The 55,253-nt window shown below is 63.5% G+C and carries 54 protein-coding genes; 19 read left to right on the top strand and 35 right to left on the bottom strand.

The features are described 5' to 3' along the window. Positions 1 to 23: 23 nt before the first annotated feature. The 4 genes from CHB86_RS13750 to CHB86_RS13735 all read right to left on the bottom strand — a co-directional run bounded on the left by CHB86_RS13750 (position 24) and on the right by CHB86_RS13735 (position 2,943). Positions 24 to 296, bottom strand: a complete 273-nt coding sequence (locus CHB86_RS13750) for a hypothetical protein (RefSeq protein WP_141134898.1) — start codon at positions 294 to 296, stop codon at positions 24 to 26. 234 nt (positions 297 to 530) lie between these two features. Next, positions 531 to 1,574, bottom strand: coding sequence for a succinylglutamate desuccinylase/aspartoacylase family protein (locus CHB86_RS13745; RefSeq protein ID WP_089233645.1), 1,044 nt, complete (start codon positions 1,572 to 1,574; stop codon positions 531 to 533). Next, on the bottom strand, positions 1,574 to 2,479 hold the full coding sequence (gene rimK / locus CHB86_RS13740) for a 30S ribosomal protein S6--L-glutamate ligase (protein WP_089233644.1): 906 nt from the start codon (positions 2,477 to 2,479) through the stop codon (positions 1,574 to 1,576). Before rimK ends, CHB86_RS13745 begins: the two co-directional genes overlap by 1 nt. Continuing rightward, positions 2,476 to 2,943 (bottom strand): ATP-dependent zinc protease family protein, encoded by a 468-nt coding sequence (locus tag CHB86_RS13735; protein WP_089233643.1) that lies wholly within the window; start codon positions 2,941 to 2,943, stop codon positions 2,476 to 2,478. Before CHB86_RS13735 ends, rimK begins: the two co-directional genes overlap by 4 nt. Positions 2,944 to 3,173: 230 nt before the next feature. Between CHB86_RS13735 and CHB86_RS13730 the strand changes: the two genes are divergently transcribed. Then, positions 3,174 to 3,812 (top strand): SGNH/GDSL hydrolase family protein, encoded by a 639-nt coding sequence (locus CHB86_RS13730; RefSeq protein WP_089233920.1) that lies wholly within the window; start codon positions 3,174 to 3,176, stop codon positions 3,810 to 3,812. 34 nt (positions 3,813 to 3,846) lie between these two features. Here CHB86_RS13730 and CHB86_RS13725 read toward each other — a convergent pair whose 3' ends face one another. The 4 genes from CHB86_RS13725 to CHB86_RS13710 all read right to left on the bottom strand — a co-directional run bounded on the left by CHB86_RS13725 (position 3,847) and on the right by CHB86_RS13710 (position 6,978). After that, entirely contained in the window at positions 3,847 to 4,860 is a 1,014-nt protein-coding gene (locus tag CHB86_RS13725; RefSeq protein ID WP_089233642.1) for a LacI family DNA-binding transcriptional regulator, read from the bottom strand. A 90-nt stretch (positions 4,861 to 4,950) separates the two neighbouring features. Further along, on the bottom strand, positions 4,951 to 5,283 hold the full coding sequence (locus tag CHB86_RS13720; RefSeq protein ID WP_089233641.1) for a putative quinol monooxygenase: 333 nt from the start codon (positions 5,281 to 5,283) through the stop codon (positions 4,951 to 4,953). After that, a complete protein-coding gene (locus CHB86_RS13715; protein WP_089233640.1) occupies positions 5,280 to 6,167 on the bottom strand; it encodes an NAD(P)-dependent oxidoreductase in 888 nt (295 codons plus the stop codon). The genes CHB86_RS13720 and CHB86_RS13715 overlap by 4 nt, the downstream gene beginning before the upstream one ends. 37 nt (positions 6,168 to 6,204) lie before the next feature. Then, positions 6,205 to 6,978, bottom strand: a complete 774-nt coding sequence (locus CHB86_RS13710) for an SDR family oxidoreductase (protein WP_089233639.1) — start codon at positions 6,976 to 6,978, stop codon at positions 6,205 to 6,207. A 90-nt stretch (positions 6,979 to 7,068) separates the two neighbouring features. Between CHB86_RS13710 and CHB86_RS13705 the strand changes: the two genes are divergently transcribed. From CHB86_RS13705 to CHB86_RS13685, 5 genes are all read left to right on the top strand, one after another. After that, complete coding sequence (locus CHB86_RS13705; RefSeq protein ID WP_089233638.1) at positions 7,069 to 8,016, top strand: 2-hydroxyacid dehydrogenase; 948 nt, start codon at positions 7,069 to 7,071, stop codon at positions 8,014 to 8,016. An 8-nt stretch (positions 8,017 to 8,024) separates the two neighbouring features. Continuing rightward, the gene (locus tag CHB86_RS13700; RefSeq protein ID WP_089233637.1) at positions 8,025 to 9,056 is read left to right on the top strand and encodes an L-idonate 5-dehydrogenase; all 1,032 of its coding nucleotides are present in this window, start codon (positions 8,025 to 8,027) and stop codon (positions 9,054 to 9,056) included. A gap of 329 nt (positions 9,057 to 9,385) precedes the next feature. Beyond that, the gene (locus tag CHB86_RS13695) at positions 9,386 to 9,889 is read left to right on the top strand and encodes a TRAP transporter small permease (RefSeq protein WP_089233636.1); all 504 of its coding nucleotides are present in this window, start codon (positions 9,386 to 9,388) and stop codon (positions 9,887 to 9,889) included. Beyond that, positions 9,886 to 11,166, top strand: a complete 1,281-nt coding sequence (locus CHB86_RS13690; protein ID WP_089233635.1) for a TRAP transporter large permease subunit — start codon at positions 9,886 to 9,888, stop codon at positions 11,164 to 11,166. Before CHB86_RS13695 ends, CHB86_RS13690 begins: the two co-directional genes overlap by 4 nt. Before the next feature lie 18 nt (positions 11,167 to 11,184). Next, complete coding sequence (locus CHB86_RS13685) at positions 11,185 to 12,162, top strand: TRAP transporter substrate-binding protein (RefSeq protein WP_089233634.1); 978 nt, start codon at positions 11,185 to 11,187, stop codon at positions 12,160 to 12,162. An 81-nt stretch (positions 12,163 to 12,243) separates the two neighbouring features. Here CHB86_RS13685 and iolB read toward each other — a convergent pair whose 3' ends face one another. The 12 genes from iolB to CHB86_RS13625 form a co-directional block, all read right to left on the bottom strand. After that, positions 12,244 to 13,050, bottom strand: coding sequence for a 5-deoxy-glucuronate isomerase (gene iolB, locus CHB86_RS13680; protein WP_089233633.1), 807 nt, complete (start codon positions 13,048 to 13,050; stop codon positions 12,244 to 12,246). Positions 13,051 to 13,114: 64 nt separating this feature from the next. After that, positions 13,115 to 14,296, bottom strand: a complete 1,182-nt coding sequence (locus tag CHB86_RS13675) for a phytanoyl-CoA dioxygenase family protein (protein WP_089233919.1) — start codon at positions 14,294 to 14,296, stop codon at positions 13,115 to 13,117. A 53-nt stretch (positions 14,297 to 14,349) separates the two neighbouring features. Beyond that, positions 14,350 to 15,255, bottom strand: a complete 906-nt coding sequence (gene iolE / locus CHB86_RS13670; RefSeq protein WP_089233632.1) for a myo-inosose-2 dehydratase — start codon at positions 15,253 to 15,255, stop codon at positions 14,350 to 14,352. Then, positions 15,255 to 17,084 (bottom strand): 3D-(3,5/4)-trihydroxycyclohexane-1,2-dione acylhydrolase (decyclizing), encoded by a 1,830-nt coding sequence (gene iolD, locus CHB86_RS13665; protein WP_089233631.1) that lies wholly within the window; start codon positions 17,082 to 17,084, stop codon positions 15,255 to 15,257. Before iolD ends, iolE begins: the two co-directional genes overlap by 1 nt. Further along, positions 17,081 to 18,988: a bifunctional 5-dehydro-2-deoxygluconokinase/5-dehydro-2-deoxyphosphogluconate aldolase gene (locus CHB86_RS13660; protein ID WP_089233630.1), complete on the bottom strand. Its 1,908-nt coding sequence runs from the start codon at positions 18,986 to 18,988 to the stop codon at positions 17,081 to 17,083. The genes iolD and CHB86_RS13660 overlap by 4 nt, the downstream gene beginning before the upstream one ends. An 84-nt stretch (positions 18,989 to 19,072) precedes the next feature. Next, on the bottom strand, positions 19,073 to 20,068 hold the full coding sequence (gene iolG / locus CHB86_RS13655) for an inositol 2-dehydrogenase (protein WP_089233629.1): 996 nt from the start codon (positions 20,066 to 20,068) through the stop codon (positions 19,073 to 19,075). Positions 20,069 to 20,090: 22 nt separating this feature from the next. After that, a complete protein-coding gene (locus tag CHB86_RS13650; RefSeq protein WP_089233628.1) occupies positions 20,091 to 20,864 on the bottom strand; it encodes a TIM barrel protein in 774 nt (257 codons plus the stop codon). Position 20,865: 1 nt separating this feature from the next. Next, entirely contained in the window at positions 20,866 to 21,825 is a 960-nt protein-coding gene (locus CHB86_RS13645) for a sugar phosphate isomerase/epimerase family protein (protein WP_089233627.1), read from the bottom strand. Then, positions 21,822 to 22,844 carry a Gfo/Idh/MocA family oxidoreductase gene (locus CHB86_RS13640; protein WP_089233626.1) on the bottom strand — a complete coding sequence of 341 codons (1,023 nt, stop codon included), beginning with the start codon at positions 22,842 to 22,844 and terminating at the stop codon, positions 21,822 to 21,824. The genes CHB86_RS13645 and CHB86_RS13640 overlap by 4 nt, the downstream gene beginning before the upstream one ends. Before the next feature lie 93 nt (positions 22,845 to 22,937). Continuing rightward, on the bottom strand, positions 22,938 to 23,762 hold the full coding sequence (locus tag CHB86_RS13635; protein WP_089233625.1) for an ATP-binding cassette domain-containing protein: 825 nt from the start codon (positions 23,760 to 23,762) through the stop codon (positions 22,938 to 22,940). Between the two features lie 10 nt (positions 23,763 to 23,772). Beyond that, positions 23,773 to 24,828 (bottom strand): ABC transporter permease, encoded by a 1,056-nt coding sequence (locus tag CHB86_RS13630; protein ID WP_245837961.1) that lies wholly within the window; start codon positions 24,826 to 24,828, stop codon positions 23,773 to 23,775. Positions 24,829 to 24,925: 97 nt separating this feature from the next. Then, on the bottom strand, positions 24,926 to 25,885 hold the full coding sequence (locus CHB86_RS13625) for a substrate-binding domain-containing protein (protein WP_089233623.1): 960 nt from the start codon (positions 25,883 to 25,885) through the stop codon (positions 24,926 to 24,928). A 396-nt stretch (positions 25,886 to 26,281) separates the two neighbouring features. On the opposite strand from CHB86_RS13625, the gene CHB86_RS13620 reads away from it, so the two are divergent. Further along, entirely contained in the window at positions 26,282 to 27,310 is a 1,029-nt protein-coding gene (locus CHB86_RS13620) for a substrate-binding domain-containing protein (RefSeq protein ID WP_089233622.1), read from the top strand. Between the two features lie 24 nt (positions 27,311 to 27,334). Here CHB86_RS13620 and CHB86_RS13615 read toward each other — a convergent pair whose 3' ends face one another. The 5 genes from CHB86_RS13615 to CHB86_RS13595 form a co-directional block, all read right to left on the bottom strand. Beyond that, positions 27,335 to 28,363, bottom strand: coding sequence for a Gfo/Idh/MocA family protein (locus CHB86_RS13615; RefSeq protein WP_217898312.1), 1,029 nt, complete (start codon positions 28,361 to 28,363; stop codon positions 27,335 to 27,337). Between the two features lie 3 nt (positions 28,364 to 28,366). Next, positions 28,367 to 29,185: a 3-methyl-2-oxobutanoate hydroxymethyltransferase gene (locus tag CHB86_RS13610; protein ID WP_089233621.1), complete on the bottom strand. Its 819-nt coding sequence runs from the start codon at positions 29,183 to 29,185 to the stop codon at positions 28,367 to 28,369. A gap of 17 nt (positions 29,186 to 29,202) precedes the next feature. Continuing rightward, the gene (locus CHB86_RS13605; RefSeq protein WP_089233620.1) at positions 29,203 to 30,393 is read right to left on the bottom strand and encodes an NAD(P)/FAD-dependent oxidoreductase; all 1,191 of its coding nucleotides are present in this window, start codon (positions 30,391 to 30,393) and stop codon (positions 29,203 to 29,205) included. An 82-nt stretch (positions 30,394 to 30,475) separates the two neighbouring features. After that, positions 30,476 to 30,787 carry a MocE family 2Fe-2S type ferredoxin gene (locus tag CHB86_RS13600; RefSeq protein ID WP_089233619.1) on the bottom strand — a complete coding sequence of 104 codons (312 nt, stop codon included), beginning with the start codon at positions 30,785 to 30,787 and terminating at the stop codon, positions 30,476 to 30,478. Between the two features lie 173 nt (positions 30,788 to 30,960). Beyond that, complete coding sequence (locus CHB86_RS13595; RefSeq protein WP_089233618.1) at positions 30,961 to 31,986, bottom strand: sterol desaturase family protein; 1,026 nt, start codon at positions 31,984 to 31,986, stop codon at positions 30,961 to 30,963. A gap of 158 nt (positions 31,987 to 32,144) precedes the next feature. On the opposite strand from CHB86_RS13595, the gene CHB86_RS13590 reads away from it, so the two are divergent. Further along, the gene (locus CHB86_RS13590) at positions 32,145 to 33,173 is read left to right on the top strand and encodes a LacI family DNA-binding transcriptional regulator (protein ID WP_089233617.1); all 1,029 of its coding nucleotides are present in this window, start codon (positions 32,145 to 32,147) and stop codon (positions 33,171 to 33,173) included. Positions 33,174 to 33,202: 29 nt separating this feature from the next. Here the strand turns inward: CHB86_RS13590 and CHB86_RS13585 are convergent, their stop codons facing one another. Together CHB86_RS13585 and CHB86_RS13580 are read right to left on the bottom strand one after the other, a co-directional pair. Next, the gene (locus CHB86_RS13585; RefSeq protein ID WP_089233917.1) at positions 33,203 to 33,997 is read right to left on the bottom strand and encodes a DUF1194 domain-containing protein; all 795 of its coding nucleotides are present in this window, start codon (positions 33,995 to 33,997) and stop codon (positions 33,203 to 33,205) included. 165 nt (positions 33,998 to 34,162) lie between these two features. Continuing rightward, complete coding sequence (locus CHB86_RS13580; RefSeq protein ID WP_245837959.1) at positions 34,163 to 34,411, bottom strand: hypothetical protein; 249 nt, start codon at positions 34,409 to 34,411, stop codon at positions 34,163 to 34,165. A gap of 182 nt (positions 34,412 to 34,593) precedes the next feature. Here CHB86_RS13580 and CHB86_RS13575 point away from each other — a divergent pair, with 182 nt between their 5' ends. After that, complete coding sequence (locus tag CHB86_RS13575; RefSeq protein ID WP_089233616.1) at positions 34,594 to 35,226, top strand: hypothetical protein; 633 nt, start codon at positions 34,594 to 34,596, stop codon at positions 35,224 to 35,226. A 38-nt stretch (positions 35,227 to 35,264) separates the two neighbouring features. On the opposite strand, the gene CHB86_RS13570 is transcribed toward CHB86_RS13575, so the two are convergent. From CHB86_RS13570 to dctP, 3 genes are read right to left on the bottom strand one after another with little or no spacing between them, the layout of a single operon-like run. Further along, on the bottom strand, positions 35,265 to 36,554 hold the full coding sequence (locus CHB86_RS13570; RefSeq protein WP_089233615.1) for a TRAP transporter large permease: 1,290 nt from the start codon (positions 36,552 to 36,554) through the stop codon (positions 35,265 to 35,267). Next, positions 36,554 to 37,093 (bottom strand): TRAP transporter small permease, encoded by a 540-nt coding sequence (locus CHB86_RS13565; protein ID WP_089233614.1) that lies wholly within the window; start codon positions 37,091 to 37,093, stop codon positions 36,554 to 36,556. The genes CHB86_RS13570 and CHB86_RS13565 overlap by 1 nt, the downstream gene beginning before the upstream one ends. Before the next feature lie 14 nt (positions 37,094 to 37,107). Further along, positions 37,108 to 38,109, bottom strand: a complete 1,002-nt coding sequence (gene dctP / locus CHB86_RS13560) for a TRAP transporter substrate-binding protein DctP (RefSeq protein ID WP_089233613.1) — start codon at positions 38,107 to 38,109, stop codon at positions 37,108 to 37,110. A gap of 264 nt (positions 38,110 to 38,373) precedes the next feature. Between dctP and CHB86_RS13555 the strand changes: the two genes are divergently transcribed. Both CHB86_RS13555 and CHB86_RS13550 read left to right on the top strand, forming a co-directional pair. After that, positions 38,374 to 38,772 (top strand): OsmC family protein, encoded by a 399-nt coding sequence (locus CHB86_RS13555; RefSeq protein ID WP_089233612.1) that lies wholly within the window; start codon positions 38,374 to 38,376, stop codon positions 38,770 to 38,772. Positions 38,773 to 38,885: 113 nt separating this feature from the next. Then, positions 38,886 to 39,602, top strand: a complete 717-nt coding sequence (locus CHB86_RS13550; protein ID WP_217898310.1) for a phytochelatin synthase family protein — start codon at positions 38,886 to 38,888, stop codon at positions 39,600 to 39,602. Positions 39,603 to 39,813: 211 nt separating this feature from the next. Here CHB86_RS13550 and CHB86_RS13545 read toward each other — a convergent pair whose 3' ends face one another. Further along, complete coding sequence (locus CHB86_RS13545) at positions 39,814 to 41,010, bottom strand: winged helix-turn-helix domain-containing protein (RefSeq protein ID WP_089233610.1); 1,197 nt, start codon at positions 41,008 to 41,010, stop codon at positions 39,814 to 39,816. Positions 41,011 to 41,242: 232 nt separating this feature from the next. Here CHB86_RS13545 and CHB86_RS13540 point away from each other — a divergent pair, with 232 nt between their 5' ends. Then, positions 41,243 to 42,316 (top strand): integrase family protein, encoded by a 1,074-nt coding sequence (locus CHB86_RS13540; RefSeq protein ID WP_089233609.1) that lies wholly within the window; start codon positions 41,243 to 41,245, stop codon positions 42,314 to 42,316. A gap of 524 nt (positions 42,317 to 42,840) precedes the next feature. Here the strand turns inward: CHB86_RS13540 and CHB86_RS13535 are convergent. After that, positions 42,841 to 43,473 carry a hypothetical protein gene (locus CHB86_RS13535; protein WP_089233608.1) on the bottom strand — a complete coding sequence of 211 codons (633 nt, stop codon included), beginning with the start codon at positions 43,471 to 43,473 and terminating at the stop codon, positions 42,841 to 42,843. 236 nt (positions 43,474 to 43,709) lie between these two features. Between CHB86_RS13535 and CHB86_RS24645 the strand changes: the two genes are divergently transcribed. The 3 genes from CHB86_RS24645 (at position 43,710) to CHB86_RS13525 (ending at position 48,211) form a co-directional block, all read left to right on the top strand. Continuing rightward, positions 43,710 to 43,856 (top strand): hypothetical protein, encoded by a 147-nt coding sequence (locus CHB86_RS24645; RefSeq protein WP_176442875.1) that lies wholly within the window; start codon positions 43,710 to 43,712, stop codon positions 43,854 to 43,856. Positions 43,857 to 43,861: 5 nt separating this feature from the next. Continuing rightward, positions 43,862 to 44,542 (top strand): IclR family transcriptional regulator, encoded by a 681-nt coding sequence (locus CHB86_RS13530; RefSeq protein WP_089233607.1) that lies wholly within the window; start codon positions 43,862 to 43,864, stop codon positions 44,540 to 44,542. A 366-nt stretch (positions 44,543 to 44,908) separates the two neighbouring features. After that, on the top strand, positions 44,909 to 48,211 hold the full coding sequence (locus CHB86_RS13525) for a DEAD/DEAH box helicase family protein (protein WP_245837958.1): 3,303 nt from the start codon (positions 44,909 to 44,911) through the stop codon (positions 48,209 to 48,211). Between the two features lie 59 nt (positions 48,212 to 48,270). On the opposite strand, the gene CHB86_RS24215 is transcribed toward CHB86_RS13525, so the two are convergent. After that, entirely contained in the window at positions 48,271 to 49,047 is a 777-nt protein-coding gene (locus tag CHB86_RS24215; RefSeq protein ID WP_141134897.1) for a S1 family serine peptidase, read from the bottom strand. 61 nt (positions 49,048 to 49,108) lie between these two features. Beyond that, on the bottom strand, positions 49,109 to 49,771 hold the full coding sequence (locus tag CHB86_RS24210; protein WP_141134896.1) for a DUF2971 domain-containing protein: 663 nt from the start codon (positions 49,769 to 49,771) through the stop codon (positions 49,109 to 49,111). 1,101 nt (positions 49,772 to 50,872) lie between these two features. Here CHB86_RS24210 and CHB86_RS13515 point away from each other — a divergent pair. From CHB86_RS13515 to CHB86_RS13495, 4 genes are all read left to right on the top strand, one after another. Continuing rightward, on the top strand, positions 50,873 to 51,622 hold the full coding sequence (locus tag CHB86_RS13515) for a hypothetical protein (protein ID WP_089233604.1): 750 nt from the start codon (positions 50,873 to 50,875) through the stop codon (positions 51,620 to 51,622). Between the two features lie 98 nt (positions 51,623 to 51,720). Then, the gene (locus CHB86_RS25345; protein WP_141134906.1) at positions 51,721 to 51,906 is read left to right on the top strand and encodes a helix-turn-helix transcriptional regulator; all 186 of its coding nucleotides are present in this window, start codon (positions 51,721 to 51,723) and stop codon (positions 51,904 to 51,906) included. 137 nt (positions 51,907 to 52,043) lie between these two features. Next, positions 52,044 to 53,489 carry a YfjI family protein gene (locus CHB86_RS13505; RefSeq protein WP_089233602.1) on the top strand — a complete coding sequence of 482 codons (1,446 nt, stop codon included), beginning with the start codon at positions 52,044 to 52,046 and terminating at the stop codon, positions 53,487 to 53,489. A gap of 698 nt (positions 53,490 to 54,187) precedes the next feature. Next, positions 54,188 to 54,667, top strand: a complete 480-nt coding sequence (locus CHB86_RS13495; RefSeq protein WP_089233600.1) for a thermonuclease family protein — start codon at positions 54,188 to 54,190, stop codon at positions 54,665 to 54,667. A gap of 396 nt (positions 54,668 to 55,063) precedes the next feature. On the opposite strand, the gene CHB86_RS24910 is transcribed toward CHB86_RS13495, so the two are convergent. Beyond that, positions 55,064 to 55,253 (bottom strand): hypothetical protein (locus CHB86_RS24910; protein WP_217898308.1); only part of this gene is annotated, 190 nt, incomplete at its 5' end.

Genomic DNA, 55,253 nt, shown 5'->3' with positions numbered 1-55,253 from the left:
GAGAGTAGAAAAGCGCGTTCGGATCAGTTTCCGGGTGCGGGGGCCCCTGCGGGGAGGCAGGCGAGCTGCTTCTCCGGTGTCGAAATGCAGCTGCCCTTGGCCGAGCGGTTGTCGCGCGGGTTGGTCATGGAGCAGGCATCGCCCACGGCCTTGCCGGCGCAGGCCTCGATGGCTTCGGGCGGCGCGCCGTTGCCGCCTCCGGGAGGCTGCCCCTGCGCCGAGGCCATCCAGGCCGTCGTCGCCAGCATCACCCCGCCAAGGGCGAGCATGCCAAGAAGTTGGGTAAGGGTCTTCACGAGCCTTCCTCCGTATTCGTTGTTCGCGTGCCGGCGGCGCGAATCCAGAGATCGCCGCTGCCGGTGATGCTGAAACTAGGCGGCGAGTGTGGAGGGAGGATGGGGAGACGGAAAAAAAACGCGAAAAGGTAAGATGTTGATTTCAGGACACGATCGGGAGTCGAGACCGCGGCGCCACGGCGATCTTCATCGTGGCTGCACAAAGCGCCCGCCCAAGGCAGGGGCCTCGCGCGATCAGATGATTTCGTCCTCGTCGAAGAGCGGGTCTTCCTCGAGCTGGGCGGCCAGCTCGTCCACCGCCGTCTCCGCGGCGTCGTTCGAGCGCACCGAGGCGATGTGGAACAACGCGTCGCCCTCGTTGACGATGGGCATGATGGCGCGGCCGATGATGATGCCGTCCATCAGCGCGAAGATCTCCTCCTCGCTCTCGCCGAACGGGTCGGAGACCGCGCCGAGGCGCTCGTCCTTCGTCACCACGTCGCCCTCGCTCCGGAAGGTCCGCAGAAGCCCGCCGGCCGGCGAGCGCACCCATTTGCTCCGCGCGCAATAGAGCGGCGTCGCGCGCGGACGGGGCACCCGGCCCGCGGGCAGCATCCCCATCTCGCGCAGCACCCGCAGGATCCCGGAGACGCCGGCGCGCACGCCCATCTCGTCGAACCGCAGCCCCTCGCCCGCCTCGTAGAGCAGCACGTTGACGCCGAGTTCGGCCGCGACACCGCGCAGCGAGCCCTCGCGGATCGGCGAGGTCAGGATCACCGGCGCACCGAATTCCCGCGCCAGTTCGCGCGCGCGGGTGTCGTCGGGCGAAACGCGGATCTGCGGCAGGTTGGTGCGGTGGATCGCGGCGGAGTGCAGGTCGATCCCGAGATCGCTGCGGCTCAGGATCTCGTCCACGAAGAGCCGCGCCAGCCGGGCGGCCAGCGATCCGGTGGTGCTGCCCGGAAAGCAGCGGTTCAGGTCGCGCCGGTCCGGCAGGTAGCGCGAATGGCTGAGAAAGCCGAAGGTGTTGACGATCGGCACCGCCAGCAGCGTACCACGCAGCGAGGACAACACCGGCGCGCGCAGCAGCCGGCGCACGATCTCGACACCGATCACCTCGTCGCCGTGCACGCCCGCGCTGACGAAGACGGTCGGACCCTCGCGCTTGCCGTGGATCGCGTGGACCGACATCGTCACCGGCGTGTGGTCCGACAGCACGCTGACCGGCAGGTCGACGGTGCGCCTCTCGCCCGGCGCGATCCGCTCGCCGCCGATCTCCAGATCGGCGCGCCTCGGCATCAGCCCTTGCCCCGGGTCTTGGTGTCACCGACCTTGGCGTTCTTTTCCAGGAACTCGATCATCATGCCGGCGATGTCCTTGCCGGTCGCTTCCTCGATGCCCTCGAGACCGGGCGAGGAGTTGACCTCCATCACCACCGGCCCGTGGTTGGAGCGCAGCATGTCGACGCCGCAGACCTGCAGGCCCATGGTCTTGGCCGCGCGCACGGCGGTGGCGCGTTCCTCGGGCGAGAGCTTCACCACCTTGGCGGTGCCGCCGCGGTGCAGGTTCGAGCGGAACTCGCCCTCGGCACCGGAGCGCATCATCGCCGCGATCACCTTGCCGCCGAGCACGAAGGCGCGGATGTCGGTGCTGCCGGCTTCCTTGATGAACTCCTGCACGAGGATGTTGATGTTGGCGCCGCGGAACGCCTCGATCACCGACTTGGCGGAGCGGTCGGTGTCGGCCAGAACCACGCCGATGCCCTGCGTGCCCTCCAGCAGCTTGATCACCGCCGGCGCGCCGCCGGCCAAAGCCAGCACCTCGTCGGTCTGCTTGGGATCGTGGGCGAAGGTGGTGACCGGCAGGCCGATGCCGTCGCGCGCGAGGAGCTGCATCGAGCGCAGCTTGTCGCGCGACCGGCCGATGGCGACGCTCTCGTTCAGCGGGTAGACGCCCTGCATCTCGAACTGCCGCAGAACGGCCGTCCCGTAAAAGGTGACCGAAGCGCCGATCCGCGGGATCACCGCGTCGTAGAGCGGAAGCTTCTCGCCGTTGTAGTAGATCTCCGGCCGCCGCGACGCGATGTTCATGTAGCAGCGCAGCGTCTTGATCATGTGCATCTCGTGCCCGCGGGCCTCGGCGGCCTCCTTCAGGCGCTGGTGCGAATAGAGCGTGTGGTTCTGGGCCAGAAGGGCGAATTTCATTGGTCCTGTCTTTCCTTTGGATCCGCGATGCGCGGCGACTGGAGCCACGACCGCGCCGGATCCACCGTCAGGCGCATCAGCCGCATGGCGCTGCGCCCGATGATGATCGGGAATGTCATGTCGGTCCGGTCAGCAAGAGACACCTCGATTCGCGCCCTATGCTCGCCGATCTGGAGCGTTGTGGCCACGATATAGCGCTCGTCCGGAATGCCGCTGGTGTTGGTGATCTTGCGGCTGTGCAGGATCGGCAGGCGGCAGAGGGAGGTGTCGACCAGGCTGCCGTGGTCGGGCAGGAACTCCACCCAGGGCTTGCCGCCGACCTCGATGCGCGAGATCCCGGAGGCGTGCAGCGCCGTGGTCAGCGCGCCGGTGTCGATCTTGGCGCGAAAGGTCATCAGCCCGAGATCCGGCAGCGAGACCGTCTCCCGCCAACCGATCATCGACTTTGGTTTCCTGGTCGTCATGGGTCTTTCCGCTCGTCAGGTCAGCAAGGGCCAGCCCGGCCTGACGGTGCCGCCCGTTGGCGGGACCGCTAGCAACCTGCAGCGGATGAGTAAACTGATTTGTCGCCGTTCCGAAGGTCACCGGCGATGGCGCATGACGGATGCCCACGCGCTGCGCGGATATCATGCCCGCTTGCTTTCCCCCGCGCCCGGCAGCACCTTGCGCCCGAAACCTCACGGGCATGACCGACATGACACGCACTCTCCTCTGCTTCGGCGACAGCAACACCCACGGCACCCCGCCGATCACCCTGCCCCGCGTCCAGGCCCGGCACGACGCGGCGACCCGCTGGCCGGGAGTGGCTCTGGCGGCGCTCGGCGACGACTGGACGCTGGTGGAAGAGGGGCTCCCGGGACGGACGGCGCAGTTCGAGGACCCGGTGATGGGCGCTTTCATGGACGGCCGCACCGGGCTCAGGATCGCGCTGCAGAGCCATGGGCCGATCGACGTGATGACCCTGATGCTCGGCACCAACGACGTGAAGACCCGCTTCGGCGCGACGCCCGCGAAGGTCACCGCCGGCGTGGCCGGTCTGCTGGACATCGCCCTCGGCGAGGAGATGCAGACCCGCCACGACGGGTTCCGCATCCTGCTGATCTGTCCGCCGCCAGTGCGCGAGGTCGGCCCGATCGCGGCCGAGTTCTTTGGCGCGACGGAGGTTTCGAAGGCGCTGCCGCCGCTCTACGAGGCCCTTGCGAGGGCCAGGGGCATCGGTTTCCTCGACGCCGGAACGGTCATCGAGTCGAGCGAGGTGGACGGAATCCATTTCGACGCCACGGCGCACAGGAAGCTGGGCCGCGCCATCGCCGAGGCTGTCGCCGCTCTGTGACCGGCGGTTCGCGGCCTGACGGGCACGGCCACAGCTAGGGGGTGGACTGGCGCACCACGAGCTGCGGGCTGATCTCTTCGCATTGCGGCCCCTCGGGCGGGTCGTCCCCCCGCAGCAGACGAGCGATCAACTGGCCGGTCTTGCGCCCGATCTCGGCGGAGAAGGCCTCGATGGTGGTGATCGTGGGATGCGCGAAGGCCGAGATGTCATAGGCGCCGAAACCGGCGATGGAGATGTCTTCCGGCACCCGGATTCCGCGGCGCTGGCATTCCGTCAGCGCACCGAAGGCGGTCAGGTCGGACACGCAGACGACCGCCTCGGTGTCGGGATAGGCCTTCAGAAGGTGCTCCATCGCGAGGGCGCCTTCGCGCATGGCGACCGGGGCCGGGCCGGCCGCGATCAGGCGCGAGGTGTCGAGGCCGTGCTGCTCGAGCGCCTCGATGAAGCCGATCAGGCGGGCCTGGCCGCGAAGGTCGGCGGAAGCGTCGCCGCCGAGAAACGCGATCTTCGTGAAGCCCTTGTCGACGAGGTGATCCACCAGCCCCTTCATGGCCTTGCTGTTCGAGAAGCCGACGACATGTTCGATCGGGTGTTCGGGCAGGTCCCAGGTTTCGACGATCGGAACGGTGGCCTTGTCGAGCAGTTTGCGTGCGCGCTCCGTGTGGTGCCCGCCGGTCAGGACGATCGCCTCCGGGCTCCGGCGCAGCAGCTTCTCGATAAGCCGCTCCTCTTCCTCGATGCTGTAGCTGGTGTAGCCCAGCAGGATCTGCAGCCCCTCGCGTTCCAGGACCTTGGACATCGCACCGATGGTGTCGGCGAAGTTTGCGTTGTTCAGCGAGGGGATGATCGCGGCGACGAACCCGGACTTGCGGGAACGCAGGTTCGAGGCCGCGCTGTCGAAGACATAGCCGAGCGCCTCCGCCGCCTCCATCACCTTGGCGCGGGTCTCGGCGTTCACGGAGGCGTTGGACTTGAAGGCGCGCGAAACCGTCATGGGCGCGACGCCCGCGGCCCTGGCTACGTCCTTCATTGTCGCTTTGCGGGTCATGACTTCCTTGTGGATGTCAAAACGGCCATCTGCAAGAGAGCGAACGACTTTTGGGCAGCTTCGCGCCCGGCCACCCGCTCTCCCGAGCGATCAGATCGGAAAGGCCGTGCGCTGCGTGACGTGGTGGTGGATATGGCCGTCGAAACATTCGGCAAAGATCTCGCCGGTGACTGCGATGGCGGCCTGGCGTTTGGGACTTGAGAGCGCGGCTTGCATCGTTTCGACATCGGGATAGCTGACCGCCATGATCAGCGGCAGGTCCGGGGCGCCGTCGTCGCGCTCGTCGGTGAACGCGATGGAGACTTCCAGCACCCCGTCGAAGGTGCGCAGGACCGGCACCAGCCGGTCGCGGATGGCGGCGCGGAAGGCGTCCGTCTTGCCGTCCTTGATGGTGCCATCGAACAATGCGTAGCGGGTGATCACGAGAGTTTCCCCCTGTCCGGGCCCTTGAAATACTCCATAAGCGCGGCCTGATCCTCGCCGCCCAGCCCGGCGGCGGTGAGCATCCGGTGCACCTCGGCGCAGACGGCGGTGAGCGGCATCGAGGTGTTGGTCAGGCGGGCGAGATCCTGCGCGCCGTTGAGATCCTTGACCATGTTGTCGATGCGCCCGGTGCGCCGGTAGTCGCGGGTGGCGAACCGCGGCATGTATTCCTGCAGCAGCGCGCTGTCGGCACGGCCGCCCTTGAGCGCCTGCGGGATCTTTTCGGCATCGACGCCGGCGTCCTGGGCGAGCTGGGTCGCCTCGGCGATGGCGAGGAAGCCGAGCCCGCAGAGCACCTGATTGATCAGCTTGGTGGTCTGGCCGGCGCCGGAGGGACCCATGTGGGTGTAGTTGCTGGAGACGTGCTTCAGCACCGCGTGGGCGTCGGCGACGTCCTCCGCCTCGCCGCCGGCCATCAGGGTCAGCTCGCCGATCAGCGCCTTGGGAGCGCCGCCGGAGAGCGGGCTGTCGACCCACCGCAGGCCGGCCTCGGCGGCGCGGGCGGCCAGCGCCTTGGTCGACTCGGGGTCGATCGACGACATGTCGATGATCAGCGCGCCGGGCTTCGCGCCCTCGGCCGCACCGCCTGCGCCGAAGACGGCAAGCTCCACGATCCGGGCCGAGTTCAGGCTGGTGATGACATAGTCGCTCGCCGCCGCGGCCTCGGCCGCCGATCCGGCGGCGCGGGCGCCCTTGTCGGTCAGCGCGGCGACCTTCTCGGGGTCGAGATCGAAAACGGTCAGGGTGCAGCCGGTTTCCACCAGCCGCGTGCCGATGGCGCCTCCCATGGCGCCGGCGCCGATCAGGGCAACGTTCAGGGTCATCGCTGTCTCCTCCTTGTTCTGTTCCGGAACCGCGCGGTCACAGCGACGCGGTGATGCCGCCGTCGACAAACAGCGTGTGTCCGTTGACGAAACTCGACGCGGGGCTGGAAAGGAAGATGCAGGCGCCCACCAACTCCTCGACCTCGCCCCAACGGCCTGCCGGGGTGCGCTTGGCCAGCCAGGCGCTGAAATCGGCATCGGCCACCAGCGCGGCGTTCAGCGGCGTGTCGAAATAGCCCGGCGCGATGGCGTTGCACTGGAGCCCGTGCCTCGCCCAATCGGTCGCCATCCCCTTGGTCAGGTTGCCCACCGCGCCCTTGGTGGCGGTGTAGGGGGCGATGCCGGGCCGCGCGAGCGCGGTCTGCACCGAGGCGATGTTGATGATCTTGCCGTGGCCGCGCGCGATCATGTGGCGGGCGACGGCCTGACCGACGTTGAAGACGCTGGCGATGTTGGTCTGCAGCAGCCGCTGGAAAGCGTCCTCGGGGAAGTTCTCGAGCTCGGTGCGGTGTTGCATCCCGGCGTTGTTCACGAGGATGTCGATCGGGCCGGTCTCGGCCTCGAACTTGTCGACGGCGGCGCGCACCGCGGCATGGTCGGTGGCGTCGAAGGGCAGCTCGTAGACCTTGGCGCCGACGGCGCGCAGGTCCTGGGCGGCGCGGGCGAGCTTGGCCACGTCGCGACCGTTCAGCACCACGGCGGCTCCGGCCTCCGCCAGCCCCCTGGCGAGCGCGAGTCCGATGCCCTGCGACGAACCGGTCACCATCGCCGTCTTTCCGCTGAGATCAAAGAGTTCGGTTCCAGTCGCCATGACGCTCGCTCCCGTTTGTGGCTCGACAAATCCGTCGCGGTCTGTTTATGGTATCGATACCATTCAATGTCAAGGCTTGGAGATCTGATCATGGGAAGCCCGGCAATCCTGCAAGTTGGCCCCTATCCGGAATGGGACGAAATCCCGTTGAACGAGGCCTTTACCGTGCATCGGTACTTCGATGCGCCGGACAAGGCGGCGCTGCTCGAGGAGGTCGGGCCGGCGATTCGCGGCATCGCGACCCGCGGCGAGCTGGGCGCGGACCGCGCCATGATCGCGGCCTGCCCGAACCTCGAGGTGATCTCGGTCTACGGCGTGGGGTACGACGCGGTCGACCTGGCCGCCTGCCGGGAGCGCGGAATCCGCGTGACCAATACCCCCGACGTCCTGACCCGCGACGTCGCCGACCTCGGCGTTGCGATGATGCTGTGCCAGGCGCGCGGCATGGTCGGGGCCGAGGCCTGGGTGCGCGACGGAAGCTGGGCCTCCAAGGGGCTCTACCCGCTGCGCCGCCGCGTCCACGGGATGCGGGCGGGCGTGCTGGGCCTTGGCCGGATCGGCTTCGAGGTCGCCCGGCGGCTTGCGGGCTTCGACATGCAGATCGCCTACAGCGACGTGGCGGCCAAGGACTATGCGCCGGACTGGGAGTTCATCGCCGATCCGGTGGCGCTGGCCGCGCGCTCCGACTACCTGTTCGTGACGCTGGCGGCCTCGGCCGAGACGCGGCACATCGTCTCGCGCGAGGTGATCGAGGCGCTCGGGCCGGAGGGGATGGTCATCAACATCTCCCGCGCCTCCAACATCGACGAGGAGGCCCTGCTGGACGCGCTGGAAAGCGGCAAGCTCGGCTCGGCCGCGCTCGATGTTTTCGAGGGCGAGCCGGCGCTGAACCCGCGGTTCCTGGCGCTCGACAACGTCCTGCTGCAGCCGCACCACGCCTCGGGCACGGTCGAGACCCGCAAGGCGATGGGCCAGCTCGTGCGCGACAACCTGTCGGCCCATTTCGCAGGTCGCGACCTGCTCACCCCGGTTCTCTGAGGCACGCCATGAAATCCATCGTCATCCACGCCGCGAAAGACCTGCGGATCGAGGAACGCGACAGCGACACCCCCGGTCCGGGTGAGGTCCAGGTGCGGCTCGCAGCCGGCGGGGTCTGCGGCTCCGACCTGCATTACTACAACCACGGCGGCTTCGGCGCGATCCGCCTGAAGGAGCCGATGATCCTCGGCCACGAGGTCGCGGGGCATGTCACCGCGCTCGGCGAGGGGGTCGAAGGGCTGCGCGTCGGGCAGCTCGTCGCCGTGTCGCCGTCGCGGCCCTGCTATCACTGTCAGTACTGTCTCGAGGGGCAGCACAACCGATGCGAGAACATGCGGTTCTACGGCTCCGCCATGCCCTTCCCGCACATCCAGGGCGCCTTCCGCGAGGTGCTGGTGGCCGATGCCCGGCAATGCGCTCCGGCCGACGGGCTGACCCCCGGCGAGGCGGCGATGGCCGAACCGCTGGCGGTGACGCTGCACGCCACGCGCCGCTGCGGCGAGATGCTGGGCAAGCGGGTGCTGATCACCGGCTGCGGCCCGATCGGGACGCTCTGCGCCCTGTCGGCGCGACGCGCGGGCGCGGCCGAGATCGTGGCGACCGACCTGTCGGATTTCACGTTGGAGATGGCGCGCAAGAACGGCGTGGACATCACAGTCAACACCGGCACCGATCCGGACGGGCTTGCGCCCTACATGGCTGGCAAGGGCTATTTCGACGTGCTGTTCGAATGCTCCGGCGCCGCGCCGGCGCTGGCGGCCGGGATCGCGGCGCTGCGCCCGGGCGGGATCATCGCACAGCTCGGGCTGGGCGGCGACATGTCTCTGCCCATGATGGCGATCACCGCCAAGGAGCTGGAACTGCGCGGCTCGTTCCGCTTCCATGCCGAGTTCTTCACCGGCGTGAAGCTGATGCAGGCCGGTCTGATCGACGTGAAACCGCTGATCACCCACACCGTGGGGCTCGACGCGGCGGAGGAGGCCTTCAAGGTCGCCTCCGACCGAAATTGCGCAATGAAGGCTCAGATCGCCTTCTCCTGAGCCCAACGCGCAATGTTCCGGCGGTGCATAGCCGTCGGAACACGCGTTCCATACAACCCGACCGCCATGATTTGACGCACCCGGAGAGGTATCGGTCTCTCCGTGGGCCGAGCATCAATTGTCAATTTATGTTCAATGGGTTGTCACTATTTGTCCAGGTTACAGTCAGTCGCTCACCGCATGGCCGATACCGGAAACAGCGATATTGACGGGTTGATTTGGTATCGATACCATCAACCATACAGCGAGAATCGCGGGCCAGCCGTGCACCCCCTCCCGGACAGCGCGACGGCCGGATGACATCGCTCATCCAAGACGGAGGAGGACCGTTGGGTAAATTCATCGAAACCTTCTGGAAGGCCATCGACACCGTGATGGCGGTCCTCATGGCCGCAATGATCGCGCTGGTCTTCATCAACGTGGTGTTGCGCTACGGCTTCCACTCGGGCCTGCGCCCCTCGGTCGAGCTGTCGCGGCTCGGCTTCGTCTGGGTGGTGATGCTCGGCTCCGTCGGCGTCCTGCGGCGCGGCGAGCACCTGGCCGTGTCGGAGTTCTCCGAGGTCCTGTTCCCCGCCCTCGTCCCCTACATCCGCAAGGTGATCTGGCTGATCGTGCTGGTCTCGGCGGGGATGCTGTTCTGGGGATCGGTCCAGCAGACCATCGCCAACTGGCACAACATCTCGCAGCTCACCGGCCTGCCGACCGGCCTGCTCTACCTGGCCGGGGTCATCTCCGGTGCGCTCATGGCCATCGTCGCGGTCGCCCATATCTTCGGACCGCTGGAGCACGTCGTGCGTGACGCGCCCGTTTCGGAAGGCGAGGACAAACAATGACCCTCATCCTGTTCCTCACCGTCCTGCTCGGGAGCATCCTGCTCGGGCTTCCGGTCGCATTTGCCCTGCTGCTGAGCGCCATGGCGCTCATGGTGCAGATGGACATGTTCAGCGCCAACATCCTCGCGCAGTCCCTGCTGAACGGGGTCGACAGCTTCCCGCTGCTCGCCATTCCGTTCTTCCTGGTCGCCGGGGAGGTGATGTCCGTGGGCGGTCTGTCCACCCGGATCGTCCGGCTGGCCTCGGCCCTGCTCGGGCACCGCCGCGGCGGGCTCGGCTACGTGGCGATCTTCACCTCGGTCCTGCTCGCCGGCCTGTCCGGCTCGGCGGTCGCGGATGCGGCGGCGCTGGTCTCGATCCTCTACCCGATGATGAAGAAGGCCGGCTATCCCGAGGCGCCCTCGATGGGCCTGATGGCCTCGGGCGGCATCATCGCCCCGGTCATCCCGCCGTCGCTGCCGCTGATCATCATGGGTGTTGCCGGCAACATCTCCATCGCCAAGCTGTTCATCGGCGGCATCGTGCCCGGCCTGATGATGGGCATGGCGCTGGTCATCGTCTGGTCGATCGTCATCCGCAAGGAGGACGTGCAGGTGTTCAAGAAGGCCGACAAGGCCGAGCGCCGCGCCGCCTTCCGCGACGGGATCTGGGCGCTGTTCCTGCCGATCATCATCATCGGGGGCATCCGCTTCGGGATCTTTACCCCGACCGAGGCCGCCGTGGTCGCCGCGGTCTACGCCATCGCCGTCTCGACGCTGGTCTACCGCGAGCTGACGCTGGCCAAGTTCTACCAGGTGCTGGTAAGCGCCGCGCGTTCCACCTCGATGGTGATGTTCCTCGTGGGCTCGGCCATGGTCGCCGCCTGGCTGATCACCGTGGCGCAGCTTCCGCAACAGCTCGCCGAGATGCTTGGCCCGCTGATCGACCATCCCAAGCTGCTGATGGCGACCATCATGATCATCGTGCTGCTGGTCGGCATGGTCATGGACCTGAGCCCGACGATCCTGATCCTCGTGCCACTGTTCATGCCGATCGTGAAGATGGCCGGCATCGACCCCGTCTACTTCGGCCTCGTCTTCGTGATCAACACGTCGATCGGCCTCATCACGCCGCCCGTGGGCACCGTTCTGAACGTGGTCTGCGGCGTTGGAAAGGTGCCGATGAGCCACGCCGTTAAGGGCCTGCTGCCCTTCCTGCTCGTCTACCTGCTGCTCCTGGCGCTGTTCGTCGCCTTCCCGAGCATCATCATCGTTCCGATGAACCTGCTTATTGGATAATCAACCGGAGGAAACCCAATGAAACGACTTCTCGCAGCGACCGGCCTCGCAACCGCCGTTCTCTTCTCGGCCGTCACGGCTCAGGCGGCGACGACGCTGAAACTGGCCCACGCCGCGCCGGAATCCGACCTTCAGCAGACGCTGTCGGTGTTCTTCAAGGAGCAGGTCGAGGCCCGCAGCAACGGCGAGCTCAAGGTCAACATCTTCCCGCATGGCCAGCTCGGCTCCGACAGCCAGATGATCGACGGTGCCCGGTCCGGCATCATCGACATCGCGATGTCCGGCCTGAACAACTTCACCGGCATGCTTCCCGAAGCCGGCGCCTTCACCCTGCCCTTCATGTTCCCGGACCGCGAGACCGCCTACAAGGTGCTCGACGGCGAGGTCGGGCAAGGCGTCTCGGCCAGCATGGAGCAGTTCGGCCTCAAGGGACTCGGCTACCCCGAGAACGGCTACCGCAACGTCTCCAACAACCGCGGCCCGGTGACGACCCCGGCCGATCTCGACGGCGTGCGGATGCGGGTCAACAACTCCAAGGCCCTGAACGACATGTTCGACCTGCTCGGCGCAAACCCGCAGCAGATCCCGGTGGCCGAGCTCTACACCGCGCTGGAGACCGGCGTGGTCGACGCGCAGGATCACCCGATCGGCGTCGTGCTGTCGTTCAAGTTCTACGAGGTGCAGGACTACCTGACCCTGACCCAGCACGCCTACGCCCCGCTGGCGCTGGTGATGAACCTCGACAAGTTCAACGGCCTCTCCGAGGACGAGCAGAAGATCATCACCGAGGTCGCCGCCGAAGCCGTCGCGATGCAGCGCGAGCTGTCCATCGAGAAGGAAGAGGAGATGATCGCCGAGCTGGAAGCCGAGGGCATGAAGGTGAACCGCGACGTCGACAGCGCCGCCTTCCAGGAAGCCGTGAAGCCGGTGTGGCAGAACTTCATCGACGAGAACGGCGACGCGCTGGTCAACGCCATCCTCGAGGCGTCGAAGTAACCCGACACCCGATCCCGAAACACGCAAAGGGGCAGACATCGGTCTGCCCCTTTATCGTTTCGTCGGGTGAGAGCGCCCCCGTCAGGCGTCGCGCTCCATGATCCACTCGACCGGCGGCGCGGGGACGAAGCGCCATTTGCGCAGCGGGCCCGCCATCACGTTGAGGTAGTACATCTCGAAGCCATAGGGTGCGCCGCAGGGGTGGTGCCCGCGCGGCACGAGCACCACGTCGCCATCCGACACGGCCATGGTTTCGTCGAGCTGGCCGTCGTCTGTGTAGACACGCTGGATGCCGAAGCCGTCGGCCGGGTTCAGGCGATGGTAATAGGTTTCCTCCAGATAGGTGATCCGGGGAAAATCGTCCTCGTCGTGGCGGTGGCTCGGGTAGGACGACCAATGGCCCGCCGGGGTGAAGACCTCCGTCACCAGCAGGCTGTCGGCATAGTCCTCGTTCTCCATCGCGATGTTGTTGATGAACCGGGTGTTCGTTCCCTTGCCGCGCTCGGTCAGGGTGATGCCGTCCGGGCCGATCCGCCGCGCGTCGTGGCCGCCCATCCCGGGCGCGGAACAGACCGCGAGGACGCAGTCGGTTTCCGCCTCGGCCTCCCAATCGGTGCCGTTGGGCAGGTAGAGGCAATGCGGCGGGGTCTTCTCGAAGACGTTCATCCGCTCGCCGAGGGTGCCCCAGTCCTGCCCCGCGCCGCGGATCCGGGCCTTGCCCTCGACCATCACCAGGATGACCTCGCGCTCCCCGGTCGCCTCGCGCGCCGTGTCGCCGGCCTTCAGGCGGTAGAGCGAGAAGCCGACATAGCGCCAGCCGGCGCTGTCGGGCGTGATCTGGTGCACCTTGCCACGGGACCCAAACGGTTTTCTGAGGAGATCGGGCATCTGATGTCCTTTCATTCCGACCGGCCAAAATGGCCGGCCGGAGCTGGAGTTGCGACCCGCCGCGTCACGCGGCCTGTCGGGTTTTCTGGGCGGCCAGCACGCCGGCGAATGCCTCGGCGGTGCTTCCCTCGGCAACGGCCTGCGCCAGCAGCTCGGCCTGGCTCACCGGTGCGTTGCCACCGATGGGCGGGTCCGTGTCGAGGTTGGTCGGGAAGGGGTAGCCCTCCGCTGTCGCGGCGATGGCGGCCTGCACCTCGCCGTCCGAGAGCCGGCCCGCCTGTTTGAGCGAGATGAGCACCGGCAGCAGGGCCGTCGACATGGCTGCGCGGTCGACGCTTTCCATCGCGCGGCCGAAGGCGGAAGACACCTGCAGCAGGTTGACCATCCGTTCGATGTCGGCGCTTCGGTTCTCGCCCGCGGCGTGGAACAGCGCCGGGTTGAAGAACACCGCGTCACCCTTGGAGAGCGGAAGCTGGATACAGGCTTCCTCGAACCAGGCCGCGTGGTCCGCCTCGTGGAAGGCGAGGTATCCCGGGCCGTAGAGCTGCGAGAACGGCAGGAGCTTGGTCGGCCCGCTCTCGATCGGCATGTCACAATGGGCCACCGCGCCCTGCAGGGTCAGCGTCGCGGTGACCTCGTGGGCATGCGCCGGGTAGCGCGCGGCGCTTTCGGCGCTCTGGAAACCGAGGTGGTAGTCGCGGTGCGCCTGCTGCGCCTTGCCGCCGGGCCGCACCTGGTTGACCTGCGCGGTCATCTGGTAGTTCGGGCCGAGCCAGGCCTCGGCCGCCGCCGCGATGGCAATGTTGCCGAAGTAGAGCGCGAACCCCTCCGGATCGCGCAGGCAGTGCTTCTGCAACGAGTTCCAGATGCGGTCGTTGGCCCCCGAGGCGGCAAAGTGATCACCCTTGCCGGCGTTGGACGCCTTCTCGTCCGAGATGATCTGCCGGAACACGTCCGAAGCGCGGTCGATCGGCGCGGTGTCAGCATAGGCGCCCTTGAGCGCGATGACGCCCGCGGAACTGCGCAGCACCCAGGCCCATTCCGCCTGCAGGGCCCGGCGTTTCTCCGGGTTCTCCAGCACCGGGGCGAGGTGCGCCATGTCGTAGATCGGCACGTTCTTTTCGACCGCCGCGGCATGGGGCACCGCGTCGGCCTGGAGGTTCTGGGAGGTCAGCACCTTGAACTCATCAAGATCGCAGGACTCGCGACCGAAGTACCCGATAAATCCAAGAGGACGATCCACCATGAAAACCTCCATTGCCATGGCTTGCGTTTTGGCCCCGAACGGGACCGGCGAAATCAGCCTTCGATCTGCAATCCGGACCTGCCGCAGATCGAGACGATGTGCTCGTAGCCCAATTTCGAGTAGTCGAAGGGCGGCGCCTTGGCAGGGTCCTGCTCGGCCTCGACGACGATCCAGCCGGCGTAGTCCATCGCCTTGAGCCGGTCGGTCACCGCCTGGAAGTCGATGCTGCCCTCGGGATCCCCCGGTACGGTAAAGGCCCCGCCCGCCACCGCATCGAGGAAGCTGCGATCCTCGGCGCGGATGCGGTCGATCACCGGCTGGCGCACGTCCTTGAAATGGACGTGGTGGATGCGGTCGCCCCACTTGTCGAGCACCGCCAGCGGGTCCGCGCCGGCGAAATGCAGGTGCCCGGTGTCATAGAGCAGCGTCAGTGCCGGATCGCTCCCCTCCATCAGCCAGTCGATATCCTCCGCGTCCTCGATCATGCTGCCCATGTGGTGATGATAGCTCAGCACCACGCCCTGATCGGCGGACCATCTGGCCAGTTCCGAGAGCTTCGCGGCATAGGCCAGCACGTCGTCCCGGCCGAGCTTGGGCCGCTGGCTGACCGGGGTGCCGATCTCGCCCTGCACCGTGTTGGAGCATTCGGCATAGACGATGCAGGGGGCATCGAGCGCCGCGAATTGCTCGACCTGCTGGCGGATCGCCTCCTTCTCCTCGGCCACAGACGCCTGCATCAGGTTGCCCGAGCACCAGCCGCCGCAGAGCGCGACGCCGTAACGGTCGAGATAGGCGCGCAGCCCTTCGGTATCCGCCGGCATCCGGCGGCCGCGTTCGACGCCCTGGTAGCCGATGCGCCCGGCGTCCTCCATCGCGCCTTCGGTGGTGAAGGCCGCGGTCAGTTCCGGCAGGTCGTCGTTCTGCCAGGCGATGAGCGATATCCCGATCTTCACAGCCATCAATCTGCCCTCTGGGTTTTCCTGTTCTCGACATAGCCGGCTCGCGCCGCGTTGACCTCGGCCCGCTCGGAGACCTCCGGCACGCCCACGTCCCACCAGGTTCCGCCATGCGGGGTTGAAGGGTAGGGATCGGTGTCGATGACGATCACGTATGGGCCTTTCACGCCGCCGCGCCTTGCCAGCGCCTCCTCCAGCTCGGCGATCGAGCCGACCTTGACGCTCGTCGCCCCCATCGCCTCGGCATGTTTGGCGAAGTCGATGGCCGAGGCTGTCTCGTGGATCGTGTGGTCGAGCAGGTTGTTGAACTCCGCCCCGCCGCAGCCCATCTGCAGCCGGTTGATGCAGCCATATCCGCGGTTGTCGGTCACGACGACGGTGAAGGAGATCCCCATCATCGCGGCGGTCGCCATCTCGGAATTGGCCATCATGTAGGTGCCGTCTCCGGTGAAGCAGATCACGTCCCGCTCCGGCTCCGCCATCTTGATCCCCATGGCGCCGGCGATCTCGTAGCCCATGCAGGAGAACCCGTATTCCATATGGTAGGAGCCGGGCCGCCCCGCCTTCCAGAGCTTGTGCAGCTCGCCCGGCATGGTGCCGGCGGCGCACATCGCCACGGTATTCTCGTTGGCCGCGCGCTGCACGGCGCCGATCACCTGCATGTCCGTCGGCAGGGCGTTGCCCTCGGGCGCGTCGGTCAGCGGGTCGACCTTGGCGAACCAGCCCGACTTGAGCGCTTCGGCCGAGCCCTCCGCCCGGTAGCCACCGAGCGCCGCGCCCAGTTCCTCGAGCCCGACCAGCGCATCCGCCTGCAGCGGCATCGCCCCGTGCTTCGCCGCGTCGTAGGCCGCGACGTTGAGGCTGACGATGCGGCGCTCGGGGTTGGCAAAGAGCCCCCAGGAGCCGGTCGTGAAATCCTGGAACCGCGTGCCGACACCCAGCACGAGATCGGCTTCGGCGCAGACGTCGTTGGCGGGCTCCCCGCCCGTCACCCCGATGGGGCCGAGGTTGAGCGGATGATCCCAGGGCAGCGCCGACTTGCCGGCCTGCGTCTCGGCCACGGGGATGTTGTGCGCCTCCGCGAAGGCCCTCAGGGCCTCGGTCGCAGCAGCGTAATGCACACCGCCCCCCGCCACGATCACCGGGCGCCGCGCCGCCCGGCACAGCTCTGCGACACGCGCGAGTTCGCCCGCGTCGGGACGGATGCGGCGGCGATGCCAGACCTTCGGCTCGAAGAAGCTCTCGGGATAGTCGAACGCCTCGGCCTGCACGTCCTGGCAGAAGGCCAGGGTCACCGGGCCGCACTCGGCCGGGTCGGTCATGGTGCGGAAGGCGCGCGGCAGGGCGGTCAGCAGTTGCTCGGGGCGGGTGATACGGTCGAAATAGCGGCTGACCGGCTTGAAGCAATCGTTGGCCGAAACCGTCCCGTCGCCGAAATCCTCGATCTGCTGCAGGACGGGGTCCGGCCCACGGTTGGCAAAGACATCGCCGGGCAGCAGCAGCACCGGCAGGCGGTTCACATGGGCAAGCGCGGCCGCCGTGACCATGTTCGTGGCCCCCGGTCCGATGGAGGAGGTCACCGCCATCGCCCGCCCGCGGCGCAGCTGCTTGGCATAGGCGATCGCCGCGTGGGCCATCGTCTGCTCGTTGTGACCGCGAAAGGTCGGCAGATAGTCCTGCGCGTGATAGAGCGCCTCGCCGAGTCCCGCCACGTTGCCGTGGCCGAAGATCGCCCAGCAACCGGCAATGAACGGCTCGCCTTCATCGGTCATCTGCGCCCCGAGATAGCGGACCAGCGCCTGCGCCGCGGTCAGCCGAAGTGTTCTGCTCATGCCACTGCCCTCGTGCCCTGTCTCGCCGCGTCCCAGACGCCGCAAAGCTGTTGATACCTTTCCGCCATCTCGGCCACGGCCTCGCCGTCGGAGATGTTGCCCGCCATCCAGTTGCGGGCCGCGTTGCCAAAGATGGTGCGGCCCACCGCGAAGCCCTTGACCAGCGGTTGGCGCGCGGCCAGCGCGAAGCTTTCGGCCAGCTCGCTTTGCGGTGCGTCGAGCCCCAGCACCACGATGCCCCGGGTGCGCGGATCGTTGCGCTCGATCGCCTCGACCGCCGCCGCCCAGGCCTGCTCCGTCTTGAACGGCTCCAGCTTCCACCAGTCGGGATAGATGCCGAGATCGTAGAAGCGCTGGATCACGCGCGGGGTCGTCTGTGCATCCACCGGCCCGCATTTCGAGGGGATCACCTCGAGCAGGAACTCCAGCCCGTTGCGCCGTGCCGCGCTGAACAGGCGCAGGACCGTCTGTTCCTGCGCGGCCCACATGTCCGCGTCGTCATCGGGGTGGCAGAAGCAGAGGCATTTTACGACCTGGTCGCGCGGCCATTCGCTCAGCTTCCCGTAATCCGGCCCGATCTGGGGCTCGAGGGTCAGCGGGCGCGAGCCCGGCCATTCCACGGGCCGCCCGATCCACAGGCCCGTCCCGGCGGCCTTGTAGAGCGCGTCCCGCCCGAGCCGGCCGTCGCAGAGGATGCCGTAACCGTCCGCGCCATTGCGCACCTGAAGGGCCGCTTCGAGGCAGAGTTCCTTGAACCGTCCGATCTTCTCGGGGGTCGCACCCTCCATCTCCTCCTTCTGGCTGCGATGGTCGAAGGCGAAGACGCGCATCTCCGGCCAGTCGCCGGCGCGGTTGGTGGCCCAGTGCACCTGCTCCAGCTCGGCATCATGGCGCAGGTCCGGCCGCCGGATCCCGCGTTCGAAGAAGAACTGCAGCTCCTCCCAGCTCGGATAGGCCGGCGTGCAGCCGTGGCGGCTGACCGCAAAGGCGCCGCAGGCATTGGCGTATTTCAGCGCCACCGGCCAAGCCTCGCCGTCGAGCCAGCCCTTGAGCAGGCCGGACATGAATCCGTCGCCGGCGCCGAGCACGTTGAACACCTCGATCGGAAAGCCGGGGCCGGTCTGGCCGTCGTCCAGCGAGCCGGGGATCTCGCCCTCGAAGGCCACCGCGCCCAATGCGCCGCGCTTGCAGACCAGCGTCGCCTTCGAAACGGCGCGCACCGCGCGCAGGGCTTCCAGCGTGTCGGTGGAGCCGCCTGCGATGTGGAACTCCTCCTCCGTGCCGACGATCAGGTCGAACAGGTGCAGCGTCGATTGCAGCTTGGCCGTGACCTTGTCGCTTTCCACGAAGCGGCTCTCGCCCTCGCCATGGCCTGCCACGCCCCAGAGGTTGGGCCGGTAGTCGATATCGAGCGCGGTCTGCATCCCGGCCTCGCGGGCGATCTCCAGCGCCTTGATCGTCGCCGCCTCGACCTGGGGATGCGACAGGTGCGTGCCCGTCGCCACCACCGCGCGCGCCCGCCGGATGAACGCCGGATCGATATCGTCCACCGTCAGCCCCATGTCGGCGCAGTGCTCGCGATAGAAGATCAGCGGGAACTGCTCCTGGTCGCGGATACCGAGCAGAACCAGCGCGGTCAGGCGCTCCGGGTCGGTCTTGACGCCATCGGTGTTCACCCCCTCGCGGGCCAGCTGCTCGCGGATGAACCGCCCCATGTGCTCGTCGCCGACGCCGGTGATGACCGCCGATTTCAGCCCGAGCCGCGCGGTGCCGCAGGCGATATTGGTGGGCGAGCCGCCGATGTACTTGTCGAACGACCCCATGTCCTCCAGCCGCCCGCCGATCTGGGCGCCGTAGAGATCGACCGACGAGCGCCCGATGGTGATCAGGTCCAAATCCTTCATGCGTCCTCTCCTACCTGCATGATCGTCCGGCCGTGCGGCCGCGCCATGGCGAGGGGTTCGCATGCCCCCGCCATGGCCCGCGCCTCAGACGTCGGCCAGTCGCACGGGCGCGCCCGTCTTGCGCGATTGGGTTGCGGCCTCGGCCATGGCCAGCGCCGCGATGCCGTCGTCGAGCGTCACCGGAAGCGCGCCGCCACCGCTGATCGCCTCCATGAAGGCAGCCCATTCGGCGGCATAGGACGGCATGTATCGCTCGAGGAAGAAATAGGTGGGCTTCGCCCCGGTCACGCCCGCGGTGGTCGATTTGACCACGGTGTTTTCCAGCATGTTCTGCGCCTGCAGAAGCCCCTCGGAGCCGAGCAACTCGACCCGCTGGTCATAGCCATAGACCGCCCGTCGGGAGTTCTTGATCACCGCGATCCGACCGTCGGCATAGGTCATCGTCACCACCGCGGTGTCGACGTCGCCCGCAGCGCCGATCTCGGGATCCACGATCGAGGACCCGGCCGCCATGACCCAGACCGGCGGTTCGCCCATCATGAAATTGGCCATGTCGAAATCGTGGATCATCATGTCGCGGAACAACCCGCCGGACACCTTGACGTAGGCCACCGGCGGCGGCGCCGGGTCGAAGGAGGTGATCGACAGCAGTTCCGGCTTGCCGATATCGCCGGCCTTGAGCGCCGCCTTCATCGCCCCGAAGTTGGGATCGAAGCGGCGGTTGAAGCCGATCATCACCGGCTTGCCGGTCGTCGCGGTCGCCGTCTGGCAGGCCCGCGCACGTTCGAGGCTGAGGTCCACCGGCTTCTCGCAGAGCACCGCCTTGCCGGCCTGCGTCGCCGCCTCGATCAGGTCGGAATGCGTGTCGGTCGAGGTCGCGATAAGCACCGCGTCGATGCTGTCATCGGCGATGATCTCCTCCGTCGTGCGGGCGACCGAGCCGTATTGCGCGGCCAGCTTCTCGGCGTTCTCCGGGTAGAAATCCGAAACGGCGGCCAGGGTACTGCCGGGATGGGAGGAGATGGCGGTGGCGTGAACGCCGGCGATGCGGCCGGCACCAAGGAGACCCACTTTCAACATGTCATCGTTCTTTCAGTTGGTGTTACAGCGTGAAGGCAGCACGGAAGGCCGCGAGGGCGTCTTCCGGGTCATTCCTGGCATAGGCTTCCATGCCGACCGGACCGGCATAACCCATATCATCCAGCGCCCGCGCAATCATCGGCCAGTTCATCTCTCCGGTGCCCGGCTCGCAACGCCCCGGGTTGTCGGCAACCTGCACCTCGCCGATCCAGGGCAGACAGGCCTCGGCATGGCGGATCACGTCCCCCTCGCCGATCTGCGTGTGGTAGAGATCGAGGTTGATGCGCAGTTGCGGCCTGTCGACGGCGGCGACCAGCGACAGCACGTCCGCCGTCGAGTTGAACGGGCAACCGGGATGCTCGCGCAGGTTGAGGTTCTCCAGCGTGAAGGTCACGCCCTCTCCCTCGGCCATGTCGCAGATCCGGTGAAGCGTGTCGCGGGCCCGCAGCCACATGCCCGGCGCCACATGGGCGAGCTGCTGGATCGGCAGGCCCTGATCGCCGAGCCCCGTGCCATGCAGGTTGAGCCGCTGCACGCCGAGTCGCTTGCCGACCTGCGCGGTCTCGCGGGCGGACTTCAGAAGCATCTCGGCGCCCTCGGCATCGGCGAGCCGGCCTTCGAGATAGCCGTTCATGATGGTGAAGGTGGCGCCGGTCTTCTCCAGCGCGTCGAGATCCCACGCGGGCCAGTTCCAGAGCCCGACGCCGAAGCCCATCTCGTGCAGGCGCGCCGCGCGCCATGCGATCGGTTTGTCCTGCCAGAGCATTTCGGCGCAGGCCGCGAGTTGAAAGCCCATCTCAGATGTCCTGTGGTTTGAAGTCGGAAGGGGCAACGGGCATCACGCCCTGCAGCAGGGCCACGGATTTCTCGAGCCCTTCAAGAGAGTTCAGGAGCACGTCCTCGTGCTCGATCGACAGCCAGCCGTCATAGCCGGCCATCTTGAGACGGTAGCAGAATTGCCGCCACCATTCCTCGCCGTGACCGAAACCGAGCGTGATGTAGGACCAGCTCCGCGCCGGGATATCCATCAGCGAGCCATTTTCCAGCAGGCTCGTGGTTGCCTGCACCGGGGCGTTCAGCATCGTGTCCTTGGCATGAACATGGTAGACCGCGTCGCCCAGCGCCTCGGCCGCCACCAGCGGGTCGGCGCCCATCCAGAAAAGGTGCGACGGGTCGAGGTTTGCCCCGATGACGGGCCCGACCGCGTCGCGCAGTTTCTTCAGGGAGGGTACATTATAGACGCACTGGTTACCGTGCAGTTCGAGCGCGATGCGCTCGACGCCGTTGTCGCGGGCCAGCCCCGCGATCTCTGTCCAGAACGGGACGAGTTTCTCTTCCCACTGGTAGCGCAGGATCTCCTGCGTCTCCGGTGGCCAGGAAGACACGACCCAGTTCGGCATTGTGTCGGTGGCGGTGCCGGCCGGCAGGCCGGACATGGTGCAGACCGTCGTGATGCCCAGTTCCCCGGCCACGCGGATCGTGTCCTTCAATCCCTCGCCCTGCGCCGGGTCGGTGGGATGCAGCGGGTTTCCGTTGGCGTTGAGCGAGATGATTTCGAGCCCGCGCTCCGCAAAGGCAGCCCGGAACGCCTTGCGCGCGCCCGCGTCGCCGAGCATCGCCGCCAGGTCGAAATGCGGCGCCGTGGACCAGCCGCAGGTGTTCACCTCGACCCCGCTGACCTCCATCCGCACGGCTGCGTCGAGCATCGCCTCGAAGCTCATGCCGCCGAGGCTGTCGGATACGAACCCGAGCTTCATGCCGCCACCCCCCGTTGCCCGCGGTAGAACTCGGGCTTGTCCATCATCTCGACCGGCTGCTTTTGGCCGGTTGCCAGCGCCCTCGCCCCCGCCTGGGCCACGACGGCCGCGCAATAGCCGTCCCAGCAATCCGACGCGATGCCGGGGAAGCGGCCGGTCTCGACGAAGTGCAGGAACGCCCGGTTCTGGCGCACGTAGGCCTCGCGATAGCGCCCGCGCCAGTCCGCGTCGTAGCGGGTGGCGGCGGCGAGCTTCATGTCTGTCCGGGTATAGGCCACGTTGTTCATCGCGATGGAGCCGGCTTCGCCAACCAGTTCCGCGCGCACGTCGTAGCCGTAATCGGCGTTGTTGTTGATCTCAATGGTGACGAGCTGGCCGTCGCCGGTTTCCAGCACCATCACCACCGGCGCAACGCGGTCATCCGAGCGGCGCGGCTGGAGCGCGGTCACCGAGGTGAACTCGGTGTCCAGTACGTGACGCACCACGTCGAACTCGTGCGGTGCGGAATTGGTGATCGCCATGGCGCCGGTGAAGTCCGCTGCCGGGGTTTCCACGTTGCGGTGGAAGTTGTGCATCATCAGCGCGCGCCCGAGCCGGCCTTCGGCCAGCGCCTGCCGCATCTCCACGTAGGATTGATCGAACCGGCGCATGAAACCCAGCATCACGAAACGCTCGCCCGCCACCTGTTCCGCCTTCATCACCTCGATACATTCCGCAGGGGATTGCGACAGAGGCTTCTCGCACAACACGCGCTTGCCGGCGGCGATGCAGGCCATCGAGAGCGGCGCGTGCGTGAAATCGGGCGAGGCCACGATCACGGCGTCGACGTCATCGCGCCGGATCACCGCTTCCGGATCGCTCGCAGCGTCCTGTGCGCCGCAGCTGTCGGCCACCGCCGCCGCACGCTCCCGGTTCATGTCGCAGACGACCTGCAGCGTCGCCCCGGGGAGATCCTCGGCAACGATTCTGGCGTGGTCCTCCCCCATGAGCCCCGCGCCGATGATGGCCACACGTGTCATCGTGACACTCTCCCTCTTGCGGTCCGCCGTCGGGCGACCGAGTTCGTTCAAAAGATGCTGGAACGCGCCGGCGGGACCTTGCCCGCCGGGCCGTCAGTGGGCCGGCGGCGGCACGTGGCCTTCGTGGGTTTCCATGTAGCCCTCGATATTCGCCTCGAGGTCCGCCATGGACTCGCCCCCCGCCATCAGGTCCGCGATCTCCTCGCGGGTCTTGTCGCCCTTGCGGAAGTCGGCCGCGATCGCGCCGCGGATCAGCACCGCGAAGTGATCGCCGACGGCCATCGCGTGCATGACCTGGTGGGTGATGAAGATCACCGCCAGCCCGCGCTTCTTGGCCTCGTTCACGATGCGCAGCACGTGGGCGGCCTGCTTCACGCCGAGCGCCGCGGTCGGCTCATCGAGGATCAGGACACGGGCGCCAAAATACACTGCGCGGGCAATGGCCAGTGACTGGCGCTCGCCGCCCGACAGCCCGCCGACCAGCCGGTCGCCGTCGGTGATCCGGGTGATGCCCATCTTCTGGACCTCTTCCACCGCGATCCTGTTGGCCTTCTCGCGGTCGTAGACCTTGAAGGGCCAGAACCCCTTGGTCGGCTCCATGCCCATGAAGAAGTTGTGACCGACCGACATCAGCGGATAGGTGCCGCCGAACTGGTGCACCGTCGCGATCCCACGCTCCTGTGCCTCGCGCGGGCTGGAGAACGTCGTCAGCTCGCCATCCATGAAGATCTCGCCGTTGGTGGGCTGGTGCACGCCGGCGAGGGTCTTGATCAGGGTGGACTTGCCCGCGCCGTTGTCGCCCAGCAGGCAGAGCACTTCGCCCTCGCCCACCTTCAGGCTGATTTCGTGAAGCACGTCGATCGGACCAAAGGACTTGTCGACATTGCGAAGTTCGAGAACGGGTTGCTTGTCCGACATGAGGTTCTCCTTACTTCTTCTTGGATGTCGACCAGCTGGTCGCGATGTTGCGGAAGGTGTCGTTCATGAGAACGGCGATGAGAAGCATCACACCGATGATGAGGAACGACAGGTTCCGGTCGATCTCGGTGAAACCGATGGCCTGGGTGACGATGGCGAGGGTCAGCACGCCGAAGACGATGCCCATGACCGTTCCGAAGCCACCGGTCAGCAGCACGCCGCCGACCACGACCGAGATGATGGTGTTGAAGATCAGGCCGAAGTTGGCCTGGCTGGTGGCCGAGTTGAAGGTGATCACCTGGAGCGCGCCGGCAAAGGCCGCACAGGTCGAGCACAGCATGAACAGGCCGATCTTCAGGCGGTTCACCGGGATACCGGCGTTGCGGGCGCTTTCCTGGTCACCGCCGAGCGCGAAGACCCAGGCGCCCTTGGGGGACTTGTGCAGGAAGAAGTAGAACGCCGCCACCAGGCCGATCCACCAGAACACCGACGAGTTGAAGCCGAAGACCTTGCCGCCGAAGAGCGTCTTGGCCCAGTCCGGGGCGTGGTAGAAGGAGTTGGTGTTGTTGATGAACAGGATCGACAGGTAGAGCGTCAGACCCGCGACCGCGAAGAGCGTGGCGAGGGTGACGATGAAGGACGGCACCTGTGTCCGGGTGACGATGAAGCCGTTGATGAAGCCCACGATCGCGCCGACGCACAGGGCCCCGAGGATTCCGACCAGGACCGGCAGTTCGTAGTGACCGGACAGGATCGCGACCGTCATTGCTCCTGCCGGAAGCACGGCGCCGGTCGAGATGTCGAGCTCTCCCGCGATCATCAGGAAGCCGACGGGAATGGCGATGATCCCGACGAGGGAGGCGAAGTTCACCCAGGTGGTAATGCCCGGGATCGAAAGGAAATTCCTGCTGAAACCGAAAATCGCAAAGACCACGAAAACGACGACAAAGCCCATGAACGCCCCGGCCGCCGGGCTGCGAAAGAACGCTCCGAAGGAGAACCCGCCGGATGCGGGAGCCGGCTTTGGTGCAGGTTCGGAATTGCTGATTGATGTCGTGTCGGTCATCTGGACCATCTCCCGAGATACTGCGAGCAGCTTTGAAACATGACTGCGAGGATCAGGTTCGGCCGAAACGGCCGAACCTTCTTTCGATGGGTGCCACTCAGCGTGCGCCGAGTTTCACGCCCTCGATTGCCGATGCCACGTTGGACGCATCGACGATCGCCGGACCGGTCAGAACCGGCTGCGTCGCGAGCTCGGTGCCGAACTTCAGGTTGGCGAACAGCATCGAGGTGGCGAGGAAGCCCTGCAGGTAGGGCTGCTGGTCGATGGCCATGGTCTGGGTTCCGGCTTCGATGCGGTTCAGGACCGATGCGGACATGTCGAAGGTGCCCAGCATGACACTGTCGGTCTTGCCCAGCTGCTCGATGGCCGAGGCCGAGGCGTCAGCGGCCCAGGCGGCCAGGTTGATCACGGCGTCGATCGAGTCGTCGGCGATCAGCTCGGCCTTGATGGCTTCCGAGGTGCCGACCATGTCGCCGTCGAGGTTGGCGGGGACACGCACGATATAGGTCTCGGCGCCCGCTTCCTTCGCGCCGTCGGTGACGCCTTCGCAGCGGGTTTCAAGGTTGATCGCGCCGGGGATCTGGATGTGGCACAGGATCTTCTTGGCGCCCTGCTCGGCCAGGTACTTGCCGCCCGCCACACCGGCGAGATACTCGTCCGAGCCGAAGTAGTTCAGTGCACCGTACTTCTCCATCTCGCTCTGACCGGCGTTGTAGGAGGTGATGACGACGCCGCCTTCCGCGGCGGCGATCAGCGCCGGGGTTTCGGACTCGGGCAGCCAGTTCGGGATGGCGATGCCGTCGACGCCCTGTGCCACGGCCTGTTCGATCAGGGTCACGAGGTCGGGGCCGAAGTTGTCGTAGTTCTGCGTCAGCAGGTAGTTGACCGTGCCACCGTTGGCTTCGACGACCAGCGTGGCGTCGTCCACGCCCTTCTTGATCAGGTTCCAGAAGCCGTCCTGGGCCGACCCGCCGATCACGGCGATGTCCTGCGCCATTGCGCCGGATGCCATGAGGGTCGCAACAGCGGTTGCTGCCAGGGTCTTGTTGAAAGTCATGTCGATCTCCTCCCTTAGGTACGGCCGCGTTTCTGCGGCCCGACATATTCAGCTTCGGCCAGACGGCCGGTGACGCGCATCAAGGCGCAGAATGGCGCGACCCTTCAGCCGAGGCTCCGGGTCGCTGGTTCTTGGGGAAAGCCGATCACGCCGGTTCCGGACAGCTCCATTCCAAGGCACGCATCCTGCATCCATGTGCAGCGCGGGCTCTTGTAACCCCGTTCCAGAACAAGCATCCGATCTCCCCCCAGTGTCGCCGAAGCCCGATTCTTTCGTGAGCGCTATCGGCTCATACTCGATGCACTATTGACACGGACCGCCTCAACAATAATCATTTCATCATCCGTAAATCATATCAGAACATACCAAAAGTCCCAAAATCTGAAACGAAATGACATGAAACGCCCGACAATCCCCGATCTCGCCGATGCTGCAGGCGTCTCCGTGTCCACGGTCAACCGCGTGCTCAATCAGGCGGAATCGGTGCGGGAGCCGACGCGGGAGCGCGTCCTGCGGGCGGCGGAAGAGATCGGGTTCTACGGATTGGGGACGATCGAGCACGCGGTCCGGTCGACTCAGACCACGCACCGGCTCGGGGTGCTCCTGCTGCGCGGGGTGCGGGTGTTCTACCGCATCCTTGGCGAGGCCATCGCCGACGCCGCCGCGACCCATCCCGGCGCCAACATCGACCTGACGATGGAGTTCCTCGACGATCTCGCGCCGGAGAAGGTGGCCGCGCACATCCTGTCGCTGGGCGAGCGCAACGAGGCGATCGCCATCGTCGCGCCGCAGCACCCGCTGGTGGCCGACGCCATCGACACCGTGATCGACAAGGGCGTGGCCGTCGTCTCGCTGATCGGCCCGCTGTCGGCGCGCGGAAACATCAGCTTCGTCGGGCTCGACAACTGGAAGGTCGGTCGCACGGCGGCCTGGGCGTTCGACAAGATGGTGCGCGAGCCGGGCAAGATCGGCATCCTCGTCGGCAGTCACCGGCTCCGGAACCAGGAGATGAACGAAAGCGGGTTCCGGTCCTACTTCCGCGAGCACAATTCGGAATTCACCCTGCTCGAGCCGCTTGCCACCTACGAATCCTCGGCGGTCGCACGCGAGCATGTGGAGAAGCTGCTGACCGAGCATCCCGACCTGTGCGGCCTCTACGTGTCCGGCGGCGGCATCACGGGCGCCATCGCCGCCCTGCGGGCCATGCCCAAGCGGGACGACTTCGTGACCGTGGGCTATGAGCTCTTTGACGACACGCGCGCCGCGCTGATCGACGGCACGCTCTCGCTGGTCATCTCGCACCCCCTCGAACGCTTCGCGCGCGAGACCGTGGCGACCCTGATGAAATCCAAGGCCTCCGGCCCTGACGGCGGCGCCCGACGGGTCACCTTCGATTTCGATATCCACACGCCGGAAAGCGTCTGACCCACCGTCGCGGCACGGCGGCGCTCACACCGGAACGGTTCTCCCTTCCGCCGCGCTCTGCCGGGCGGCATCGAGGATCGCCAGGGTCCGCGCGCCGACCTCTGCGGTGACCGGTGGCGGCGCACCTTCACGGACGGCCCGCGCAAAGGCTTCGTAGTAATCGTGATACCGCCCCTGTTCGGAGGGGATGGTTTCGGCTCCGGCGGCGGTGAAGAGCGTGCCCCAGTTGGCCTCGGGCTCGTATCCCCAGGCGGCGGGATCATCCGCCGGGCGTTTTCCGGCAAAGATGTCCTGCGCCTGCACATCGGTGGTGCGGGAGAGGTAGCACCCCTTGTCGCCATAGGCGCGCAGCTCGCGCGCGTCGACATGGTTGAGCTTGGACGCCGACAGGTGGCTGTGCGCCCCGGTCTCGTGCCGGAGCGTCAGGGTGAAACAGGCATCCGTCGGCCCCTCGGGCAGGTCCACCATGTCCATCGTCGCCGTAGCCGCCGCGACCGGCCCCAGAAGGTAGATCATCTGGTCGACCACGTGGGAGCCGAGATCGCGCAGCAGGCCGCCGGTCGGACCGGCCTCGAGGGTCTGGGGGCTGTCCTGATCCATGCGGGAATGAACCCGCCAGACCTTGCCGATGCGTCCATCCGCGATGACCTTGCGGAGGGTCTGGAGGTCCGCGTCGAAACGGCGGTTCTGGTAGACGCCGAGGGTCACGCCCCTGGCGCTCGCCGCTGCGTCCAGCGCCATCGCGCCCTCGTAATTCGGGGCGAAGGGCTTGTCGGCGATGACATGGAGCCCCGCGGCGACGGCCTCCAGCACCAGTGCCCTGCGGGTTTGGGGCGGCGTGGTGATGGTCACAGCGTCGCAAGCACCGGCCTCGATCATCGCGGTCAGGCTGGCGAAGACCGGCACGCCGGGCCAGTCAGCCCGCGCTTTCGCCACCGTCCGCTCCGCCCGCGCCACGATGCCCGTCAGCCTGCAGCCCTCGGCCGCCGCGATGAAGGGCGTGTGGAAATGCTGCCCGCCCGTCCCGTAGCCAACCACGCCGATCCGCAGCATCGCTCAGCCCTTCACGGAGTTGAGGAAGGCATCGAACTCGTCGTCGCGGATCGGGACGGTATGTTCCGGCCCCGGGTACCCGCCGGATTCCACATCCGCTTTGAACTCCCTGAATGCCGCGATCCGCTCGGCCTGCAGCCGCTCCAGTTCGGGCGCGAAGTTGCGGTAGACCTTGCCGTGGCGCGGCTTGTGGTTCCGGCCATAGCCGCAGACATCCTCGGTAAAGAGATACTGGGCGTCGGCATACCTGCCCGCTCCCATGCCCAGCATGACGAGCGAGGAATTCTCGGTCAGGAACTTCGCCACCCGGTCCGGCACGACCTCCAGTTCCGCCCCGAAAACGCCGATCTCCTCCAGCTTCCGGGTGTGCCGCCAGAGCGCTTCGGCCTCGCCCGCCGTCTTGCCCACGGCACGCCAGCCGGTCCAGGTGATGTAGCTCGGGATCAGGCCGATATGGCCGACCACCGGCAGGTGATTGTCGCAGAGCACCTTCTGGATGTCATAGGAGGCGGCGCAGTAATAGGCGTCGCCCCCGATCCCCGCATAGTGGAAGGCGGCGCGCAGGTAATCCTCGGCCGTCGCGATCGGGCGCCCTTCGAACCGGCCCCAGCCGCCGTAGGGCAGCCCCACCTGCACGAAGCAGTCGCCCGCGGCCTCGCGCATCTCGGCATCGAAGAAACGCCCCTCGATCGACAGCATGTGGATACCCGCAGCCGCGGCAGCGGCGGCCTCCTCGGGCGTGGTCACGAACAGCATCGAGATCTTCTCGCCGCGCTTCTTCATGGCGCGGATGTCTTCGACGTGGGGTCGATTGTGATACATCGGGTCGTCCTTTCCGGTCAGGCTGCCCGGAGGAGCCGTTTGAGGTTCTGGGAGGGGTCGGCGAGCACGTCGGGTTCCACGGGCACGCCGCGCTCTATCAGTTTCTCGAAAATGCGGATGTCCCTTGCCACAGCGTTGCCCGGGCCGATCCCGGCGGCGGCGGCGGGGGCATTGCCTGGGTCACACTGAAACACGACGCATTGGCCGTCGCCCGTGCTCCGCTGGTGCACCGGGCGGGCAGGGTCGAACAGACCAGCCACCTGGAGGGTCAGGTCGTATTGATCGGACCAGAACCAGGGCACGCTTCCGTAGGTTTCTTCGCCTTCGCACCCGAGCATGCAGGCGGTCGCGAACGCGCCCTGATCCTGCGCGGCCTTCCAGCTTTCGAGACGCAGGCGCGCGCCCCGCCACTCGAAACTGCAGCAATCGCCGGCGGCGAAGATCGCCGGGTCGGGGGTGCGGAAGCGACTGTCCACGCGGACGCCGTTCTCGACCGTCAGCCCCGCCTGCTCCGCCAGCTCCGTGTTCGGCACGGAGCCCACGCCCGCGATCACGGCGTCGAAGGCGTGGGTGGCGCCATCGGCAAGGGTGATGGTCTCGCCGGTCGCGTTTGCCACACCGGTGCCGATGCGCAGGTCCACACCCTCCGCACGATGCCGGGCCTCGACGACCGCGGCGATCTCCGCAGGCACCGCACGGGCCAACAAGCGCGGCGCGGCCTCGATCACGGTCACCCTTGCCCCAAGGGAGCGGGCCGTTGCCGCGAGTTCCAGCCCGATGAAGCCGCCGCCGATGATGCCGATACGGGCATCGGGCGTCAGGCGCGGCAGGAGCGCCGCGGCGTCCCTGTCCGTCCGCAGGGTGAGGCAGCCTTGAAGGGACGGAAACAGCCGCGCCCGGGCACCTGTTGCCAGCAGCAACCTGTCGTAGGGCAGGCTCTCGCCGTTGCCGAGGCGGACGCGCTGTGCATCGCGGTCGATCCGCGACACCTCCGCGCCCCGCATCAGCGAGATACCGGCCTCGTCATAGGCCTCTTCCGGGCGGATCGGCTTTGCCGCGCCCATGCCCTTCGAAAGAGGCGGGCGCTCATAGGGCAGGCTGCTTTCGGCCCCGATCAGGGTGATGCGCCCGGCGTGCCCGTGCTCCCGCAAGCTGAAAGCCGCGCGCACGCCGCATTCCCCAGCGCCGATGATGACCATCTCCGCCATATGTCACCCCGGGAAAGCGTGGTGGGCGGGATTGCGCGCGCCTCGGGCGTGCGCACGCGGGCTGGCCTGTCTCTCGTCCATGTCAGATCTCCACGAAAACGCGGCCACCTTCGACCTTGGTCGGATAGGTGTTGAGGTTCTCGCAGGCGGGCGGGGTTTCGACCTCGCCGTTGCGGACGTCGAAGATCGAGGCGTGTTTCGGGCATTCGATCGTCGCCTCGACGACCAGCCCGTCCGACAGATGCACCTCCTCATGGGTGCAGAGACCGTCCGTGCAGTAGTAGTTGTCCTCGTGGTCCCGCACGATGATGAAGGTTCGCGCTCCGTGATCGAAGCGGATCACGTCCTCTTCCTCGATGTCGCCTGCGGCGCAGGCATCAATCCACTCGGCCATGTCTCTCTCCTCCTGGTTCCAAGGGCGCCCGCACTGACGGGGCTCGTGATCTCGATGTGCGATATCCGGTTGCGCCCGCCGGAGACGGGGCAGGAAGCCGGGACTTCGGTGTTCGTGAATGGGCGCAACGGCGGCGGGGGAGGGCCGCCGCCGCCGGCCCGGTCACCTGCGGCCTATTCCGCCGGGGTGGCGGCCTGCTTGGCCTTCAGGCGATCCTTCTTCTTGCGGAAGCGTTCCTTCATCCGTTCGTCGGATTCCTTCGAACCGTCGTGCCAGGTGCCGAAGAGCTTATCGAGGGGGACCAGCCCGTCGCCGCCGTAGTTCACCTCGAAATACTTGTGGTGCAGGTAATGGACATAGGCGTGGCTATCGAGCGTCCGGTTCTCGGTCAGTTCGAACTTCTCGAAGCCCAGGTGCCCGTTCACCGCGCCAAATCCCACCGAGTGCAGCGTGAAATAGGCACAGATCGGGTTCGACGGGATCAGCAGGTGCAGCCAGGCCTCTGCCATGTAGGGAAAGCCCTCGCCCGGATGCATGCTCAGCGACGACCACGGGCTCGGGTTGATCGAGTTGTGGTGCACGGAGTGGATATGCTTGTAGAGCGGCGGCCAGTGGATGGCCCGGTGCAGGAAGAAGAAATAGACCTCGTGCACGGCCGGCGCCATCAGGACCACGAAGCTCAGCCAGAGCCAATGGGTGGTCCAGGGCAGCCAGACGGCCCAGCTGTTGGCATAGGCCCAGAGCAGCACGATCTCGACGACGGTCCAGAGCGGGATGGTGATCAGGAAGGACCGCAGGAAGTTGTCGAGGTTCTGGCTCTTGAACCAGAACACGTCGGACGGATGGTCGGCAGGGAATTTCCCGTTGTACTTGAAACGGTTCTCCTGCTTGCGCTTGATGTAATAGACGAACTCGAAGCTGCCGAGAAACACGAACATCCCCACCGCATTCAGGGCGTAGAGATAGGCGTAGTTCGCCAGAGACAGCGTCGCGAGGCTCTCCCAGCTCGGGATCAGGACCAGCACCCAGAGAAGCGCGGTCGCGAGGTGGAAGGCGTTCCACGGCCACAGGTATTCCGGGATCCAGGAAAGCACCTTGGAAAGGCTGAACGGCCAGTGCCAGATCGGGGCCGGCTCCGCCGGTTTCAGCGGGGTCCAGTTGCCGCGCTTGTCACGGGTCCCGTACTTGAGATCGTCCATGGATCGCTCCTCCCAGGTGCCGATGCATAGCGTCTTCTGTGGCATCATGACCGGAAACCGATCAACATCATCTCACGCGCCGCCGCTTTTTGTTTCAAAATGACATTTCGATATGTCAAAATGAGATACATGGCGCCAAGGTGGCGCAGGGGCAGACAGTGAAACGACTGACGATCAGCGATCTGGCAAAGGCGGCGGACGTGTCCGTCTCGACGGTCAACCGCGTGCTGAACCGCCCCGATTCGGTTCGCAAGCACACGCGCGAGCATGTCCTCGCCACGGCCGAGGAGATCGGCTTCTACGGTCTTGGCACGATCGAAAGCTCGGTCCGCAAGGGGCGTGACACCCACAGGCTCGGCGTTCTGCTGCAGCAAGGCGGGCGCGCCTTCTATCGCAACCTCGGCAGCGCCCTGCGACAGGAGGTCCGGCGCCGGTCCGACAACCAGATCGAGCTCGATCTGGAATACCTGGACGATCTGTCGCCCGACAACATCGCCGCCCGCCTGATCGACCTCGGCACGTCATGCGACGCCGTGGCCCTCGTGGCGGCGCAGCATCCGCGGGTCGCCGACGCGATCGACACCGTGGCGGGCAGCGGCGTTCCCGTCGTCGCGCTGATCGCGCCGCTCTCGGCGCGCGCCAACGTCAGCTTTGTCGGGCTCGACAGCTGGATGGTCGGGCGCACCGCGGCCTGGGCCTTCGACAACATGGTCCGGACGCCGGGAGAGATCGGCATCCTCGTCGGCAACCACCGGTACCGGAACCAGGAGATGAACGAGAGCGGCTTCCGCTCGTATTTCCGCGAGCACAACACCGGCTTCACCCCTCTCGAACCGCTCGCGACTTACGAATCCGCGGCGGTTGCCCGCGAGATGGTCGAAGCCCTGTTTCGCGATCATCCGAACCTGTGCGGCCTGTTCATCTCGGGCGGCGGCATAACCGGGGCGCTGGCGGCGCTCCGGGAGGCGGACAAGCGGGAGGACTTCGTCGCTGTCGGATACGAGCTGTTCGACGCGACCCGCGAGGCGTTGATCGATGGCACGTTGAAGATGGTGATCTCGCATCCTCTGGAACGCTTTGCCCGCGAGACGATCGACACGATGATCCGCGTAAAGAAGGGCGGCGTCGACGCCGGGGCGCAACGCGTCGCGCTCGGCTTCGAGATCTACACCTCCGAGAACGTGTGAGCCCCTGGCCCAGCGCGAAGACCGGCGCCCTAGGGCTCGTTCCAGTCGTAGCGGCGGTCCCGCCAGATCTTCTCTCCGATCAGGCAATCGGTCGGGTCCCGGCGGCTCAGCTGCACCGGAACCAGCGTCTCCGACGGCGGTCCGCCGACCATCTCCAGGATCAGCTTGCGCCGCACGGCTTCGGCGAAATCGGCCCAGTCCACGACCGGAATCACGAAGGAACCCGCGCCGCCGGTGACACAGGTCTCGTAATAGACGTCGAGCCCCTCGAGATGCCAGTCGCTCCCGAGGCCCTCGCGCGTCATGAGCGGAAGCCCGTTGATGACGATGCCCTTCGCCAGGACGCTGTCGCGGGCCTGGGTCACCGGGCGCCCCTGGTTGTTGGGACCATCGCCGGAGATGTCGATCACCCGCCGGAGCCCCTCGTAGCCGTTCCCCTCGATCATCTCCGCGCCAAAGATCAATGCCTCGGAGATGGACGTGCGCCTCAGCGCCGGGTTGAACTGCGCGCTCAGCGTCTCTGCGAAGGCGGCTAGATCCTCCCGCGTCTCCAGAAGGCGCCAGTCGACGATCACCTCCTGCGTGCCGGCCCACTCCACATAGCTCAGGGCGACCCGCTGCAGCAGGCCGGACTGAACCGCGGCATAGACCGCGTCCGATTGCAGGGCGGCCGCGTATCCCTGGCGCTGAATCTCGAGCTCGTTCTCCGTCATGGACCGGGAGACATCGACCATCAGCACCAGTTCGAGATCCACCTCGACCCCCTCGGCGACAGCGGGCGAGGCGAGCAATCCGGCACACAACAGGGCGGCGAGTCTGCGCATGGTCCAAGGATGCGCCAGGCATCCCCCCTCGATCAACCGTGGCCTCTCCCTTCGCCACCGATGCCGCGTCGCCGGTCTCTCCCCAGCCTGCTTCCAACTGGGGACTGACAGTGCGCCCTATGGGTCGGATTCTCGTCGCTCAAAGGGCCGACGCGGCTGTGGCGTCTAGTTCAAACTCAGCAGGATCTGGATGTCGCGCTGGTTGAGACGCTCGAGAAGGGCACGCTCTTCGACGAGCAGGGAGGCCTCCTCGGCCACATAGCGTTCGATGTACGAAGCAATCTCGCTGGTGGAGCGATAATAGAGATCCGGGTTCGCTCGGCTCAGCTCTGTGAGCATGCGCTGCAGCAGCGCTTTCTGCTTCTCGGTGTCGAGATCTTTCCGTTTCTCTTCCAGCATCTCCAGGCCGCCCACGCTTCCGTTCTTTTCCGTTACTCTAGGCGATCTAGATCACAGGTGAAGAGTGTCGACTCCACGATCTGTCCTTGCAGGGCGCAGCCGCCCGAGCCAGGGGCGGTGGCTTCGATGGCGAGGCAGCGCCGGGAAGCCGAGGATCGGCGCATATCGAGGTGGATGAAGAGCGAGAGGGGCGCCCCATGATCCGAAACCTGATTGCATTTTTTGGTCTGGTCGGTCTCCCCCGCGCCGAGGGAGCGTCGGCCGAATGCGAGGACGAGGTCGACACGGGGCTGGCCAGCCGGATGCGGGCGCTGGACCGCGACCCCTATCTGTCGATCGCCGACCCGGACCTTCGCCTGATCTCGGTGTTCGACGACCTGAAATACGACCGCGCCGATCTGGACATGCTGACCGGCCCGATGCGGCGGCGCGCTGTCCGAGGGCTTGAACCCCTCGGCTTCCGGCAGGTCTCCGGGGCGGTCATCGAGAACCGATCCGCGGATGTGCGGGTTGTGATGCCCAAGCAGCACAGCCTCGGCGCATCTCCATTCGACGCCGCGCGCTACCTGTCACGCCGGTCCCGGGACTATGTCCTGCTGACGCCGACGCAGGTCGCCTGCCAGTTCATCGATAGCTACCCGGTGGAGGATGCGGTGGAACGGATCCGTGTCCTCGTCGCGAAGCACCCGATCAATCTTCTCAAGATCGCGGATCACCTCGAGCACAACGACCGGCACGCAACGTTCCGCCCCGCGATCGGCCATCTGAAGTTCGTCCAGAGAGAAGCCGTCGAGGCAGAACCTCTGCGCAGCCGCCGCGCCCTGCGATAGCGGGCAGGTCGGGGACCGCTCCCGAGCGGTCGCTTCGGTCAGAACAGCAGATTGGGCAGAAACAGCGCGAGGACCGGGAACAGGGTCAGCAGGAAGATCGCGAAGAGGTGGATCAGCCAGTAGGGGACCGTCGCGATTGCCACGCGGCCGAAGCTCACTTCGTTGTTAGTCAATGCCGTCAGAACCGAGAGGTTCAGACCCACCGGGGGCGTCACCTGGCCGATCTCGATGACGATGGTGATGATCACGCCGATCCAGATCGGATCGAAGCCGAGCCCCGTCAGGAGCGGGAAGACCACCGGCAAGGTCATGATCATCAGGGAGAGGCCGTCGAAGAAACACCCCAACAGCAGGTAGACCAGCACGACGATCAGGAGCACCGAGTTCGCACCGAGGCCGCTGTCTGCGACGACTTCGAGGATCTGTTGAGGCACACCCAGAATGCTCACGGATTTCGCAAGGATCGTGGCCCCCAGCACCAGGAAGCCGACCGAGGCGAAAAGCAGCGCCGAATGGTAGATTGCGTCCAGCAGCTTGCGGAAGGTGAAGTCGCCCCAGATCGAGGTGAGCACGATGGCGAAGATCACCCCGAGGCCGGCGGATTCCGTGGGTGTCGCGAGTCCGCCGATGATGCTGCCGATGACCGCCGCGATCAGCGCGAGGATCGGCCAGATATGGCGGAACCCGGCAAGGATCTCGAGCAGCGAGGACTGGCTTGCGTCGCGCGGGGCGAGCGCGGGGTTCCGGGCGCACCGGATCAGCAGGTAGGCCATGAAGAGCCCGCCCACCATCAGCCCCGGGACGATGCCCGCGGCGAACAGCCGACCGATCGAGGTCTCCGTCAGCGCGCCGTAGATCAGGAAGGAAAGGCTCGGCGGGATCAGCAGGCCGAGCGTGCCGCCGCCGGCAAGGCTGCCCACGACCATGTCCTTGTTGTAGCCACGCCGGGTCATCTCGGGGTAGGCGACCGAGCCCACTGCCGCCGCCGTGGACAGGCTGGAGCCGCTCACCGCCCCGAACAGGGTGCAGACCGCAATGTTGGTGTGCAGCAATCCGCCAGGCACGCGCCGGAACAGCGGCGAGAAAGCCGTGTAGGCGCGTTCGCTGACCCCGCTGCGCAGCAGGATCTCTCCCAGCAGGATGAACACCGGCACGGCGCTGAGCGTGAAGGAGTTGAACACGTTCCAGATGGCGTCGACTGCAAGCGAGGTCGCGCCATTGGAGAAGAAATGCAGGATCACAAGCCCGGTCAGGCCGAGCGCTGCACCGAGCGCCATGCCCGTGCCCGCAGTGACAACGAGGCCGCCAATCAGGGTCGTCCAGAACATCAGGTCGGTGTCTCGCCTTGGTCGGTAAAGCCCGGCTGCGCCTCTGGCTGCGGCTCGGGCAAAAGGCCCGTCAGCCGGGCCAGCAGGATCGCCATGGTCAGCGCCACGGTCACGGGCATCACCGCCATCCACGGGTAGAGCAGCAGGCGCGAGGTTTGCGTCTTGAGGTTGCGGTCGAAGGCGAATTCGAACCAGGGCACGATCTCGATCATCAGCCACCCGAAGAAGACGAGGCTCAGCACCAGCCCCAGAACCTGCAACGCCCGGCGCCCGGCGCCGCGCGTCGCGTTGTAGAGCAGGGCCACGCGGACATGCTGGGCGCGCAGGGTGACCATGGGCAGGGCGAGCAGCAGCGAGACGCTGAGCAACAGGCCCACGACCTCCTCGGTCACGTGCAGCGGTGTGCCGAGCTTTCGCATCACCACGCTGGCCGAGATGATGCAGACGATGGCCGCGAGCCCCAGCGAGGCCGCGATGGCGCAGGCAAGGGCGAGGCCGCGCAGGGCCTGCGCCACGAGGGCGGCTGGGGATCGGGCCATCGGAACGGGTCCGCTTACCGGCCCAGCGCTTCGAGGACGCGCTCGCGGTAGCCCATGGCGTTGCCGCCGGCCTCTTCCGCCAGCTCGGCCCAGACTTCCGTCACCGCCTCGACGAAAAGCGCGCGGTCTGCTTCCGGGAAATCCTCGCCCCAGGTGAGACCCTGCCCCACCAGGTCCTCGCGGGCCTGCATCTCGCGCTCGAGGTCGTCGTCATACTGGTTCGTGCGGTTCCACAGGTCATCGGCGGCCTTGGTCACCGCCTCCTTGAAGGCAGGATCGGCGGCCTCCCAGCGGTCGGTAGCGACGCCGAGTACATAGGGGCCGGACGCCATCGGGTAGAGGAAGGACGCGTGTTTGGACACTTCCTGCAAGGAGATCGTGTGTGCATAAAGCGCCGGGTAGAGCGCGCAATCCACGACGCCGGTCTTCATCGCCACGTAGAGTTCTTCCTGCGGGATGATCTGGGCCGAAACGCCGAGCCGGGTGAAGGTCTCCACCTGGTCGCGCGCCCAGACGCGGAGCTTCTTGGACTTCAGGTCGTCCAGCGTGTTGACCGGCTCCTCGCCGCAGAAGACCGAAACCATGAGCATCGGGATCGCGACATAGCCCACCGAGGAGACGCCCCAGTCTGCGAATTCCTCCTCGTAGATCTCCTGCACCACCGGAATGGCCTTCTCGAATTCCTCGATCGAGCCGATGGTGCCCTGAACCACGACAGAGCTAAGCGCCGGCGCGTCGCGGCCGAGATAGTTCGCCCACATCAGGCTCATCTCGACGGCCCCCTTGGGCAGGAAGCGCAGGGTGTCGGTGTTCGGCAGGCCCAGCGATCCGCCGCTGTAGAGCTTCAGCTCGTGCGCGCCGCCCAGGGCCTCGTTCGCCTCTTCGACAAACCGTTCGAGTTCCGCCGATTCCGGGCGCGTCTCCGGCAGGAAGTTGTTCACCCGCCACTCTTCCGCCACCGCTGCCGACGCGGAAAGAGCAGCCACCGTGGCAAGGCTACCGATCAGGTGTTTCATCTTGTGACCTCCTGGACCTCAGTCCTGTCTGTTGGGAATTTCCGGATCGTTGCCCGGTTGTTGGCTTGCGGAAGATTTTAGTCGCGCTGCGGCCTATGCGAAAGCGCAATCGGGGGCAAGCGACCGGAGGGTGGGCGTCTCGGGTCGTCCCCGGATGGAAACCCGTGCAACTGCGGGCTCGACGCCAAGCGGCATTCGATTGACGATCGAGACCCCGGCGCAGCATATGGACCAACGCGTTTGCTTGCCTAGGGAGGTCCGTGCATGGGGATCAGGATCAAAGCGAAGACCTTCGGCCCGATCTCTGTCCGTTTCGATATGGATGGGGCTCTGACCTACGCGGGACAGGGCGGAGAGTTCTCTGCCGCGCCGCCACAAGGAACACCGGTCGAGCTGCTCCTGGCATCCGTCGGGGCCTGCATCGCGAAGTCGCTCGAGATCGTTGCCGAGGAGCGCCCGCTCCCGCCGTTCTCGGTGGAAGTCACCGGAACCAAGGCGACCGACCTGCCGAACCGGGTTGGGTCCATCGGCATTCGCGTCGTCGGGAAGCTGAGCGACGATGCAGACAGGTCGGCCGAACTGCTTCGGCGCGCCAAATCGATCTGCACGGTCAGCAATACGCTGAACTGCGAGATCACCCTGGATCTCGACGAGTCCGAATGACGTGGCGGCGGCTGCGCCGTCAGAAGTTACGTTAGGGAAGATCGTTCCGGCGTGCTATGCTGCCGGCATTTCAGCGTGCTGGTCTTTCTCCTTTTCCCATGGGGGTGCCCTACATGAAACGACTGACTGCCATTGCCGTGACCGCGTTCGCCGCCGCTCTTTCCACGGCGCAGGCCGAGACCCTGCCGCTGCCCCAAAGTATCATCAGCCTGTCGACGCCGGAGGGCGCGGCGCTTCTGATCGAGGCCGAGGCCAGCACCGATTACTTCCCGCTCAGCATTCACTTCACCACGCAGGACAACCCCGCATATTGCGGACCCGCCTCCATTGCGATGGTGCTCAACGCCCTCGAGATTCCGCGTCCCGCGTCGGACATGACCCTTGGCCTCGGGATGTTCGACCAGGAGAACATCTTCACGCCCGCTGCCGAGGCGGTGAAGCCTGCCGAGGCGATCGTCAATCCGCCCTACGGAATGACCCTCGACGAGGTCGGCGGCGTTCTGGCTGCGCATGACCTCGCTGTCGAGGTGGTTCATGCGTCGGAATCCGACCTCGACACGTTCCGACAGACCGCGATCACGCAACTAGCGGACGACGAACACTTCATTCTCGTGAACTACCTGCGGTCGGCGATCGAGCAGGAAACCGGCGGTCACATCTCGCCGCTCGGTGCCTACGATGCGGATACGGACAGGTTCCTCATCCTCGACGTGTCGCGGTACAAGTACCCGCCGATCTGGGTTGAAGCTGCCGCGCTGTTCGACGCGATGAATACAGTCGACAGTGACAACTACGACAAGACGCGAGGCTACGTCAGCGTGCGCCGCTGATCCGTTCGAGTGCCGCGAGCCCCGTCCGTCCCGGCGTGCTGACCTGACTTGTTCCAGAAGGGAACGTGGCGCGGCGTCTGAGGATGCGCGAAACCATCGGGCCTTGGGAGCCGCGGTCCCGCCCGCCTTGCCTGGCGCCTGGTCTGGCACCCCGCGCCGTACATTCTGCGACACACCGATCAAGGGCGTCAGGCGGTCGCCACGGCATGCCTCACTCCCGCAACCAGGCACTTGAGAACTGGACAGCCTCCACCCCGGCCAGGGGCCTGATCCGTTCGAGTTCGGCCTTCAGGCCAGACAACCGCCCCTTGCCCGTCCGCACGCCGGCTTCGGGCCAGAACGCGCGAACGACGAGAGCATCACCGGTGCGCCGGGCGTCGATCCGCCCGATCACGCGGTCTCCCTGGAGAACGGGGAAGACATAGTACCCGTACCTGCGCCTGGCTTCCGGGACGAAGATCTCGATCCGATAATGGAAGCCGAACAGCCGTTCGGCGCGTGCCCGGTCCCGCAAGGCCGGATCGAAGGGCGACAGAAGGCGCACGCGGGACGATGGTTCGGGCAGCGTGGATATGCTGTCGAGGATTTCTTCCGTGGTGAAGCTCCGCCGCCGGGAACCATCCGCCATCTCGACATCCGCCTCGATGATCCGGCCGGCGGTCAACGCTCTCGTGCACCAGGCTTTCGCTTCATCGCGCGTCACGATGTCGAAGAACGCCGCCAACTCGCCGCTGGTGCCAAATCCAAGCCGTTGAAGCGCTTCCCACATTGCCCAGTCGACGATCTCGTCCGCATCGAGCCGTGGAGCGAGGTGGCCTGCCGGGATTACGCGCTCGGTCAGGTCATAGAACTTCCGGAAGCCCCGGCGATGGCAGATCGCCAACTGTCCTGACCGCCAGAGGAACTCCAGTGCCGTCTTGGACGGATGCCAGTCCCACCATCCCGACGAGCCCTTCTTCTCGTCGCCGCCGAGATCGTTGGAACATGCCGGACCATGATCGCCGATATGCCGGAGCACGGTGTCGATTTCGGCCTCCCACCCTTCGCGGCGCGCCGCCGGCCAGCGCGCCCGCATACGCGCCTCGTCGCGCGCGAACTTCATCCGCCACATCGGGTAGAATGGCATCGGGATGACCGCGGCGTCGTGGGTCCAGTGTTCGAACGCGCTCCGCCGATGCGAGACCAGACGCTCGAGCGCCTCCGGACGGTACCGGCCACGGCGGGACCACAGGATCAGGTCATGCGCGCGGGCGAGCGTGTTGACGCTGTCGACTTGCACGAAACCGAGGCCGTGGAGCACGCGGTCGAGGTCCTCCTCCTTCCCGGAACCCGGTCCGGGTCGCAACAGCAGGTGACGGTCCAGAAACAGGCGGCGCGCCAATTGGTTGTCGAGTCGCGCGCGTGTCATCTTCAGTTGCTTACCTCAGCCAATGCTTGACCCCGGAACGGCCATGACTTAGGTGGTAATCTGCTGAGCGGGCGTTGTGTAGTGGTAAGACCTTAGCCTTCCAAGCAAGTGATCCACCTTTCCTGTCGTTTCATCTCCGTTCAAACTGTTTCTTTTTCAATGCTTTGGCCTTTCCTCTCGGTTCCTGCAGGGGTACACTCTTGGATGCCGATACAGACAAAATTCCGACAAAATGCCAAAGCTCACCGAGACCTTCGCCAAGAAGCTGCCACCTGCAAAATCCGACACCGAGAAGCACTGGGACAGCGAGGTGAAGGGTCTCGTGCTCTTCGTCGGCAAGCGATCCAAGACCTGGTACTTCCAGAAAGACGTGGGCGGTCAGACACGGCGGGTGCTGATCGGTCGCTTCCCGGTGATCTCGGCGCAGGCCGCTCGCCAGACCGCACTCGGTTTCGCGCTGGAGTGGGGCCGCGGCGCGGGGAAGCAGATCCAGATCGGGGCCCCTACCCTCGAGGAAGCGATGGAAGCCTACCTCGCGCGGCCAAGGCTGCGCTCAGAGGCACACAGGTCCGGCCTGCGGCAACAGTTCGAGAACCATCTGAAGGACTGGATGCGGCTTCCGCTCGACGAGATCTCCAAGTCGCAGGTTGTTGACAGGCACCGCTCGCTTGCAGCCACCCCCTCAACGGCAAACCATACCCTCAAGTACTTCCGCACGGTCTGGAACCACGCCCGTCGGACCCATGATCTGCCCGAATGCCCGACGATGGCGATCGAGTGGTACCCGGAGCAGCCGAAGGGCGAGATCATCGAGGATCTGAAACTGTGGCGATCCACCATCGACGGCCTCCACAATCCGATACACACGGTCTTCTACGAGCTGCTTCTCTTTACCGGGTTCCGCAAGAGCGAGGCTCTGACGCTTGAGTGGAAGCATGTCCGCGAAGACCACATCCATCTGCCGATGACCAAGAACGGCCGCAGCTTCGACCTGCCGATCCTGCAGATCCATCACGAGATCCTGGCGCCGGTCCGCGGCCTGCACCGCAAGTGGGTTTTCCCGTCTCCGAAGGGTCCAGATGGTCGGCTGACAGCCCCGACGCGGATGCGTTGGAGCCCGCACGCACACCGACGGACCTTCGCCACCGTAGCAATGGAGGCCGGCGTACTCGAGGAGATCGTCGGCCGGCTGCTCAACCACACGCCACTCTCGATCACCGGGCAAAGGTATGCCAAGCCATCATTGGATGCATTGCGTCCGGCGATGGAAGCCGCCTGCAAGGAACTGCAGCGACGCACGCAGTGATGCCTTTTCACAGTTCAGGCCCTAGCTGAACCTCACGCCAAGGGCCCTAATCCGAAAACTACTCTACTCTTCTGATAGAAGCATTCCCGAGTGTCTAAAAGAAAGATACACCAGTCAAACGGAGGTTAAGGCACTGGCAGGCGGAGAACAATCTGTCGGAGAGCGAATAGCGCGTGATATCTGGTGCCGCCATTGAGCGTATGATGGTTCTCCAGCTCAACGGACTGCGACCCGCTCATTACGAATTTTGCCGTCCATGCGTTGGACGTAACCCGACAGAACGGTCTGAAGTCGGATAACCACTTATGATTAATATGTTATTCTGAATGGCGCTCTTGGACGGTGCCGGACCAAGTCAGAGAACTTTTGACGTACATTCCCTACTAATCCCCTACTAAAAGACGCCAAGCGCTAGCGACGGTCGGACCAGTCGGGCTGCCACCAATGCAGCAAATTCAGAAGCCGTTTGTCCTGACAGGCCTCCATAACTACAGGTGACGGGATGAGTCTGGATTGTCGTGATGCTATGCACCTGCGGAGGGCATCTCATCGGCTACACTCGCTAGCAACCCGGTGATTTCTGCCGCAGGTGCGCGAAGGATACCTTCCACGAAATGCGAATGACCGTGTGCCTCCTCGTTGCGATACGAGTTCTCGAAGGAAGCGATATCCTCTTCAGCAGGTCGCACTCCGACCTCTGATATCTCTTCGTAGGCCTTCACCATGAAGTTAAAGACGCATGGGTTAATGTTCACAGCCTGTCCGTACCAGTGAAAAACAGCCTCGCACGCCGCACGTATCTCGTTCCGCCAACGTTCTTGAGAGTTCTCAATCGCGCGTTCGACTTGGTCTCGTCTTAGGATGCACATGATAGCGAGATCACTGTAGGCAGGTGCCGGGATGACGCGAACATTGGAGCGCAACTCCTCCTGGTGATGTGCCAGGTTCCGGATCGCCTTAAGTGCAACGAACTCTTCGACGTGGTGGAAATCCTTGCCGACCGCCCTCTGCAGGCGGTCATTTAGGCTATGCATTGCAGTCAATAGGTCAAAGAGGGTGTCTGAACTGGGTCCGATGCAATGCCGTTCGTATGTGCGAAACAGGCGCCCGGCGGCTGCAGATGCCGACCTAATTGCCTGGTCGTCAGATGATTCCATCGGTACAGTTCTCCTGTCGCTAAGCGCTATTTTGTCGCCAGGAACCATAATCTAGTTCGCAGAGCGAGTTTCGTGAACTACTTCAGAAACCTATAATTACTGATCCTTATGGCATCAAGTTATTGTTTTTGCGATGTAATTGTTGAATTTGCCTCATCAATGCACGGCGACTGTTTCTAGAATAGATCGTGCGTCAGCGCCAAATTTTCCGCATGCTCGAAAAATCGGAGGCGCTCATGGAACATGCATTCGAACTTGTCTCACTACTCTTTGCGGCTTCGCCGCAAGTGTTGGCTCTTATCCTCGGTCTCGCAGCCATCGGTCTGGCCGGCTTCGCCATTTGGGCAGTTCATGCCGCCCATAACCGCCAAAACCGTCGGTGAACGTTATGAAGACGTGGGTGAAACTTCCTACTGGATGGATCGAAGCAGGAGGACTGAAAGACTTCCGATGGAAGCAGGGTGAAGGATCGGCGAACTTAGCTGGGCTAATGTTGTTAACCGTGATTGCTCACCATTCCGACGATGAGCATGGTGTTGCCCAACTAACCTATGATCAACTCCAGGCTGCGACGGATTTGAGCCGCACGAAGATCTCGCAGGGTTTGAGCGCCCTTGTTGACCGCGGTCTAGTCGAGCGCTTGGGAGCACAAAGCGCCTATCGGATTACTAATTTTGACCCGGCTCGTGGCTGGGGCAAACTACCTGCCCGCGGTCTCTACCGGCAGCAGGCTATTCCAGCCTTCTACGAATTTCACCTTAGACGTGCTACCGAACTCGATGCATTAAAATTCTACTACGCCGTCGTTGCCCGTCGGGACAACGACACCAATCTTGCCCGAATGAACTATGAGACGATCGAGGAGTACGCAGGTATTCCGCGAAACAAGATCAAGAGCGCTCTGTCGCTACTCGCAGTCAACAACCTTGTACATGTGGAGCATGTTCCAAGTTGGAGTAGTGAGTACGGTGTTTCGAATGCCTATCGCCTCGCACATCTTGATACCAACCGTCATATGGGCAACCGTGGGCGTCGCCTTATTCATGAAGGGAGCTTTCCTGATGAATAGCTCCAAAAGATGCTTATTGATGACTGCTTGCTGAATGTGTGTTGAGGCCATCAGTATTTTCCGTGATCCCATACTGACCGCCAACCCAATACCGTCGTACCCGGCACACCCCGCCCCAAGCACGGGTTTCGCCGTAGGAAGGCGGTAAGGCGCTCCCAGTCCACCCTCTCCCTCTTGCTATCTTGCACCCAGGGGAGACGAAAATCGGTAGACGGGCGCTACGCCAGTAAAAAGCCTCATTGCCCTGGGATAAAAGCATCAGTCATACTCCGAGAATCTCGACACCGCTGGTATTAGCTATTGTTTTCGCTCCCGAATTGGCTCCGCTCGAAGCCACAGACCATTGAAGAGCCCAAGGCCACTGGGTTGGCCGAAACGGCCCTTGAGGCTGGGCCGAAGGTCGGAACCAATATCGACCGCCCTGTCATCGACCTCTATCGACCACACATCACGTCTGGCGACTGTCTCATCGTGACCGGCTATCAAGACTTCCTGTCGTCGCTCGCCGTTTTGATGAGAGAGGTCAAGGAGCTCAAAGACCCTGACGCAGACCCTGACATCCATATTCGGATATCGTTCGGTATCGATACGGCAAACTCTCGACGGTTGGCAAAGCCGAGGCCGGTGACCGAAGAGATGAAGCTTTATTGGCTGGAGAAGTCCGGCCTGCAGGTCGAGGATGACGACGATCTGCTGGCGGTGCTGGCAAAGCGGGCGATACAAACACGCAAGATAGAGCTTCGTGTGTTTGATCCCGTACTGGCCCAGACCCGCCTGGGGATCAGCGGTGATCGTCGGATGCATTCCAAGATCGTGAGTTCGCGGGTGGGCGCGGTGGCAGGCTCGGCGAACTTTTCGCGCTCCGGGCTCTACAGCAATATTGAGTACGCGGATGGGCTCGATGCTGGTTCGCACGAGCTGCAACTTGAGCGCACCCAAGCGGCTGAACAGATTTGGGACGTTTCGGCTGACTGGACAGAAGAAGCGCTCGAAATCCTCGATAGGTTGATAAAGCCTGCCACGGCAGAAGACGCCATAGCGCGGATGATCTCGGAGCAAAAAGGCTTCGAGCCATGGCTAACTGGGGACCGACGAGAGATCACCGGCCACACGCTGTACGAATACCAACAGGAGCTGACCTACGAGGCCTGCTCCATCACATACGAACACGGCATCGCCTTCGTGGAGGCGCCTACAGGTTCGGGTAAAACCGAAATCGGATGCCACTTGGGGGAAGCTCTTTCGGAAACCTTTTCGCGGGTCATTCCGCGCTCCCCCATACATGGCGTCGCCAGAAAGAACGCGGCGGTGATAGCGCCGCCCAAGGTCATCCCTAGCTGGGTAAAGCATTCGACGAACTCCCTGGAGGCCATAGCCAACACAAGTCTTTCAAAGAAGCGCCTGCGAGGGGCCGGCGACGATCGCAAGTCGGGTCTGAGACTCGATCAGTTCGGCGTGCTCATTATCGACGAAAGTCATACGGTGACACCTGGCTTCGAACAGGCATCCCAGATGGCTGCGGCGGTCGAGCTCGCACCACCCAGCTGGAACGTCTGCTTGTCGGCAACACTTCTAGGCAATCGCGACGTCGACTGGCTTGCCCATATGCAGGAGAAGCGCGCCTCAATCTTCATGACGCCGGACTACATCCAGGCCATGGGCGAGCTGTTCGAACGTGAGATGCAAAGTTCACCCGACATCTTCGACCAGCACGCGCCACTTGCTGTTCTATCCGAACCAGAAACCGCTCTGTCGAGGCAGGCACGCACGGAACTTTCCGAGCTGATTTCGCCTTTTTTGGCACGCCGTCAGCGCCGATGCATTGGCGAGGATCAGGATCGCTCCAAACACAGCTACCCGAAGCTATCCAATCACGGGCGACCCAGTACGCTGAAGCTCACGAAGCCCCAAAGGGCGCGTCTCGACGAAATCGTTGCGCTATGTAACGACCTCGCGCCCGGCGGTAGGGTCACGGCTGTCGAGAAGAGCCGCTTCGGTCACGTCAAGACACAGCAGAGCACCCAGGATCAGCTCCATATCCGCAACCTGCTGAATATTCTCCGGGTAAGCGCGGCGCAGGCAGCCTGGGAGATGACCCAGGGCGTCATCGGAAAGTGGCTGCGGGAATTTGAACAAGGTTCCAAGAACAAGCGGAGGGCTCCACACCCTGGCCAGGTCGACATGTTTGCTCTGCTTGGCATCGATGCTTTGGCGGCTCCCGAAAAGTGCGATGCCCTAGCCAAAAAGCTCGCCTCACAGCCGCTGCAAGACTTGGATGAGAAGCGATATGAAGCTTGCCTGCGCATCCAGCAGCAGAAGGATCGGGTTGTCTTTCTTGCAGAGCGCACGGACACGCTCGAAATCTTTGCTGAGGCGCTTTCTCGCGGCGGCCACCACACGAACTTCGTCGTTGGGAACCAGACCAAGGGTGATGATAGGGCCGTGAAGGCCATCTTTGGCAGCGGACCGGACGGCTTCCGACGGATCACGCACGGCAAGTCGGTAGAGTCCTACTTCCGCCCTGGGGGCAAGAATGCGCCGGAAGGGCCTGCCTCGGTCTTCCTCACCTACAAGATGGCGGAAGGGATTAACCTTCAGTCCGCCGACACGCTTGTTCTCCTCGGGGTCACGTCGAACCTGAAAGAGCTCATTCAAGGATTGGGTCGTATCGACCGGATCGATAGTCAGTTCGGAATTGTGAACTACCACCTCGTCGATGTTCCCGTTGGTCAATTTGCATCTGACGAGAAGGTCACCAACCGCATCGAGAACTATCGGACCCTAGCAGGGGAAGAGCTGATTGACGCCGTGCAAGAGGTTGGCTCCGAGGACACCGAGGTGATCCTGGAGAGCGTCACGCGCTATCTCGGGTCAACCAGGCGGATGCGAGACAACAATTTCCACGACGTTCTCGCTCGGACCAAAGAGAAGATTTCTCCAGAGCGCTACGGTCTCATCAGCAAGGCCAGAATCGAAGGGACTTGGGGCGCTGAATTGGCGCTTCTGTCTGCCAGAGAGAGCTTCACCGCCCTACATCTGAAGGGCGTCGACAAGCCGACCAATTTCTTACCTCCGCGTTTGCTGCTGCTACGGCCTTCTGAGACGGGCCTACTGTTGGAGCGGGGTCAGTTGGCCTGTGCTAAGACCCTTGAGACGGCATACGAGAGGACCAAGAGCCTCGGCTTGGAACAGACGAGGATGACCGAGGAGGATCTGACCAGCGCGCTTGAAACCGTCTCTGGCCAGCTTGGACGGCTTACAGAATGGGACCTGCGCCCAGCACGCGTCGAAAGTCTGATGAAGGCGTGCGCAGAGTTCATGAGCCGACGGTCCGACGTGGAAAACGATGATCGAGGGATGTTCGGGCACTTGTCCCTACCCGCCATCGAAATGATCTGCGAGTCATGGAGTCGGCTGCTCGACCCCTACTGGGAGCAAGCCAAGCAAGAGGTGCGGGACAGCTTTGCCTATGAGGAGCTGCCGAAAGGGTACATCGCGATCCAGGCGATCCTAGAGAAGCTCGAAAGCGATCTTCCGGGCGCTGACGACGTCCGCGAAAAGATGTCCAAAGTGATCGAGGAAGCAGAGCTTGTGTCCAGGGATCATGAGCCAGAGATCGGGCGCCGGGTTTCGGTCGTGTTTTTCTCGGGTGGTGCGGGCGAGCACTGATCAATGTGAACTCCCTGACGTCCATTATGTCGACTTCGACAACGCTGGGCTATGGCCCACTAGGCAAGTTTATGGTGACCAAATTTTTCTATTGGAGTAGCAAGAAGAACACTCCTTGCAGGATCAAATCGTTTCAAGATTCCGGTGACTTGCGCATAATTTGGTGACCAAGAATCCAAATTTCCCCCGACTTCAAGGAAGCGAGTATTCCATACAAGAGAGCCGCTAAAACCCCTCGGATCACTAAACCTCATGTTTTTCTTTGCATATTCTGTTGTTTCGGAACTCCAGTTTGGCGCTCCCTGGGGCCACAGCAACTCAATCAGATCGCCATCCGAGGCTGCCTCTTGGTTTTGCTGCGTTAAATATCCAGTTCCGTTTGAAACCAGATTTTCAAAAGCGAAATTGCTATTCTCGCCAGAAAACCCGAAAAAGTACAGCAACTCCTCTTTTTGAGAAGTCTCGTGTTTCAATGCTAGCTGGTGGGGTTGTATCGCAGGCTGTTCGGTGCTCAAGGCGACTAGAGTATCTTTGGTACATGCGACATCAACTGGTTCGGGGATGCCTAACCATCTCATTGAGTATCTATGGATGACGTCGCTGCTATTCAGCCGGTAGTCGAGCTGCCATTCGCCTTCTGCACCCACATGGTGGCACGTAATTATCGAATGAATTCCCGATCTAATGATAAACGACCCCGTCCCGATTAGACGAACACGGTCTGCACTTTCATGAGATAACGGAGTTACACAACTGCGTACGAAGTTGTTCATCTTGCTTACAACATAGTCGCATTTCTTCATCCACTCGACTTGCTCTGCACTCTCTCTGTTCATTCTTAAATTCCATACAATTGGACAGTTTCGTTTCGTTAGTTTGCCGTTGAATCGTAATGGTCTATTTCCAAATATTTTCATTTCTATTACGGACAATAGAAAAACCCTGAAATGCGGCCCTTGCTCTAAAACTTTCAACGATATCCGACAGGTCACCTAACGCTTCGGAGATTTCCCTGCGCTTTACCGAACATCTTGGTCCGACGATAACTTGACGCAGCGCCATCTGATCCGAGAATGGCTCAAAGAAATGGGTTCCTCCGCTAATCGTCTCACCTTCCCTGAGTTCGAAAAACCCTCGGCGTTCCTCTTCGTAGGCCCATGCATCGAATTTGGTTAGCATCAACTGCTTTATATCTGCTGGGGTTATGCCGTCCAAGGTTCTGTGGCCAAGATCCAGAAGCTTCGGCCGTTTTGAAACATACTTCACTTGGTGGAACCTCGTTGGCGCAATCTCGAAGGCAAGCGCAATACCTCGAAGGTTGTCGGCGTAGTGAGCCCAAAGTAAAGGATTGCTCCACCGCTCGCTCATGCAGATTATTCCGCTCTTTTGGTGCAAGTGTGAGCGTATCTCTCGCAGCGCCTTCCTGTCTTTCCGCCCTTTGAGCGCTAATCCAATAAACTCAAACTCGTCGTTCAGCTCCTCAATACGAGAAATCCGAAGCCGTTTCTCACGCAAAGCTCTGATTGCGTACTTTTCGTTGAGGAATCGAAAGACTAACATCAGATCAAACCTGGAAACGGATCAACTGACCAAGAGAAGCAGGGGCGCACGCTGGAAGCAAATACCGCAAACTGTAGCGGGTCGGTTTCATATACGGGCATTGACCACTTCATCTTTACAACGCTGGTAAAACAACTGGGTTTGCAACTGGGCCAACGTTCGTGAACCCGTTTTGGAAGGCAACCTCAACGCCACCGCCTGACTGTCCGAACATAGGAACGCATGCTCCACAACGTGTATGCGTGAAAGAAGGCGGACGCAGTTCCCATCTATAGCAAGCTGGCAGTAATCCGGGTAGCGCAAGGCGAGCAACGGCAGAGAATCCGGTTGGCATGAACTGCAATTCTGACATTGGCGCCGTGAATGTACCCGCGGCCACTCTGCCGGTTTTCTGGTCTATACGTCTGCTAGTTGGCCAAGGTTCCCAACGATAGAAAACGTCATCTGTGCCAGTTACTCCGATGAAGGGTAGATGACCATATGTCCAACTGTTCGGTTGTGGCGGCTGAGGAAATGGACCGATCGGGAATTGCCTAAATTGTACGGAAGGAATTATTTGGCGACCCTCTATACTATTTTCGACCGGTTCAAGCATATCCAGCCATTCTCTGAACAAAGCCTCTCGATCGGAATCGAGCCCTCTTTCGTCACGGCGCAGCCATGGCTCATCCAGGTAGCTCAGAGGCTCGCTGACCTCCGCTCCCAGGAACAAATCACTTGAAAACAAGGCGACTTGGCCTCCCAGAACGATCAACCATTCAAGTAAAGGGGTTTCTGGCTCAGCTAGAACCTGAATTCCCATAGAAGTTTCGGGAAACCCCAAAAGCAGCGACTGATCTCTTTCATCAATCCGAAAAAGCCTCATGCAAATAAATCTCCAAGTTTTCAGCCGAATATGGCGTCAAATATAACCGTTCATTCCCTGCTCGTAAGCGCCCTTATGTTAACAGACTGCCGCAATCCAAGATCGCCTCGCCTAGTTCAGTGAGCTCGCACTTACCCCCTTGCACTAGATCTCCTTGTTCGATTGCAAAACAGTTCTGGGCTGCTAGCTTGGGCCAGCGGCAAAGAATACATAGCAGTACACTATCAGCAGAATCCATGACCAAAGTACAGCCAATGGATCCGGAGCAACGTGCACGGATAAAGATCTTGAAGGACAACTTTCCCGATAAGGACCCTTGGGATGGTGATGTCGAGTTCTTTCTATCCAAAGATTTTCTGCTTTCTACGGACCTCTCAAGAACGGTTTTTCTGAAGGAAGAGCTGGAGAAACTCGACAGGTTCGCTGGTGCAGTGACCAATGTCTGGAACGCTTACTCGTCGCTATCCTTCCGTTCCAGGGTCGCTCTGACGCAAGATCTTAAGACGATCGCCACTATGCCCTTACAGGAAGAGTTGGGCTTTCAGGCACAGCCCGCACGGGAGCCTGAGTTCGAAAGGTTTCGGCGGAACTTTTTAGTAGAAATGATCGCGCTCTTTCGAGCAGTCCATGGCCGTAACCCTCCTGCCTACGAGAACTCGCCGAACGCGTCGCGCGACCAAGGGATGATCAACAATGCGAAGTCAGAGCTCCAAGAGCTTCACGCCCTTAACAGGCACGAACTGAACAATGAGCGCGCGGCCAAGGTGCAGTTCATGTCGACAGCTCGCAAAGTCTGGAAACGGTATACAGGAGCCGACGCTCCGAAGAAGGGCGACAGCCCCTTCGCCAGATTCGTGAATGACCTGCTCATTCACATCGACAAAGCGGAGTCACCTGGTTGGTCATATGAAGCGTTGGCAAACGCCTGGGTGTCGCATGAGCGACGTACAAAAAGCCTGTCAAGGGGCGCGAAGAAAGAAAGTTAACCAATTCGCGCCGCCTGACCCAGCTTGTTGGAACGACCATGCTGAGATCACCAACTCAGGAGTGATCCACAGTGTCAGAACAACAGCACTTCCCCGCGATGCCGACTTATCTGCGTCCCGCCGTCGCCGCGCAATACCTTGGAATCTCGACCTCGAAACTCGCCAAGCTTCGGCTTCGGCATAATCGTGCCAACGGCCCGGCCTTCGTAAAGCTCGCAGGCTGCGTCCTATATCGACGCGAAGACCTGGACGAGTGGCTCAACCAACATCTGGTTCAAGGCTAACCGCGGGGCCCACTGTGCGCTCTTGATACGCTGCACAGCCGTTCATTGCGTACTGCTTCTCCAAATCTCCGGAGTATACGAATGACAGTTTCCGAAACTGGCAATGGGACAGTTATGTCCGGGCGAGAGGACTTCTTATGCCGACGCCTCTAGTGAAACCGCTCCCACGGGCAACTGAGCTTCCGCTTGCAGACCTTGGACCGCTCATTGAACCGGTCAGAGCGATCGAAACACTCACGCAAGCGCCAACAGCGCTAATCCTGAATGCCGTACTTGCGTCGATCGCCGTTGCCGTACAGGGGCATGCAAACGTACAGACGCTTTCCGGGGACTGCGCTCCCACCAGCTTGTTCTGCTTCAGCATTGCGGCTTCAGGAGAACGAAAGACGCAAGTCGATCGCCTCGCCACCTCGGCCATCAGGGAGTTCGAAGCACCGCTCCTCGACAGGTTCCGTAAAGACCTACAGAGGTTCGAGGAACAGAAGAACTCCGGACGCGCCTCCACATTTTCTATAGGCCTCATTGACGATCCAAGTAGTGATCGCGAAGAACCTCCACTGGATACCACCCCGCCCACTAGCCCACAGATTCTCTTCGAGGATCTGACAGTAGAAGGCAAACTCCGCCACTTCGAGAACGGACGCCCTTCGACCGGGATCTTCACGGATGAAGGCGGGATCATTCTCGGCGGCTACTCCATGAGTTCTTCAAACCGCGAGAAGACTGCCGCACTCTTGTCGAAGTTCTGGGATGGGAAACCGATCATGAAGAACACCGCCGGGGGTCAGGCCGTCTTCCTTCCCAACAGGCGTGTTTCCGCACACATCGCAGTACAACCAGCCATCGCACTGGAGACGCTTTCTGACCAAACGTTGAGGGATCAGGGCCTCTTTGCGAGGTTCCTGATGGCGTTCCCAGACACGAACCAAGGAAAACGATTCATCCGCATGGATCAGGCGACAATCGTGGCAAGGCAAGAAGCTCAAGCGACTTTAACTACATTCAAGAAACGGCTGCGTGACCTACTTAACCTGAAGCTCCCAACGACCGACAGGGACCCGCTTCAACTCGCGCCCAGAACGCTAGAACTGGAAGACGAGGCAATCCTGGACCTGGTTGAGTTCTTCAATGTAACTGAGGAGGCCCACGCCGAGGGCTTGCGCTACGCCGAGGTTCGCGCCCACGCCTCCAAAGCCGCAGAGCAGGCCGCTCGCATCGCCGGCGTACTCACCCTGTTCGAGGACCAGAAGGCGACCTGCGTTTCGCGACGCCACATGAGTATCGCGATCAACCTTACGAACTTCTACCTTGAGGAAGCGCTGAGGGTATTCGCGGCGGGAACGGTCCCGAAGCACATGCAGGAAGCGGAACGACTTCGCGTCTGGCTGAGAGACATGTGGGAAGAGGAGTTCGTCGACGTGAGCGCTGTGGCTCAACGTGGACCAAACGCCCTTCGCTCCGCCGACCGGGTCAAACAGCTATTCGCGGTCCTCAAGGAGTATGGCTGGCTTCGAAAAGTCGAGGGCAGCCATATCATAAGTGGCAGGAAATCGCGCCGCGCTTACCAAGTTGTGCGGGGCTAGTGCTGTTGTGCAGTCCTCGGATCCGCTTGAAGCCATACGCGAGGCTTTCAGAAATGCTGAAGAAATCACTTTTCCCTGGGAGAAGCCCGCATCGAGTTCTGTCAATTCGCAACATTCGCAGGATTCGCAAGCGGTACGTCTGACCTCCCACCTGACCAAGCAAGAACAAGACATCTTCGAAGAACGCGCTGCGATAATGGAGTTCGACGGTGGATTGGAGAGGGCGGCGGCCGAGCAACGCGCCCTCCTGCTTGTTCTCGCTGGCAAGCGAGGGCGTTGAACGGTGAAGCCTCGCTCTCCAAGAAGAACACACCCGGGACCGCCCTCCTGACGCTCCTGACCCAATCGCGCTCCTGCCGCCAAAGTTCCGCCGAATTGCCAGACTAAAGCACAGCCGGAGGCTCATACCATGCAACACACGCTTCTTTTGGTCGCTTGGCAGGCTGTATTTGCGGCAGGAAACCAAGTGTCCTTACCCCACACATCACCAACGCCCCAAAATCGACTGCTGCATCTTTCACAGTCGATAAGCTGCTCACCCCGCCGATACTGCTCGAAATCGATCTTCAGTTGCCAAGACGCCTACTGGCTCTTTCGGAACTGCTCCTGGGGTCGATCCTTGGACAGAGACAACGACGGCGTTACATGTGAGAACCTTTGTTCGGGTGGCTGAACTATCGGAAGGAAGGCTCTAGAGTATGTTACTGAGAAAAGGCGTCCTTGCTTCAGTTGTCACGATGGTTGCGGCATGTCTATCCGCGGAGCCTTCGAGCATTTCCGGCGTGGAGTCTGTCATCGACGCCGATACGATTGAGATACATGGCCAGCGCATTCGACTTTTCGGTGTCGACGCGATCGAGAGCCGTCAGACTTGCAAGCGACATGATGGAAGCGCCTGGCGCTGCGGAAAGGACTCAGCTTTCGCCTTGGCGGATTTCATTGCCAGTTCACCGATCGATTGCGACGTCCGTGACGTCGATCGTTACGGGCGTCTCGTAGCCGTTTGCAGGAAGAACAACCATGACATCAACGGATGGCTTGTACGAAACGGCTGGGCATTGGCCTACACCAACTACAGCCTTGACTATGTTGACGAACAGCGGCTGGCGGAGAAGGAGAAGCTGGGCATCTGGCAAGCTTCGTTCGAGATGCCATGGACTTGGCGCCGCAACCACTGACTTCAAGGATTATCTCCCACGAACGCTTGATCAGATACCGACCCCGTCTGTGCTCTCCGTCCGCAACTCCGATCGCCAAAGTGCTTCAGGAAGATGGGGGGTGGGTCCGAAACTATTTCGGATAGCATAGGGACCGGCGGGGGAGGCTTCATTCTCTCGGAGCGAAAAATGAATCCAAAAGACCAGCGGGCACCATTGGACCGAGGTTCACATTCAAGATTAACTGCCGCGAAAATGCGTAAGGTAGTCAACTCGAGAGTTGGTAGCGACCAAGGTCGGGTTTGCCGATCTTGCAGTCATTCCCTGCCTTGCTGGTTCGTCAGCCGTCAGCGTGGAGTTGAAGCAAACGTTCGCGGCGTCTCACATTAAGGACGAGTCAGTGGACAAAGTGATCGTTCAGCTCAAGGTACTCAATGACTGCTTCTCGAGTTCGCTTTCAGGATTTAACTGACCGGTACTCGGAAGCGCCGCTCGAAGTTTGAGCGACGATAGTGTCAACGGCGGCGCAAAAACCGACCACTGGGCGGAGCAAAAGTCGGCCAGTCTGGGCATGACCGTCGCCTTGGCAAACGTGCTCCTCGTATAG

It is taken from the genome of Tropicimonas sediminicola, from assembly GCF_900188335.1.
Classification (GTDB): Bacteria; Pseudomonadota; Alphaproteobacteria; order Rhodobacterales; family Rhodobacteraceae; genus Tropicimonas; species Tropicimonas sediminicola.
The sequence above is the reverse complement of the archived record's forward strand: the minus strand, read 5'-3'. Positions and strand labels throughout refer to the sequence as shown.

What these genes read in the sequence shown, in the direction of transcription:
- CHB86_RS13550 (WP_217898310.1), top strand. Translation starts at nt 38,886, where the DNA reads ATGAAACGACTGACTGCCATTGCCGTGACCGCGTTCGCCGCCGCTCTT.
- CHB86_RS13600 (WP_089233619.1), bottom strand. Translation starts at nt 30,787, where the DNA reads ATGGCCGAGTGGATTGATGCCTGCGCCGCAGGCGACATCGAGGAAGAG.
- CHB86_RS13735 (WP_089233643.1), bottom strand. Translation starts at nt 2,943, where the DNA reads ATGACGACCAGGAAACCAAAGTCGATGATCGGTTGGCGGGAGACGGTC.
- dctP (WP_089233613.1), bottom strand. Translation starts at nt 38,109, where the DNA reads ATGAAACACCTGATCGGTAGCCTTGCCACGGTGGCTGCTCTTTCCGCG.
- CHB86_RS13710 (WP_089233639.1), bottom strand. Translation starts at nt 6,978, where the DNA reads ATGGCGACTGGAACCGAACTCTTTGATCTCAGCGGAAAGACGGCGATG.
- CHB86_RS13725 (WP_089233642.1), bottom strand. Translation starts at nt 4,860, where the DNA reads ATGACCCGCAAAGCGACAATGAAGGACGTAGCCAGGGCCGCGGGCGTC.
- CHB86_RS13640 (WP_089233626.1), bottom strand. Translation starts at nt 22,844, where the DNA reads ATGACACGTGTGGCCATCATCGGCGCGGGGCTCATGGGGGAGGACCAC.
- iolG (WP_089233629.1), bottom strand. Translation starts at nt 20,068, where the DNA reads ATGTTGAAAGTGGGTCTCCTTGGTGCCGGCCGCATCGCCGGCGTTCAC.
- CHB86_RS13570 (WP_089233615.1), bottom strand. Translation starts at nt 36,554, where the DNA reads ATGTTCTGGACGACCCTGATTGGCGGCCTCGTTGTCACTGCGGGCACG.
- CHB86_RS13685 (WP_089233634.1), top strand. Translation starts at nt 11,185, where the DNA reads ATGAAACGACTTCTCGCAGCGACCGGCCTCGCAACCGCCGTTCTCTTC.
- rimK (WP_089233644.1), bottom strand. Translation starts at nt 2,479, where the DNA reads ATGAAATTCGCCCTTCTGGCCCAGAACCACACGCTCTATTCGCACCAG.
- CHB86_RS13615 (WP_217898312.1), bottom strand. Translation starts at nt 28,363, where the DNA reads ATGCTGCGGATCGGCGTGGTTGGCTACGGGACGGGCGGGCAGCATTTC.
- CHB86_RS13715 (WP_089233640.1), bottom strand. Translation starts at nt 6,167, where the DNA reads ATGACCCTGAACGTTGCCCTGATCGGCGCCGGCGCCATGGGAGGCGCC.
- CHB86_RS13530 (WP_089233607.1), top strand. Translation starts at nt 43,862, where the DNA reads ATGAAGACGTGGGTGAAACTTCCTACTGGATGGATCGAAGCAGGAGGA.
- CHB86_RS13675 (WP_089233919.1), bottom strand. Translation starts at nt 14,296, where the DNA reads ATGGTGGATCGTCCTCTTGGATTTATCGGGTACTTCGGTCGCGAGTCC.
- CHB86_RS13495 (WP_089233600.1), top strand. Translation starts at nt 54,188, where the DNA reads ATGTTACTGAGAAAAGGCGTCCTTGCTTCAGTTGTCACGATGGTTGCG.
- CHB86_RS13630 (WP_245837961.1), bottom strand. Translation starts at nt 24,828, where the DNA reads ATGACCGACACGACATCAATCAGCAATTCCGAACCTGCACCAAAGCCG.
- CHB86_RS24210 (WP_141134896.1), bottom strand. Translation starts at nt 49,771, where the DNA reads ATGTTAGTCTTTCGATTCCTCAACGAAAAGTACGCAATCAGAGCTTTG.
- CHB86_RS13625 (WP_089233623.1), bottom strand. Translation starts at nt 25,885, where the DNA reads ATGACTTTCAACAAGACCCTGGCAGCAACCGCTGTTGCGACCCTCATG.
- CHB86_RS13605 (WP_089233620.1), bottom strand. Translation starts at nt 30,393, where the DNA reads ATGGCGGAGATGGTCATCATCGGCGCTGGGGAATGCGGCGTGCGCGCG.
- CHB86_RS13610 (WP_089233621.1), bottom strand. Translation starts at nt 29,185, where the DNA reads ATGTATCACAATCGACCCCACGTCGAAGACATCCGCGCCATGAAGAAG.
- CHB86_RS13515 (WP_089233604.1), top strand. Translation starts at nt 50,873, where the DNA reads ATGACCAAAGTACAGCCAATGGATCCGGAGCAACGTGCACGGATAAAG.
- CHB86_RS24215 (WP_141134897.1), bottom strand. Translation starts at nt 49,047, where the DNA reads ATGAACAGAGAGAGTGCAGAGCAAGTCGAGTGGATGAAGAAATGCGAC.
- CHB86_RS13690 (WP_089233635.1), top strand. Translation starts at nt 9,886, where the DNA reads ATGACCCTCATCCTGTTCCTCACCGTCCTGCTCGGGAGCATCCTGCTC.
- CHB86_RS24645 (WP_176442875.1), top strand. Translation starts at nt 43,710, where the DNA reads ATGGAACATGCATTCGAACTTGTCTCACTACTCTTTGCGGCTTCGCCG.
- CHB86_RS13645 (WP_089233627.1), bottom strand. Translation starts at nt 21,825, where the DNA reads ATGAAGCTCGGGTTCGTATCCGACAGCCTCGGCGGCATGAGCTTCGAG.
- CHB86_RS13705 (WP_089233638.1), top strand. Translation starts at nt 7,069, where the DNA reads ATGGGAAGCCCGGCAATCCTGCAAGTTGGCCCCTATCCGGAATGGGAC.
- CHB86_RS25345 (WP_141134906.1), top strand. Translation starts at nt 51,721, where the DNA reads ATGCCGACTTATCTGCGTCCCGCCGTCGCCGCGCAATACCTTGGAATC.
- CHB86_RS13595 (WP_089233618.1), bottom strand. Translation starts at nt 31,986, where the DNA reads ATGGACGATCTCAAGTACGGGACCCGTGACAAGCGCGGCAACTGGACC.
- iolB (WP_089233633.1), bottom strand. Translation starts at nt 13,050, where the DNA reads ATGCCCGATCTCCTCAGAAAACCGTTTGGGTCCCGTGGCAAGGTGCAC.
- CHB86_RS13650 (WP_089233628.1), bottom strand. Translation starts at nt 20,864, where the DNA reads ATGGGCTTTCAACTCGCGGCCTGCGCCGAAATGCTCTGGCAGGACAAA.
- CHB86_RS13540 (WP_089233609.1), top strand. Translation starts at nt 41,243, where the DNA reads ATGCCAAAGCTCACCGAGACCTTCGCCAAGAAGCTGCCACCTGCAAAA.
- CHB86_RS13745 (WP_089233645.1), bottom strand. Translation starts at nt 1,574, where the DNA reads ATGCCGAGGCGCGCCGATCTGGAGATCGGCGGCGAGCGGATCGCGCCG.
- CHB86_RS13635 (WP_089233625.1), bottom strand. Translation starts at nt 23,762, where the DNA reads ATGTCGGACAAGCAACCCGTTCTCGAACTTCGCAATGTCGACAAGTCC.
- CHB86_RS13505 (WP_089233602.1), top strand. Translation starts at nt 52,044, where the DNA reads ATGCCGACGCCTCTAGTGAAACCGCTCCCACGGGCAACTGAGCTTCCG.
- CHB86_RS13565 (WP_089233614.1), bottom strand. Translation starts at nt 37,093, where the DNA reads ATGGCCCGATCCCCAGCCGCCCTCGTGGCGCAGGCCCTGCGCGGCCTC.
- iolD (WP_089233631.1), bottom strand. Translation starts at nt 17,084, where the DNA reads ATGAGCAGAACACTTCGGCTGACCGCGGCGCAGGCGCTGGTCCGCTAT.
- CHB86_RS13620 (WP_089233622.1), top strand. Translation starts at nt 26,282, where the DNA reads ATGAAACGCCCGACAATCCCCGATCTCGCCGATGCTGCAGGCGTCTCC.
- CHB86_RS13575 (WP_089233616.1), top strand. Translation starts at nt 34,594, where the DNA reads ATGATCCGAAACCTGATTGCATTTTTTGGTCTGGTCGGTCTCCCCCGC.
- CHB86_RS13660 (WP_089233630.1), bottom strand. Translation starts at nt 18,988, where the DNA reads ATGAAGGATTTGGACCTGATCACCATCGGGCGCTCGTCGGTCGATCTC.
- iolE (WP_089233632.1), bottom strand. Translation starts at nt 15,255, where the DNA reads ATGGCTGTGAAGATCGGGATATCGCTCATCGCCTGGCAGAACGACGAC.
- CHB86_RS13545 (WP_089233610.1), bottom strand. Translation starts at nt 41,010, where the DNA reads ATGACACGCGCGCGACTCGACAACCAATTGGCGCGCCGCCTGTTTCTG.
- CHB86_RS13585 (WP_089233917.1), bottom strand. Translation starts at nt 33,997, where the DNA reads ATGCGCAGACTCGCCGCCCTGTTGTGTGCCGGATTGCTCGCCTCGCCC.
- CHB86_RS13730 (WP_089233920.1), top strand. Translation starts at nt 3,174, where the DNA reads ATGACACGCACTCTCCTCTGCTTCGGCGACAGCAACACCCACGGCACC.
- CHB86_RS13535 (WP_089233608.1), bottom strand. Translation starts at nt 43,473, where the DNA reads ATGGAATCATCTGACGACCAGGCAATTAGGTCGGCATCTGCAGCCGCC.
- CHB86_RS13700 (WP_089233637.1), top strand. Translation starts at nt 8,025, where the DNA reads ATGAAATCCATCGTCATCCACGCCGCGAAAGACCTGCGGATCGAGGAA.
- CHB86_RS13555 (WP_089233612.1), top strand. Translation starts at nt 38,374, where the DNA reads ATGGGGATCAGGATCAAAGCGAAGACCTTCGGCCCGATCTCTGTCCGT.